Source organism: Gordonia sp. ALPHA1B1 (genome assembly GCF_005502615.1).
GTDB classification, from domain to species: domain Bacteria; phylum Actinomycetota; class Actinomycetes; order Mycobacteriales; family Mycobacteriaceae; genus Gordonia; species Gordonia hongkongensis.
Window position 1 is genome coordinate 57,672 of sequence record NZ_SCOC01000016.1, and the last position, 45,154, is coordinate 102,825.

Annotated in this window: 47 protein-coding genes (1 of these 47 running past the window's edge); 23 read left to right on the top strand and 24 right to left on the bottom strand. The window is 66.2% G+C overall.

All coding sequences use genetic code 11. The features are described 5' to 3' along the window. The 3 genes in view from FFS52_RS12820 to FFS52_RS12830 are tightly spaced (at most 39 nt apart) and all read left to right on the top strand, a layout consistent with a single transcriptional unit that may run on beyond the window. Window positions 1–119 carry the end of an MFS transporter gene (locus tag FFS52_RS12820; protein WP_055475076.1) on the top strand. 1,336 nt of this gene lie to the left of the window's left edge, so 119 of the gene's 1,455 nt are visible here — the last part of the coding sequence; its start codon lies off the left edge, out of view; its stop codon occupies window positions 117–119. 39 nt (window positions 120–158) lie between these two features. Continuing rightward, the gene (locus tag FFS52_RS12825; RefSeq protein ID WP_055475118.1) at window positions 159–1,331 is read left to right on the top strand and encodes a flavin reductase family protein; all 1,173 of its coding nucleotides are present in this window, start codon (window positions 159–161) and stop codon (window positions 1,329–1,331) included. Next, the gene (locus tag FFS52_RS12830; protein WP_055475075.1) at window positions 1,328–1,885 is read left to right on the top strand and encodes a nuclear transport factor 2 family protein; all 558 of its coding nucleotides are present in this window, start codon (window positions 1,328–1,330) and stop codon (window positions 1,883–1,885) included. Before FFS52_RS12825 ends, FFS52_RS12830 begins: the two co-directional genes overlap by 4 nt. Window positions 1,886–1,907: 22 nt before the next feature. Here FFS52_RS12830 and FFS52_RS12835 read toward each other — a convergent pair whose 3' ends face one another. After that, entirely contained in the window at window positions 1,908–2,270 is a 363-nt protein-coding gene (locus FFS52_RS12835; RefSeq protein ID WP_055475074.1) for a DoxX family protein, read from the bottom strand. Window positions 2,271–2,425: 155 nt separating this feature from the next. On the opposite strand from FFS52_RS12835, the gene FFS52_RS12840 reads away from it, so the two are divergent. Next, window positions 2,426–3,280 carry a sigma-70 family RNA polymerase sigma factor gene (locus FFS52_RS12840; RefSeq protein ID WP_055475073.1) on the top strand — a complete coding sequence of 285 codons (855 nt, stop codon included), beginning with the start codon at window positions 2,426–2,428 and terminating at the stop codon, window positions 3,278–3,280. Between the two features lie 39 nt (window positions 3,281–3,319). Here FFS52_RS12840 and FFS52_RS23895 read toward each other — a convergent pair whose 3' ends face one another. After that, window positions 3,320–3,490, bottom strand: a complete 171-nt coding sequence (locus FFS52_RS23895) for a hypothetical protein (RefSeq protein ID WP_223258865.1) — start codon at window positions 3,488–3,490, stop codon at window positions 3,320–3,322. Between the two features lie 170 nt (window positions 3,491–3,660). Here FFS52_RS23895 and FFS52_RS12850 point away from each other — a divergent pair, with 170 nt between their 5' ends. Further along, window positions 3,661–5,055, top strand: a complete 1,395-nt coding sequence (locus tag FFS52_RS12850) for a recombinase family protein (protein ID WP_055475072.1) — start codon at window positions 3,661–3,663, stop codon at window positions 5,053–5,055. A 31-nt stretch (window positions 5,056–5,086) separates the two neighbouring features. Here the strand turns inward: FFS52_RS12850 and FFS52_RS12855 are convergent, their stop codons facing one another. The 5 genes from FFS52_RS12855 to FFS52_RS12875 form a co-directional block, all read right to left on the bottom strand. After that, entirely contained in the window at window positions 5,087–5,530 is a 444-nt protein-coding gene (locus FFS52_RS12855) for a hypothetical protein (protein ID WP_137809918.1), read from the bottom strand. Window positions 5,531–5,773: 243 nt separating this feature from the next. Then, window positions 5,774–6,628, bottom strand: a complete 855-nt coding sequence (locus tag FFS52_RS12860; RefSeq protein WP_055475070.1) for a hypothetical protein — start codon at window positions 6,626–6,628, stop codon at window positions 5,774–5,776. A gap of 187 nt (window positions 6,629–6,815) precedes the next feature. Next, window positions 6,816–8,141, bottom strand: a complete 1,326-nt coding sequence (locus FFS52_RS12865; RefSeq protein WP_083229338.1) for a replication initiator — start codon at window positions 8,139–8,141, stop codon at window positions 6,816–6,818. 15 nt (window positions 8,142–8,156) lie between these two features. Then, window positions 8,157–9,557: an FtsK/SpoIIIE domain-containing protein gene (locus FFS52_RS12870; RefSeq protein ID WP_055475067.1), complete on the bottom strand. Its 1,401-nt coding sequence runs from the start codon at window positions 9,555–9,557 to the stop codon at window positions 8,157–8,159. 128 nt (window positions 9,558–9,685) lie between these two features. Continuing rightward, complete coding sequence (locus FFS52_RS12875; protein ID WP_055475117.1) at window positions 9,686–10,012, bottom strand: hypothetical protein; 327 nt, start codon at window positions 10,010–10,012, stop codon at window positions 9,686–9,688. Window positions 10,013–10,170: 158 nt separating this feature from the next. On the opposite strand from FFS52_RS12875, the gene FFS52_RS12880 reads away from it, so the two are divergent. Both FFS52_RS12880 and FFS52_RS12885 read left to right on the top strand, forming a co-directional pair. Further along, window positions 10,171–11,382 carry a helix-turn-helix transcriptional regulator gene (locus FFS52_RS12880; RefSeq protein ID WP_055475066.1) on the top strand — a complete coding sequence of 404 codons (1,212 nt, stop codon included), beginning with the start codon at window positions 10,171–10,173 and terminating at the stop codon, window positions 11,380–11,382. After that, on the top strand, window positions 11,379–12,089 hold the full coding sequence (locus FFS52_RS12885; RefSeq protein ID WP_055475065.1) for a creatininase family protein: 711 nt from the start codon (window positions 11,379–11,381) through the stop codon (window positions 12,087–12,089). The genes FFS52_RS12880 and FFS52_RS12885 overlap by 4 nt, the downstream gene beginning before the upstream one ends. A 727-nt stretch (window positions 12,090–12,816) precedes the next feature. On the opposite strand, the gene FFS52_RS12890 is transcribed toward FFS52_RS12885, so the two are convergent. After that, the gene (locus FFS52_RS12890) at window positions 12,817–13,437 is read right to left on the bottom strand and encodes a TetR/AcrR family transcriptional regulator (protein WP_055475064.1); all 621 of its coding nucleotides are present in this window, start codon (window positions 13,435–13,437) and stop codon (window positions 12,817–12,819) included. A 108-nt stretch (window positions 13,438–13,545) separates the two neighbouring features. Here FFS52_RS12890 and FFS52_RS12895 point away from each other — a divergent pair, with 108 nt between their 5' ends. From FFS52_RS12895 to FFS52_RS12925, 7 genes are all read left to right on the top strand, one after another. After that, entirely contained in the window at window positions 13,546–15,207 is a 1,662-nt protein-coding gene (locus FFS52_RS12895) for a long-chain-fatty-acid--CoA ligase (protein ID WP_223258868.1), read from the top strand. Window positions 15,208–15,327: 120 nt separating this feature from the next. After that, the gene (locus FFS52_RS12900; protein ID WP_055475062.1) at window positions 15,328–16,488 is read left to right on the top strand and encodes an acyl-CoA dehydrogenase family protein; all 1,161 of its coding nucleotides are present in this window, start codon (window positions 15,328–15,330) and stop codon (window positions 16,486–16,488) included. 116 nt (window positions 16,489–16,604) lie between these two features. After that, window positions 16,605–17,588, top strand: coding sequence for a helix-turn-helix domain-containing protein (locus tag FFS52_RS12905; protein ID WP_171011625.1), 984 nt, complete (start codon window positions 16,605–16,607; stop codon window positions 17,586–17,588). 30 nt (window positions 17,589–17,618) lie between these two features. Beyond that, on the top strand, window positions 17,619–18,656 hold the full coding sequence (locus tag FFS52_RS12910) for a porin PorA family protein (RefSeq protein ID WP_068970542.1): 1,038 nt from the start codon (window positions 17,619–17,621) through the stop codon (window positions 18,654–18,656). Window positions 18,657–18,799: 143 nt separating this feature from the next. Then, a complete protein-coding gene (locus tag FFS52_RS12915) occupies window positions 18,800–19,912 on the top strand; it encodes an NDMA-dependent alcohol dehydrogenase (RefSeq protein WP_055475060.1) in 1,113 nt (370 codons plus the stop codon). A gap of 25 nt (window positions 19,913–19,937) precedes the next feature. Beyond that, window positions 19,938–21,386, top strand: a complete 1,449-nt coding sequence (locus FFS52_RS12920; RefSeq protein ID WP_137809919.1) for an aldehyde dehydrogenase — start codon at window positions 19,938–19,940, stop codon at window positions 21,384–21,386. A 277-nt stretch (window positions 21,387–21,663) separates the two neighbouring features. Then, window positions 21,664–21,909 (top strand): hypothetical protein, encoded by a 246-nt coding sequence (locus FFS52_RS12925; RefSeq protein ID WP_137809920.1) that lies wholly within the window; start codon window positions 21,664–21,666, stop codon window positions 21,907–21,909. A 75-nt stretch (window positions 21,910–21,984) separates the two neighbouring features. Here FFS52_RS12925 and FFS52_RS12930 read toward each other — a convergent pair whose 3' ends face one another. Beyond that, window positions 21,985–23,409 (bottom strand): DUF222 domain-containing protein, encoded by a 1,425-nt coding sequence (locus FFS52_RS12930; protein WP_223258869.1) that lies wholly within the window; start codon window positions 23,407–23,409, stop codon window positions 21,985–21,987. A 144-nt stretch (window positions 23,410–23,553) separates the two neighbouring features. Continuing rightward, complete coding sequence (locus tag FFS52_RS12935; protein WP_055475058.1) at window positions 23,554–24,471, bottom strand: hypothetical protein; 918 nt, start codon at window positions 24,469–24,471, stop codon at window positions 23,554–23,556. Window positions 24,472–24,664: 193 nt separating this feature from the next. On the opposite strand from FFS52_RS12935, the gene FFS52_RS12940 reads away from it, so the two are divergent. Together FFS52_RS12940 and FFS52_RS12945 are read left to right on the top strand one after the other, a co-directional pair. Next, window positions 24,665–24,859, top strand: a complete 195-nt coding sequence (locus tag FFS52_RS12940) for a hypothetical protein (RefSeq protein WP_137809921.1) — start codon at window positions 24,665–24,667, stop codon at window positions 24,857–24,859. Continuing rightward, window positions 24,859–25,194 (top strand): hypothetical protein, encoded by a 336-nt coding sequence (locus FFS52_RS12945; protein ID WP_055475056.1) that lies wholly within the window; start codon window positions 24,859–24,861, stop codon window positions 25,192–25,194. Before FFS52_RS12940 ends, FFS52_RS12945 begins: the two co-directional genes overlap by 1 nt. A 112-nt stretch (window positions 25,195–25,306) precedes the next feature. Here the strand turns inward: FFS52_RS12945 and FFS52_RS12950 are convergent, their stop codons facing one another. The 5 genes from FFS52_RS12950 to FFS52_RS12970 form a co-directional block, all read right to left on the bottom strand. Beyond that, window positions 25,307–25,669, bottom strand: a complete 363-nt coding sequence (locus tag FFS52_RS12950; RefSeq protein ID WP_055475055.1) for a hypothetical protein — start codon at window positions 25,667–25,669, stop codon at window positions 25,307–25,309. 101 nt (window positions 25,670–25,770) lie between these two features. Beyond that, the gene (locus tag FFS52_RS12955; protein WP_055475054.1) at window positions 25,771–27,573 is read right to left on the bottom strand and encodes an acetyl/propionyl/methylcrotonyl-CoA carboxylase subunit alpha; all 1,803 of its coding nucleotides are present in this window, start codon (window positions 27,571–27,573) and stop codon (window positions 25,771–25,773) included. Between the two features lie 206 nt (window positions 27,574–27,779). After that, the gene (locus FFS52_RS12960) at window positions 27,780–29,318 is read right to left on the bottom strand and encodes a condensation domain-containing protein (RefSeq protein WP_055475053.1); all 1,539 of its coding nucleotides are present in this window, start codon (window positions 29,316–29,318) and stop codon (window positions 27,780–27,782) included. Further along, a complete protein-coding gene (locus tag FFS52_RS12965; RefSeq protein ID WP_058252692.1) occupies window positions 29,315–29,752 on the bottom strand; it encodes a SufE family protein in 438 nt (145 codons plus the stop codon). The genes FFS52_RS12960 and FFS52_RS12965 overlap by 4 nt, the downstream gene beginning before the upstream one ends. A 13-nt stretch (window positions 29,753–29,765) precedes the next feature. Beyond that, the gene (locus tag FFS52_RS12970) at window positions 29,766–30,662 is read right to left on the bottom strand and encodes a sulfurtransferase (protein ID WP_055475116.1); all 897 of its coding nucleotides are present in this window, start codon (window positions 30,660–30,662) and stop codon (window positions 29,766–29,768) included. A 152-nt stretch (window positions 30,663–30,814) separates the two neighbouring features. On the opposite strand from FFS52_RS12970, the gene FFS52_RS12980 reads away from it, so the two are divergent. Then, window positions 30,815–31,798, top strand: a complete 984-nt coding sequence (locus FFS52_RS12980) for a metalloprotease (RefSeq protein ID WP_231632652.1) — start codon at window positions 30,815–30,817, stop codon at window positions 31,796–31,798. A 25-nt stretch (window positions 31,799–31,823) separates the two neighbouring features. Here FFS52_RS12980 and FFS52_RS12985 read toward each other — a convergent pair whose 3' ends face one another. From FFS52_RS12985 to FFS52_RS12995, 3 genes are read right to left on the bottom strand one after another with little or no spacing between them, the layout of a single operon-like run. Beyond that, window positions 31,824–32,492: a Maf family nucleotide pyrophosphatase gene (locus FFS52_RS12985; protein WP_055475051.1), complete on the bottom strand. Its 669-nt coding sequence runs from the start codon at window positions 32,490–32,492 to the stop codon at window positions 31,824–31,826. Window positions 32,493–32,494: 2 nt separating this feature from the next. After that, entirely contained in the window at window positions 32,495–32,713 is a 219-nt protein-coding gene (locus tag FFS52_RS12990; protein ID WP_171011626.1) for an acyl-CoA carboxylase subunit epsilon, read from the bottom strand. Between the two features lie 32 nt (window positions 32,714–32,745). Beyond that, complete coding sequence (locus FFS52_RS12995) at window positions 32,746–34,374, bottom strand: acyl-CoA carboxylase subunit beta (protein ID WP_055475049.1); 1,629 nt, start codon at window positions 34,372–34,374, stop codon at window positions 32,746–32,748. Between the two features lie 158 nt (window positions 34,375–34,532). Between FFS52_RS12995 and FFS52_RS13000 the strand changes: the two genes are divergently transcribed. Then, entirely contained in the window at window positions 34,533–35,324 is a 792-nt protein-coding gene (locus tag FFS52_RS13000) for a biotin--[acetyl-CoA-carboxylase] ligase (protein WP_055475048.1), read from the top strand. 81 nt (window positions 35,325–35,405) lie between these two features. Here the strand turns inward: FFS52_RS13000 and FFS52_RS13005 are convergent, their stop codons facing one another. Then, window positions 35,406–36,026 (bottom strand): hypothetical protein, encoded by a 621-nt coding sequence (locus FFS52_RS13005; RefSeq protein ID WP_055475047.1) that lies wholly within the window; start codon window positions 36,024–36,026, stop codon window positions 35,406–35,408. A gap of 144 nt (window positions 36,027–36,170) precedes the next feature. Here FFS52_RS13005 and FFS52_RS13010 point away from each other — a divergent pair, with 144 nt between their 5' ends. From FFS52_RS13010 to FFS52_RS13020, 3 genes are read left to right on the top strand one after another with little or no spacing between them, the layout of a single operon-like run. Then, window positions 36,171–36,791: a PH domain-containing protein gene (locus FFS52_RS13010; RefSeq protein WP_055475046.1), complete on the top strand. Its 621-nt coding sequence runs from the start codon at window positions 36,171–36,173 to the stop codon at window positions 36,789–36,791. After that, entirely contained in the window at window positions 36,788–37,462 is a 675-nt protein-coding gene (locus tag FFS52_RS13015) for a response regulator transcription factor (RefSeq protein WP_004572230.1), read from the top strand. The genes FFS52_RS13010 and FFS52_RS13015 overlap by 4 nt, the downstream gene beginning before the upstream one ends. Window positions 37,463–37,469: 7 nt before the next feature. Further along, window positions 37,470–38,867, top strand: coding sequence for a HAMP domain-containing sensor histidine kinase (locus FFS52_RS13020; RefSeq protein ID WP_055475045.1), 1,398 nt, complete (start codon window positions 37,470–37,472; stop codon window positions 38,865–38,867). Here the strand turns inward: FFS52_RS13020 and FFS52_RS13025 are convergent. Next, entirely contained in the window at window positions 38,839–39,399 is a 561-nt protein-coding gene (locus FFS52_RS13025) for a GtrA family protein (protein WP_197282748.1), read from the bottom strand. The genes FFS52_RS13020 and FFS52_RS13025 overlap by 29 nt on opposite strands. A 77-nt stretch (window positions 39,400–39,476) precedes the next feature. Between FFS52_RS13025 and FFS52_RS13030 the strand changes: the two genes are divergently transcribed. Both FFS52_RS13030 and purE read left to right on the top strand, forming a co-directional pair. Continuing rightward, complete coding sequence (locus tag FFS52_RS13030) at window positions 39,477–40,778, top strand: 5-(carboxyamino)imidazole ribonucleotide synthase (RefSeq protein ID WP_055475044.1); 1,302 nt, start codon at window positions 39,477–39,479, stop codon at window positions 40,776–40,778. Next, window positions 40,775–41,287 carry a 5-(carboxyamino)imidazole ribonucleotide mutase gene (purE, locus tag FFS52_RS13035; protein WP_055475043.1) on the top strand — a complete coding sequence of 171 codons (513 nt, stop codon included), beginning with the start codon at window positions 40,775–40,777 and terminating at the stop codon, window positions 41,285–41,287. Before FFS52_RS13030 ends, purE begins: the two co-directional genes overlap by 4 nt. 12 nt (window positions 41,288–41,299) lie before the next feature. On the opposite strand, the gene FFS52_RS13040 is transcribed toward purE, so the two are convergent. The 4 genes from FFS52_RS13040 to FFS52_RS13055 form a co-directional block, all read right to left on the bottom strand. Beyond that, complete coding sequence (locus FFS52_RS13040; protein ID WP_055475042.1) at window positions 41,300–42,130, bottom strand: dienelactone hydrolase family protein; 831 nt, start codon at window positions 42,128–42,130, stop codon at window positions 41,300–41,302. A 4-nt stretch (window positions 42,131–42,134) separates the two neighbouring features. Continuing rightward, window positions 42,135–42,509: a nitroreductase family deazaflavin-dependent oxidoreductase gene (locus FFS52_RS13045; protein ID WP_137809922.1), complete on the bottom strand. Its 375-nt coding sequence runs from the start codon at window positions 42,507–42,509 to the stop codon at window positions 42,135–42,137. A 38-nt stretch (window positions 42,510–42,547) separates the two neighbouring features. Then, window positions 42,548–43,264: a TIGR03089 family protein gene (locus FFS52_RS13050; RefSeq protein WP_137809923.1), complete on the bottom strand. Its 717-nt coding sequence runs from the start codon at window positions 43,262–43,264 to the stop codon at window positions 42,548–42,550. Next, window positions 43,252–45,154: LCP family protein (locus tag FFS52_RS13055; RefSeq protein ID WP_249358708.1), on the bottom strand; the 1,903-nt coding region annotated here is incomplete at its 5' end. The genes FFS52_RS13050 and FFS52_RS13055, both read right to left, overlap by 13 nt.

A 45,154-nucleotide genomic window follows, 5' to 3' on the forward strand; every position in this document is an offset into this window, starting at 1 on the left:
CCGGCATCGTCCTGCTGATCGGCGGCGCACTGTGCATCGCCTTCCTCCGGCCGGAGCGACTCGGTGCCATTCTGCAGAAGCGTTACGTCAAGGAGCCGGTCGAGGCCCGGACCGCCTGAGTGCCCGACCACCGCGACGATTCGATCCCAGGAGAAGACATGTCCGACAACGTGATCAGTGCCATCGACCCAGGCATCTTCCGAAATGTGATGGGGCACTATCCCACCGGCGTGGTCGTGGTGACGGGACGAGGTGACGACGGCTCCGTGCTGGCCATGGTCGTCGGGACTTTCAGTTCGGTGTCGATGGACCCGCCGTTGGTGTCCTTCATGCCGATGAAGACCTCGCGCACCTTCGAGAAGATGCGGGCCTGCGAGTCGTTGTGCATCAACATCCTCGGCGGTGAACAGGAGGACGTCGTCCTCACCATCGCGCAGCGTTGGAAGGACAAGCTCGCGGGCATCGACTGGTTCCCTTCGCCGTCGGGCGATCCGGTTCTCGCGGATTCGGTGGCCTGGATCGACACCCGCATCAGCAACGTCGTCGAAGCGGGCGATCACTGGATAACGCTCTGTGAGGTGCGGGATCTGGCCGTGACCAACCCGGTGTCGCCGCTGATCTTCTTCCAGGGTGGCTACGGCAGCTTCGTGTCGACGTCGCTGATGGCCCGAATGGACCACGAGATCCTGCCGACGATCCACGCCGCGCACGCGGCGCGCCCGCAGGTGGAGGCATTGGCGACGTCCGTCGGCTGCGAGGTGTCGGTCCTCACCGCGGTCAGCCGCGACGAGATGGCCGTCGTGTTGTCGGCCACCGCGCCGGGCGTCGACCGTGAGGAAGGCCTCGCGTACCGCATCCCGATGGTGCCGCCCATCGGGGACACGTACGTGTTCGACCAGGACGACGAGACCCGGGAGCGGTGGCTGGCGAAGCTCCGGCATGCCGACGATGATGTGCGACAGGTACATCGCGACCGTCTCGACTTCGTGCGGCGGCACGGTTACCTGGTGTCCTTTCTGCCCGATGCCTCGTCGACTGCGTACGAGGAGATGCGAGAGGCGACGAAATCCTATGAGCGAGGGCGGTTGACGCCTTCGCAGGAACGCGAGATCTGCGAGTCCATCGGGAAGTCGGCCGTCGACTATCGCCTCCGCGAGGTGCGACCCGATCAGACCTACGACGTCGGTTCCGTCGTCCTGCCGATCCGGGACGCACGCGGCGGATACTCGATGACGCTCCGGTTGTCGCAGTTGCCGCTGGGCGTGAACGGCTCTGAGGTCGAGGCCTGGATCTCGGAGGCGCGTGCGGTGGTCGAGGTGCTTGGCCGATGAGCGACGACGATGCCAGGATCTCGGCGCTCGTCGCGCGGGTCGAGACCCTGGAGGCCGAAGCCGAGATCCGGCGAATCCAGGCTCGATACATGTTCCTCTGCGACACCCCGTGTCCCGAACCCGGTCTCGCGGATGACGCCGAGCGCATCGAGCGCATCCTTGACCTCTACACCGACGACGCGGTGTGGGAGGGCGTCGGCGAGTACTACGACGGACAGTTCGGGCGTGCCGAGGGCAAGCAGGCGATCCGCGAACACTTCCAGCGCTTCTGGAGTGAGAAGCGGGACCCGGCACTGGTGCTCAACGCGCACTACCTGACGTCGGAGCAGATCCATGTCGACGGCGATGACGCCGAGGGACAGTGGATTCACATGCAGCCGTGGCTCTTCGGCGACGGCTCGGCCCTGCTGCGGTCGAGCCGGCTGAACAACGCCTTCCGGAGGGATGAGGGCCGGTGGCGGATCACCCGCACCCGCACCGAGAACGTCTTCATCGCCCCGCTTCCCGACGGATTCGCCGAGAGCTACCCCTCGGCGTCGGTGTTGATGGGCTGAGGCGTTCGACGCCGGTGACGGGTCACGCGCCTGTGGTCAGTCGGATCATGTAGACCGTTGCCGCCACGCCGAGGAGCAGGAAGGCGCCCGGGAACGCGATGTTGTAGAAGATGCGGGCCCGCACATGGGCGATGACCGCGCCGACGAAGAACAGAGTGAGCCCGGTTCCGGCGGCGACGCCGATCCAGGGTTCGATCGTCAACCCGAGGACGAGCCCTGCTGCTCCGGCGGCCTTGAGTGTCGCGAGGTGGGGCAGGAACCGAGGTGGGACGTGGACCTCGGCCGAATTGTCCAGCACGAACTCGGCCCGGGCGAAGTCGGCGATGGCGATACCGGCATTGGCCACGATGCATATGATCGTGGCGACGAACAGGGGAATGGTCATCGCCGGGGGCCCTTCGCTGGTCGGGTTCCGCCGCGCGGTGGCCGGGTCGGTACGGTCGACATGTGTCCTCCTCTGAGGTGGGTTGTCGGATGGACGATGTGAGTGTGGTGCTCTCATCCGTACCGACGTCCTGCCCCACGAGAAGGTGACACCCGGTGGTACCGACCTCAGAGTTCGAAGATCTACGACCGCAGCTGACAACCATGGCGTTCCGGATGCTCGGCTCGATCCACGACGCCGAGGACGCCGTGCAGAGCACGTGGCTCAACTCGCTGCGTGTCGACGGCACCGAGATCCGCAACCCTGCCGCATGGTTGACGACAACACTCACCCGGGTGTGTCTCGATCAGTTGCGCGCCCGCGGCAGACGACAGGAAGATCCGCTGTTCGCCGACGCTCTCCCCGCGGAGGCTGTCGCGGCCGACGAGCTCTACCTGCAACGCGAGAACGTGTCGCGCGCGCTGATGGTGGTCCTCGATCGGTTGACGCCTTCGCAACGCGTGGCCTATGTGCTGCATGACCTCTTTGCGGTGCCGTTCGGCGAGGTCGCAACGATCCTCGACACCAGTGTGGACGGTGCGAAGAAGCATGCGAGCCGGGCACGCGGCCGGATCGCGTCTTCGCGGTTGAACTCCGAGCTGGACCCTGAACTGCCGTCGGGTGATGCGTCCCTGGTCGTCGACGCCTTTCTGGCCGCGGCGCGCGGCGGCAGTCTTGATGCGATGGTCGCGCTGTTGGCCGAGGATTGCATCCGTGTCGCCGACCGGTCACTGGTACCGCCGGACACACCGACCGTGGTCCGGGGCGCCCGGGCGGTCGCGGAGGAGACCCGATTCTTCGCCGACCGTATCCGGGCAAGCACGCCGATGTGGCTGGGAGGTCGGATGGTTCATGTGATCGCACCGGGCGGTCACCCGCTCGCCGTCATCGATGTTGTTGTGGTCGACGGCCGCGTCGCGAGAGTCGACATCCGTCGCATGACATTTGCCACCGTGTCAGAGTGGTCCTGACCGGCGATATGGGGAGCTGCTCCGTCCGGAGCGGAATCTCTAGAACGGTGGCGGGTTGGCGTCGTTCCAGCGCTTCTCGGCGCGTTGGTGGCGCCGGAAGTCGTTGTCGCGCTGCGTGTCGAGTCTGTCGCGGGCGGGATGATCGGGTGACCGTCTGGGGAAGAGCTTGTTGAACAGGTCGCGTCCGCTGAAGGCGTTGCCGACGAACATGTGCCCGGTGGGTGTGGTGAACCAGGCGGTGCGGGACTCGTCTTGGTGGTCCTGCCAGCTGGTGAAGGTCTTGATGCGGTGATGGAACCGGCACAGCGGTTTGAGGTTGCTAGCTAGTCGCTAAACTAACCTCTGTGAGGAGTTCGAAAACTCGGGTCCAGTCAGCGGCAGTGTACGCCCGAGTCTCGGCCGATCAGGAGGGGAAAGGCCTTGGCGTACAACGACAATTGGAAGACTGTCGGAAGTTGGCGGCAGGACGTGGCTGGACTATTGGTCGTGAATACGTCGACAACGACGTGTCCGCGTACTCGGGGAAAATGCGGCCGGCCTACCGGCAGATGGTTGACGATCTGGCGAATGGGTCGCGCGATGCGGTGATCGTTTACAACTTGGATCGGCTCCATCGCCGGCCGGTCGAGCTCGAAGAGTTCGTCACATTGTGTGAACAGGTCGGGGTGCGCGAGGTTGCGACGGTGACCGCCGACATCGATCTTGGCAATGACGATGGCTTGTTCATGGCGCGGATCTTCGCTGCGTTTGCGGCGAAGGAATCGGGTCGCCGGTCTGCCCGGATCAAGCGCAAGGCACTGGCGAATGCGGAGGCGGGACTACCGCACGGAACGGCGCAGCGCGCATTCGGGTACGAGCAGGGAAATCTGGTGCTGCGTGAGTCCGAAGCGGCGGTGGTACGGGATCTGGTGGCCCGGACGATCGCCGGGGAGTCGATGCGGTCGCTGGCGCAGTGGCTCAATGATCAGCAGATCCCGACCGTCAGTGGCAAGCCGTGGGTTACCTCGACACTGCGGACGTTGGTGCGTTCGGGTCGAATCGCAGGTTTGCGTGAGTTGCATGGTGAGGTGATCGCGCCGGGGGTGTGGGAGCCGATCATCACTCCTGCCGAGCGGGATCAGGTGTTGGCGGTGTTCGCGGCGAAAGCGCGGGCGAACAAGCGGGTGCCGCGCCGTTATGTGTTCTCGGGGATGCTGCGGTGCGGCCGCTGCGGGCACATGCTGTACTCGGTAGCGCGCATTGAGACGAAAGCCGAGAAGCGAGTACGCCGGTATGTGTGCAATTCCGGTCCGGATTTCGGTGGCTGCGGTCGGCTGACGGTCGTTGCGGTTCCGGTCGAGGAGTTGTTGGTGGACGCGGTGCTGACCCGGCTCGATTCGCCGGGGCTGCGGAAAGCGTTGGCCGGCAAGGCTGCCCAGAGCCCGGACACCGCACAGTTGACTGCGCAGGCCACGGCCGACACGGCCAAGCTTGATGAGTTGGCCGGGCTGTATGCGGATGGGGCGATCACCGCACGTGAGTGGATGGCAGCTCGCAACCCGATCGAGGAGCGAATTCGTCGCGTGCAGAAGGACATTGCGGCTATATCGTCCGACGGTGCGTTGTATGAGCTTGCCGGGACTGGACAGTCACTCCGGGAGGGTTGGGAGATCCTGTCGATAGACCGGCAACACGCCATCATCAAAACGGTCCTCGATCACGCGGTCATCGCGCCGGGCACCAAAGGCGCCCGAACACTGGACATCAACCGTGTCCAGCCGCAGTGGCGGGTATGACCGATCAATTGGGCCATTCGGCGGTGGCCGGTCAGATGCGCTGCGTGTCGCGGACGGCGGCGGTGATTTCCTCGCGGATCAGCAGGCGCAGCCGCTGATCATCGGCATGTTGGCGTTGTTCGTCTCCGCACGGTTTGAATCCTGCCGCATAGCTCAATGCGAGGACCATCACGGCGAGAAGCAGTGACGTGGATTCGCTGCTAGCGTCGTGGCTGGAAAAGTCGGTCGCCACCGCGGTGAACCATGCTGCTCCGGCGAGAATCCATCCGACATAGGTCGCGATCGTCGGCCGCCACCGGGGCCGCAGCCAAGTAGCGGTGCCCATCACCGCAATGAACGCGGCGACCAGGGCCAGCGCTCCACTGCGGTCGACCTGCCTGAGCGGGCCTTCGACTGACCAGATGAGCGCGTCCAACGGGATGACCGCAATGAGAGTGATGCAGAAGATCGCCATGAATCGGCCATAGACAGTCATCGGTGCTCCTCACAATTTTCCGGGGTGTCCGCTTTCTGGGGTGTCCGCCGATCGTCGCAGGTGCCACCGACAACTCTGCTCTGCGGCGACGTGCAGGCGCCGCCAGTCGCTTCCGCGTCGTCCGGGATGAATACGTTGATGCGGAGCCGCAGTCAGGTCGCACACGAACGATCGGCGTGGTCGTTGCCGTGGAGGTGATCTGCGGCCGCCTGCTCGTTGCTGGTGTCTGTCAGCGCGGCCGGTTCACGCCGTTTGTGAGTATCCGCCGAGGGTATCGGCGCAGTCCGCGCAGAGTGTTCTGATCCCTTGTCCCGTGCTGCGCTGCCGGATCCCGCCGTGCCCGCAGCGTTCGCATGTGTTGCAGCTGGCGGTTTCGGCGGCTGCGACGAGGTCGTCCATCCGCTGCTCATTCGTGGCGGGCAGGCCCGGCGAGGTGGCGAAGTAATATCGCAGTGCGCCGAACTTTTCCTTCACCTGGTGCACTTCGTAGCCGGGGTCGATGGCGGCGAGTTGGCGGTCCAGCTGGCAGATCAGCCGATACCAGCCCGCGTCGCAGGAGATCCACCGGCCCCAACCGTCGGGGATGCGGCACAGTATCGCCGTCAACGCCTCCCGGTAGGGCCCGGCATCGTCCGGAATGTGTAGCTTGTCGCCGGTGTGTTCCGGATCGATCTTTGTCAGCGACTGCCAGAGGGCGGCAGCCGCGGCCTGGCGCTCGTTCGTATCGCCGCCCGTATAGGCAGAGCGCATATCCGCGCCGGCGGCGAATGCGGCGCGGTACCGTGCGGCCTCAGTGGCCGACAGCTCTTCTGGCACATAGCCAGTGTGGCACCAGCTGCTGATCGCCGCCATCCAGTTTTCGTCGGTCAAACAGGCCGCCCGGGCGATCGCCTGATTCGGCCAGCTCGCCAGTGCGATGGAGTATCCGACAACCTGGTATACGCTGTGCAGTCCCTGCCCGATCCTCGTGCCGATCGACGAATGTTGGGTGAAATCGCCACGGACAAAACCGTTTTGGTGTTCGCGTGGCAGATATTGATGCGCGTACCGGTGATTGGTTGTCGGCGGCGCATGGTGCTGCCGCGACGCCGCGAGCATCGTCTTGCCCTCTGCGGTCGTTGGTTACCTCAGGTTTTGAGAAGTACGGCGATCTGGTTGACGATGGCGGGGTCGGTGATGGTGACAGGAACGCCTTGCTGCTTGCAAGAATCGGTCAACCATTTCCGAAACACGCTCTCGTCCAGTCGGTGTGACTGAGTGTGGACAGGTCGGTCCAGCGCTGCGATCATGGCGGACCACCCGCTGGCCATGCGTGTTCGCGCCTTGCCCAGAGTTGCTCCATGTGGCGATGGGCGGCGGCGAGGGTGAGTTGATAGTCGCCGTGGGTGAAATGTCCTGCGCCGGCGAATTCCCAAGGTTCGCAATCACTCTCACCCTGGTTGTCACCGTGACCGTCGGCGTTGTCAGCGGTGCCGTGTTGCTGGCGCCAGACGGCGCGGATCTGGCGCAGGTGCCCGAGGGTGGTCGAGTAGTGGCGGGATTTGGTGGTGACGTGTCCGCGATAGCCCAGTGTGTGGAGCCAACGGACCATCGCCGCGTACTCATCGGGTTGTTGGTCAGCGAGGTCGCGCAGGGTGTGCCATATCTGCAGGACATGACGGCTGACCTGGACAGCGATGGTCGGGTCATCGATCGCGGCGGGGCTGATCGGCCGCGGACTGATCCCGGCATCAGTGACGGATTTGGTGACGTATTTGGCGAGGTAGCCGGCGATCTTGCGTCGCTGCCGCTCCGGGATCGAGGCGTCGAGGGGGCGGGCATCGATTTGGGGCCCGAACCGTAGCTCCCGCACACCATCCGGCATCGATGTGTCAGGGACTGGGAGGACGATGCTGCGGACGGCTTCGGCGGCGAGTGCGGCGAGGTCGCTGCTGCTGACCGGAAAATCGATTGCGCCGCATTGCTTTCCGGTGGTGTCGGGGTGGTCGAGGCGAACGACCGCGTGGTAGTGCGGGATGAGCCGGGTCTGGTTTTCGTGCACTTTCAGGAATGACAGCCGCACAGCATCTTTCGCCAACCCCAACGCCTTCAGCTGGGCGGCAAGCAGTCGTCGCAGTCGCATGGTGAACCGCTGCCACAAGCTGGGCGCCCACCAGGTGAACAGCACATGCCCGCGATAGTCGTAGGTGTCGGGCCGGCGGGGCTGACCGGCATGGGTGCGGTGCGCGGTCGGATACACCGCCCCGAACGACGGCGCAGTCAAGGTCAGGAACACCTGCGGATGCTGCGTGACGGTGTCGGGGATGTTGTGGTGCCCACCGAGAATGCCGGCGTGCACCAGCTGCCAGGTATCCCCGGCATACAACCGCGAGCAGGAGATACAGACCGCGGCACGGCGATTCCCGCACCGCATGCTGAGCCTGTCGGCGGCGACGACACCGTGGCGCCGCTGCAGGTGGATCGGGTGCAGGCAGTAACCGGTCGCCCGTACCCTCGCTGCCCACCGCGGGTAGTGCTGGCCGCCGGCGCGGCGCAGCATCTCCCGGACGGTGGCGGCATCCAAGTCTGCTGCGGGTGTGGGCAGCAGCGTGGGTGGCGGGTTGGACGACACGATATCGGCCTTTCCCTACTTCTGGCCGTGGTCGGGGTGGCCGTAGCGGCGGACGAGGGCCGCGACGTCGTTGTCGGTGTAGTGGAAGGCGCGCACGAGGATGGGTGCGGCCGCGCCGTCGACGGCGAGGTACCCGACCCCGGGCAGATCATCCGGGATCTGATTGGCGGCACCCCCACGGTCGATGGCGCCGGGACCGAGGATCATGGTGGTTTGGGTGGGTTCGGCCATCCGCAACGCCAGCCGTGCCGGGAACAGCTGCCGCATCGGCACAATCTCCTTAGACGGATCTTGCACGGCGGCAACCACACTGACCCCGACCGCGCGCCCTTGTGTGAGCAGCAGCCCGAGGTGCTTGTCGATGGCGGTTTTGGTGGTGCGGTCGGTGAACGCGGTCAGCGCCGCCAACTCATCGATGATGAGGATGATCAGCGGGTCTGCCGGTGTTGGGGTGTGCAGCCGAGTGACCCCACGCAGCCGCTCCGCCCGCTCGGTCATCAGCGCGGCGGCGTCCGCGAGCATGTCGGCGATCGTGTCGGGGGTGTAGGCGAACCGCGCGAACAGCGGTGCCCCGGCACCGAATTCCATGCCGCCCTTCGGGTCGGCGACCCAGAGCTGCACGTCGCCGGTAGCGGTCAGGGGTGCGATGGCACCGATCAACGACCACAACACGGAGCCTTTGCCGGAGCCGGTGACCCCGCCGATCAGCAGATGGGTGCCCAGGATCGGCAACCGCCACGGAGACCCGTCGTCGCGCTGCCCGAGTTGCAGTGTCCACCGCCGCGACCCACCACGACTGACCGACCCCGAGCCAGTCGGGGTCGGCGTGATGGGTTCTGCGAGCGGCTGAGCGCGGCGCACGGCCAGCTCGATGACCGCGGGCCCCGGACGGGTCACTGTGACGCTGTCGGCAGCGAAGGCGTCAGCGAGTGCGTCTGCGGCTTTGTTGAAGTCGGTAACGGTTTGGCCGCGTAGCGGGTGCACTGTGAGTACATCATCGGTCGCGGCGAACTGCACCCGCAGCAGTTTCGGCACGAGAACCTGATCACTGCGGGTGCGCGATAGCCCGCAGTCGGTGCAGACCGCGGTCCACGACCGGTAGCGCCGCCACACCAGATGATGGAACCGGATGCGGTCAATGGTGTAGCGCCGCAACGATATCGGCGAGTACACCGACCACGCGATGACGGCGGCACCCGTGGCGATGGCCGCGATGATGGTCCACACGGCTCCGGTCCGCCAATAGATGACGCCGAGGCCGATCGCCGGAACGGATACGACGGGTAGCCGCCACGCCCACACCAGGATGAAGCGGGCCAGACGCCATAGCCCGGTGGCGATCGATCCGGCGATCTCGTCGGCGGTGGTATCGGGTTTGCCGCCTTTGTTCGGCGTCGGCGAGGGCGTGTCGTTCATGAGTGGAATCCTTTGGAGTGCAAGAGAGTGTCAACTTGGGGATGGCTGAGTTTGATGGCCGGTCGGTAACGACTCGGCGGGCCGGCGGGCCAGGGCGATCACTCGCGGGATCGTCCTGGCCGAGCGGGTTACTTCTGCCGCCCCGCGGTAGCGGTGTCGGCAGGGACGATCGAGTCGGCGCGGAACGCGACACCCGAGCGGTCGCCCTGACTCCATGGAATCGCTACCAGCCCGGTGACGGTCACCTGCTGCGTGACAGTCAGTTTCGGGTCACCGGCCACGGTCACGGTGATGATCTCGCCGCCGGACTCGTCCAGGGCGAGCAGCTGCACGCCGTACTGGGCCAGACCCGTGACCGGGTCGAGTTTGGCGCCGCCGGTGTCGAAATTCGTCTTCGGCTCCGGCTCTTTGGTGACGAGGTGCCGCGTGGTTGCGGTATCGATCTTCAAACGCATGATGTTCCTGCCTTCTGTGCTGGTGGCCGCGTGTTCGGCCACCTGTTCAGCACAGCCGTCGCCGGCGCCGCAGAAAATTGACAGGGGTTAGCAGGGGTCAACATTCGGACACGCGATGACACCATCGACCGCTGGTGATCGGGCACAATCGGAAAGCGATGACAGCGCCGCTTCCGAATCTGCAGCCGATGACGCCGGGTCAGGCGATTCGCGCTGCACGCGCCCGGCGTAAGTGGTCGCAGAAGACGCTGGCACGGCATATCGCCAGGGTCAGCGAAGACCGGGGACTGATCGCCGACGTCGAATCGTACAAATCGCAGATTTCGCGGTGGGAGAATGATGTTGTCAATCCGTCGCCGGCGACACGAGAGATGCTGGCGGAAGTGTTCGAAACTAGCGTCGAGGAATTGTTCGGCCTCCCCACCGATTCACAGCTGCCGCGGCCACTAATCCTGGAAGCGCGTGTCACCCCAGAAACACTGGCGTTGTTGGAGGATCGGCGGTCGGTGACGGTGCGTACCGAACACACCTTCGGCCCGTACTGGGCCATTCGCCAGCTCAGCGACGATGTGGCGATGGCGCTCGACTTCCTGAAAATCGCCCCAGAGCAGCACCGTTCAACGTTGATCCATTTGGTTGCCCGGCTGATGGAGCTGCAGGGTTGGACCCTGCAGGAATCCGGGCACACCACCGAGGCGGTCATGAGGACCGATCAGGCCAAGATGTACGCCGAAATGTCCGGCGACCCTGCGCTGCACGCGATGGTCACGATGCGTCTGTCGAACACATTGACCGTAAGCAATCCGCAGCTGGCGGGCATGTACGCACAGAAGGCCCATGACCTCGCGGCACGCGAGGCCGAATCCCGTCTACATGCCATCCTCGCCCGCCAGTCAGCGCTCGCTGCCGCACACATGGGTGATCAGCATGCCGTCGCCGACCACCAAGCCCGCGCGGATGATTATGTCGACGCGACACCACACAAGCTGGTCGGCTACGTCGACCGGTCCTATATCGACAGCGAGATGGCATACGCCCATCTGCTCCTCGGGGACGCGGCCACCGCGATGACACTGCTGGCCGACCATGTCGCGCAATGGCGCAATCCCGGTCAAGCACGCGACCACGCCGTCGCCCGGGCACGCTATCTACATGCGCTCTGCCTCGCCGGGGACTACACCGGTGCCCACACTGAATACGAGACAACGCTGGCCGCCTACAGTGGTGCGCCATCAGCACGGGCCCGCAACTCCCTGCGCGGCGTCCTCGCGACTGCGGCGATCGCCCGGCCTGGTTCATGCCAAACCTCGATCGCCACAGCCATCCGGCGACATATCACCACCGTTTTGAGCGAAGGAGCCGCCACATGACCGTTTTGCCAACCACCACCAGCACCGACGACGCTGCCCGCGCTGCGATCGCAGTGCTCCCGGTCGGCGCGCTCGAACAACACGGCCCACATCTGCCACTGGTCACCGACACTCTCATCGCCACCGCCATCGCGGAAGCGGTCTGCCTGCGCCACAACCTCTTTCAGTTACCGCCGATCACCTTCTCCTGCTCACACGAGCACATCGCGTTTCCCGGTACCGTCAGTCTTAGCGCAGCGACCCTTACAGCGGTGATCGCCGACATCACCGCATCACTTAACGCCCAGGGAATCAGCCGCCTGCTGATCGTCAATGCACACGGCGGCAACTACGTGCTGTCCAACATCGTTCAGCAAGCCACCACCAGCGCGCCCACGACCGCGCTTTACCCCAGCCGCGACGACTGGGATCAAGCACGCACAGCAGCAGAGATGATCACGAACAGCCACGACGACATGCACGCCGGCGAACTCGAAACATCCATCCTGCTCGCCACCACACCCCAGTACCTGCGCGACGGCTGGCAGAACGATGATCACGAGGTGTCCGACCGGCGCCACCTCGCAACCCTCGGCATGCACGCCTACTCCAACTCCGGCGTCATCGGGCGCCCCTCGGCAGCAACCGCGGACAAAGGAACCGCCGCGCTCGACTACCTAGCGTCCAACTCCGACCACATCATCAGCATCCTTAACCAGAGTTCCTAACAGCGGCTCCGCCTCCGCTCGTTCTGCTCCCGTCCGCTGCGCTCCCGTCCGCGCCACTCGCTCCCGCTACGCCCGCCGTGCGGCCGCCCCGACCCCTATCCACGTGGAGACCACCAAGTCAGCGGCGTGTTCAAACTTTCTCTACTGCTATCAAGGCGCGCTTCGCGCGCGGTGCCGGCGCCGGGGCTCCGACTTCGTCTCGCCCCGGGCCGACACCAGCCACATAGGTCCGGATCCATCGGCGTCGAAACCAGGTTGCCCTGCCCCGACCAAGTGATCCGTTACTCGCAGCGGAGACCGACCCGATTCGACACCATGTATTCGCCGCCAGCCAGCGTCAACGACGCTTCGCGTCCCAGCGGGATGACCACCGGCCACCATTGACCCCGGCTGCCGGCGAGTCAAGCAGCCAGATATCGGATCGACGGACATCGGTGATCGAGGAGCCAAAATGGGAGCCAACCGAGTCGGACTGCATTTAGACATTTTCGGAACAAGGCGGACGAAACTACCGCAAGCGATTCGGCACAAATGTGGACCGGATGGGGCCTGCGGACGAGTACGGATCAGAAGGTTAGGAGTTCGAATCCTCTCGGGCGCACCACGTTGACAATGCCCCGTGAACAGCGGAAATGTAGTTCAAGGGCGTCGTTCCATTTCCAGCGAGAGTCGTGCGAGGTTCGCGGTCGACCGAGGAGCCGGGGAATGTGGCCAGATCGTCCGGCTACTAGGAAGCGTCCGTGCTGAGCGCGCGGGATTCCCTGTCATCTGCGTATGCGTGCACGACCAGCTGCGGCTTGCGCATTTCTGCCGTATCAAGCTGAGCCCACATGGCGTCGATCATTGGTTGCAGGAATAGGTGCCCCAGTTGCCTGACCATCATGCGGACGACCTGGTCGGGGATCGTTCGGTTAGTCGAGGCGCTGCCAGATGCTCGCATTTGGACGACCTGCTCGCGCGCAAGCTCGGTGAGACGCTCGAGAAGATGATTGTCATCGCCGGGATCGAGGAGCGCGCGACGCATATAGTCGACCAGCGCTGGGTGCTCGTCGTACATCTGGCGTACTGCGTTGTTTCGGCCGGTTGCCACTTGCTCGGGATTGCCGTCGCCGCGTATGGAGTCGATGGCGGCGGCATGACGGTCGACGATGTACTGCTCGACGGCTGATCGCAGCCCGTCTTTGGTTTTGAAATGGTGTTGAACCAGCCCGACGGCAACGCCCGCGTGCGCAGCAACGGCCCGCATTGATATGGCGGTAACCCCCTCGGCAGCAAAGAGTTCCAGCGCGGCGTTGCGGATCCGCGCCTTTGTGGTCAGGTCACGTTCGAGTGGTTCACCACTGCCCATGTCGTCTCCCCATATCAACCACTACACAAGTGAACTCATTTTCGAGTTCTTGCAGACTATACAGTACGAATGTATAGTTCGATCATCACATTCATAGTAGGAGGCGCGGTGCACGACATCGTTCATGGCCTGCCGTCCACGCATGGCGACCACTACCAGCTCAACACCGACACACTGATCCGGCATGCCGCACGCACCTACCCGGAGCAGGAGATCGTCTACCGCACCACCGATGGCGGCTGGGGCCGCTACACCTACGCGGACTGCTATCGGCGGGTGCGCCGGCTGGGCAACGCCTTGCGTGGCCTCGGCGTCGGCCCGGCGGACGTCGTCGGGGTGATCGACTGGAACAGTAAACGGCATTTCGAACTGTATTGGGCGATACCAGCATTGGGATCGGTGATGCTGCAGATGAATCTACGGCTGGCAACCGACGATCTCGCGTTCGTCACCGACCACAGTCACGCCAAGGTGATCTTCGTGGACGAGACACTGCTCCCGGTCGCCGAAGCGCTCGCCGCGGCCGGCGTCGGCGTGCAGACCTGGGTCGTGATGACCGACAAGCCGCTGTCGGAGGTGGCCACCACGCTGCCGAATGCGGTGTCGTTCGAGGAGCTGATGGACGATGCGTCCGAGGACATCGACTTCCCGATGATCGACGAAACCTCCGCCTACAGCGCCTGTTACACGACCGGCACCACCGGCAAGCCCAAGGGTATCTACTACTCTCACCGCGGGATCTACCTGCATTCGGTCTCGGAGGCGCAGGGATTGTCTCTGACGGTCGACGACACGATCATGCTGATCACCCCGATGTTCCATGGCAACTGCTGGGGTCTGCCGCAGGCCGGCGTGTTCGCGGCCACGCGGTTCGTGCTCCCCGGTCGCTACGCCGCGGAGGAGACATCCACCTTGGTGGACGCGATGATCGCCGAGGACGTCACCGTTGCCAACGGTGCGCCCGCCATCTTCGAGCCGATGCTCCGATATATCGAAACCCTGACCACGAAACCCGATTTCGGCAGGACCCGGCTGTTGTCTGGCGCCACTGAGCCGCCACTGACGATGATGCGCGGATTCCACGACCTGACCGGGGCGGACATCGTCCAGGGATACGGTGCCACTGAGACGACACCATTGGTCACCACCAATCGGGGTATCAAGCCATCGCTGAGGGGGCTATCTGACGAGCAACAGTGGAATCACAAGCGTTACCAGGGACTTCCGATGACCGGTGTTGATATCCGGATCGTCGACGCTGGCGGTGTCGACCTGCCGCACGACGGGGCATCCGCCGGCGAGATCCTGGTGCGCGGGCCGTGGATCGTCGAGAGCTATTACGACCTCGACGACAACGACTCGCGGTTCTTCGAAGGCTATTGGCGTAGCGGCGATGTCGGCACCATCGACGAGTACGGCTATCTCAAGGTTACTGACCGCATCAAGGATGTCATTAAGAGCGGCGGCGAATGGATCAGCTCGATCGACATGGAGAACGCGATCGTCGCACACCCGAATGTCGTTGAGGCGGCAGTGATCGGCGTGCCACATCCCAAATGGCAGGAACGGCCCGTGGTGTTGGTCGCCACCAAGGACGGCGCCGACCTGCCGCTGGCCGAGATCCACGCGCTACTCGACAGCCAGTTCGCCAAATGGCAGCTGCCCGACGTCATTATCCGTCTGGAATCGTTGCCACGCACCAGCGTCGGCAAGCTCGACAAGAAGGTTATGCGCGTGAATCATGCGGACGTCTACGCTGCGCGGTCGTGATGGCGCTGTGACAGCATCCGTCGACTGCCCGGTCCTGGCTGTCACTATCGGACACACCACTGTCCGCAACGCACACGTGGAGCCGGGAGCGTACTTGCATCTCACTGAAAGTAGAACGCAATGAGCACACTCTTTCCCGACTACCGCTCCCCGTGGGAGACCGACGAGCACGCCGCGCTGCGCAATCTGGCGCGTGACTTCTTCGCCAAAGAGCTGACGCCGCACGAGGAACGGTTCGCGCAGCAGCATCAGGTCGATCGAGACGTGTGGACCAAGGCCGGCGCCACCGGCCTGCTGCTGACCGATGTGCCCGAGGAATACGGTGGCGGCGGAGGCGATTTCGGCCACGAGGCGGTGGTGCTGCAGGAGCTGGCCTTCGCCCACGACAGCGCGCTGGCGATCGCTGTGCACTCCACGATCGTCGCGCATTATCTGCTCTCCTACGCGACCGAGGAGCAGAAGCAGCGGTGGCTGCCGACCTGCGCCACGGGCGAGAGCGTGCTGGCGATCGCGATGACCGAACCCGGCACCGGATCGGACCTGCAGTCGGTGCGCACCACCGCACGCCTCGACGGCGACCACTACGTCGTCAACGGCTCGAAGACGTTCATCTCCAACGGAACCCACTGCGATCTGCTCGTCATCGTCTGCAAGACCGATCCGTCCCAGGGCGCCAAGGGCATCTCGCTGCTGGTGGCCGAGGTCGACGGGCTCGAAGGATTCGAGCGGGGCCGGGTGCTGCAGAAGATGGGCCAGCACGGTCAGGACACCCGGGAGCTGTCGTTCACCGACATGCGGGTGCCGGCCGCGAACCTGCTGGGCGGCGTCGAGGGGCAGGGCTTCATCCAGCTGATGAGCCAGCTGCACCGGGAGCGTCTGGCCATCGGGCTGGGCGCGGTGGCCGCCGCCGAGGCCGCGGTGATCGAGGCGGTCGCCTACGCGAAGCAGCGCGAGGCGTTCGGTAAACCGCTGCTGTCCTTTCAGAACACGAAATACGTTCTGGCCGAATGCAAGGCGGAGGTGCTGGCCGGCAAGACGCTGATCGATCACTGCATCGGGCGGGCGATCGACGGGACGCTCGACCCGGCGACCGCGTCGATCGCGAAGCTGTGGGGCACCGAGAAGCAGATCGAGGTCACCGATCGCTGCCTGCAGATCTTCGGCGGCTACGGCTACATCATGGAATACCCGATCGCCCGGATGTACGCCGATGCGCGGGTCCAGAAGATCTACGGCGGCACCAGCGAGATCATGAAGGAACTCATCAGTAGATCCCTCTAAGGCAGGAGAATCCGATGCAATCGAGTGCCACTAGGCCCGTCCACGGAGTACCGGCAGCGGGCCAGGTATCGGACCGTGTCTCGGTTCTGGACCGTGCATCACAGCTCGAGCAGGCGATGGCCGGCATCAATGTTGCCCTCGCGGTACGCGTCCCACCGGCCGACCCAACTCGCGGTATCGACCTTGGCATGCAAAAGCGGACTTATCGCGAGCTGGCGGTGGTCAATATGCAGTGTGGCCCTCTGTCGGCTGCACGCACAAGCCGGCAGGCCGCCGAGTCGGATGGTGCTCTCATGACTGCACTCCTGGTCCGTTCTGGCACCGAATTGATCGGACAGGACGATTCGACGACTCTGCTGCGGAAAGGTGACCTGCTCTTGTGGAACTGCGAGCGACCCGCCCGATTTACGGTGGGCAATCTCGTCGAAAAGCGATTAATGGTGGTCCCTACTGGCTTACTGACCGCAGTGGGCTCCAGCCGATTGGTCGAGTCTGGTCTGATCGTTAGGCGACGATCACCGGCGACCGAGTTGCTGGACCATTTCCTGGAATCGCTGCTCGTAGCCGGCGAGGATCTGGGTTCTACGGCGGTATGCACCGTCCGCAATGCCGCGCTAGAGCTTCTCGTCGGTTCGCTGCACCCGAGCGACGGCGGGGGAGGTCCGGCACCGTCGATGGCTTTGCGACCAGCGATTGAAGACTGGATCGACCATCATCTTCCGGACACAGTGATCACTCCTGCGTCAGTGGCAGCGGCACACGCGGTCTCAGTCCGCACCGTCCATCGGATGTTTGCCGAAACCGGGGATACTCTCGGCTCAGTTGTGCGATTGCGGCGATTGATGCGTGCCCGGCGCGAGCTTGAGTGCACTCACCATTCGATCACGGCGATCGCGTCGCGCTGGGGGTACTCGGACTCGAGCCACTTCACCCGAACTTTCAAGCACCAGTTCGGCATGTCGCCAACTGATCACCGCGCACTATGTCGACAAGACGACGAGGGCCGCGAAGGCGAGGTTGTGGGCAACGGCGTTGCAGTCCAATCGCATGGCACTAGGGTTCACGCACCTACGACTGTGAGGCAGATCACTCTGACTTGATTGGGGAAGGCCCCCGATCGAGGAGGAATCATGAAACTCTCTTCGAAGGTCTGGTCGGCAGTCGGCGTCTTGCTCATTGCCCTGGCCCTGGCCATCTGGTTTGTCGTCGTGCCGAGTGCTACCAAATTTCCGTCGAAAACTAATACAACTCAACACTATTCGGGTGTCGCAAACTTGCTCGATGCGCAAGCGCTCGGCCGCGGCGATGTCGCGCACGCGTTCATCAGCAACGCTCCGGTGACAATGGATCGAACAGTCAAGGCGGTAAAGACCTCTGGAAACACCGTTGTGGTCACCGACAATTCGACGGTCCAGGTCGCGACGCAGACGTTGACTGACGACCATACGTATTCGATCAACCGGACCAACATGCTGCCGACGGATCCGCCGAACGGACAGCAGGTCGAGCACACGGACGGTTACACCGTCACGCTGCCGATCGGCCCTAAAGGATCTGGCAGCTCGTATCGCTTGAATGACAACGCGACGCAGCAGGCATTCCCATTGAACTACCGAGCCGCGGCAAAAGTACATGGCCGCAACGTGTATGAGTACAACTCGACCGGGACAGGTGCAGTGAAGAGCCCGTCGCTGCTGAAGACGCTCCCGCCTGCGCTACCCAGTGCTATTGCCGCACAGTTGATGCCAAGCCTCCCTACCGCCAGCCAGGAAGCGATAAAGCAGGCAGGTCCGATCCCTCCTGCGATACCGCTGTCCTACATGGCGACCACGAACTATGACCTGCAGGTCGACAAGCAACTCGGGGCACCGCTATCGGTCGCGATCGACCGCACGGTAACCGCGTATGCCGATCTCGGCGGGAAACAGATCGAACTATTGCCCGTGTTGCAACTGAACGTGAAGACGACTGACCAGTCGGTGGCGAGCGCGGCCAAGACCGCACACAAGAGCGGACTCATGCTCACGATCATGAGCACCTGGTTGCCCACCATTCTGACGATCCTTGGAGTCTTCCTGCTCCTTTGGACAGTGTGGCGGGAACTACGGCGGCGGCGATCTGCGCCCGACGCGCCGGTCGATGACAAGCAACCGGTGAACAGCCACTAGCCGAACGCGACGAATTGGTCCGCCCGCAAATGGCGCTCCTGTTCAAGCACGTGGCGTTGCGATCCACGCTTCGCGCGTGTGTGACGCAGCACACTATCCACGATGGGCGATCGCCCGAATTCTTTCATTGATTGGAGCAAGTAATGAAAATGCAAGCCGCAGTTCTCTGGGGTCCCGGCCAGGATTGGAGTGTCGAAGAAGTCGAGCTCGACGGGCCCCAGGAAGGCGAAGTGCTCATCCGCTACGAAGCGAGCGGGCTGTGCCACTCCGACGATCACGCTCGCACCGGCGACATGCCGATCGCCGTCCCCACCGTCGGCGGCCACGAGGGGGCAGGTGTCATTGAAGAAGTCGGTCCAGGAGTCAAGAACCTACGGCCCGGTGACAAGGTTGTGTGTTCGTTTCTTCCCGCATGCGGACAGTGCCGGTGGTGCTCGACTGGACAGCAGAATCTTTGCGACATGGGCGCATTCATCCTTGCCGGCACCATGCTCGACGGCAGCTACCGTCGCCGCGCCCGCGGAAAGGATCTCGGCGCCCTATCGCTGCTGGGAACTTTCGCTGAGTACGGCACGGTGCACCAAGAGTCCGTGGTGAAGGTAGACGACGACGTACCACTTGAGCGAGCGTGTCTACTTGGTTGCGGAGTAACCACGGGGTGGGGCTCGGCGGTGAACACCGCAAAGGTCCAACCGGGCGATACCGTCGTCGTCATCGGCTGCGGCGGCATTGGCGGCAGCGCGATCCAGGGCGCCCGGATAGCGGGCGCCGAGAATATCGTCGCGGTGGACATTGTCGAATCAAAGAGGCAGCAGGTAATGCCACTCGGGGCAACGCATTTCTGCACAAGCTTCGAGGAGGCCACCGCGCTTGTGGCCGACCTCACCCGCGGTGTAATGGCGGACTCGGCGATTCTCACAGTCGGAGTCGTCGCCGGCGAAATGATCGGGCAGACGCTGGAGTTGGTGCGAAAAGGCGGTGTGGGTGTTGTCACCGGTATTGCCCCGGCAACTGAGAACACTGCAACTATCCCGTTGATGATGTTCACACTCTTCCAAAAGCGTTTGGCTGGAAGTCTTTTCGGCGAAGCTAACCCGAGAGCCGACATTCACCGGCTGCTCCGACTGTACCGAGACGGCCAACTCAAGCTCGACGAGACCGTCACCGCCGAGTACCAACTCGGCGATATCAATCAGGGATATCAAGACATGTTCGATGGCAAGAACATTCGCGGGATCATCACGCACAGCCACTGAGATGCAAGCACTCACGGAGGAACACATGATCGACCAGAACGCACTGTTCATCGATGGCGCATTGTCACCAGCCCACGCGCCCGAACGCATCGAGATATTGTCCGCGGCCACCGAAGAAGTCATCGGACGCGCACCAGCAGCAGATGAGGACGACGTCGACGCCGCGGTTGCCGCGGCACGACGTGCATTCGACGATCCGCGTGGTTGGTCGGCGTGGAGCCCCGACGACCGCGCAGCGGCGATCGAGCGGCTTGCCGACGAGTTGGAGGCGCGCGCGCCGCAACTCACCGAATTGGTCTCGTCGCAAAACGGGATGCCGATTGCCATCGCCGGAACGCTCGAATCCGGGCTTCCCGCGACCGTGTACCGGTATTACGCCAACCTCATTCGGACCACAGAACTGGAGCAGACACGTCCAGGCGTACTCGGTGGCCGCGCCATTGTTCGGCAGTCCCCCGTCGGTGTGGTCGCCGCGATCGTGCCATGGAACTATCCAAACCTGGTCACTGCCTTGAAGGTGGCGCCTGCGTTGGCCGCTGGCTGCACCGTGGTGGTGAAGCCCAGCCCGGAAACAGTCTTGGACTCTTATGTTTTCGCAGAAGCGGTCGCCGCCGCGAACATACCCGCGGGAGTCGTCAACATCGTTCCCGGGCGGGCGAGCACTGGCTCCTACCTCGTGTCACACCGAGACGTCGACAAGGTCACGTTCACCGGATCGACCACCGTCGGCCGCCAAATCGCAAAGACCTGTGGTGAGTTACTCCGCCCAGTGACCCTCGAGCTCGGGGGAAAGTCGGCAGCGATCATCCTCGACGATGCTGACCTCACTGCGAACATCGAAGGACTGTTTCAGGCGACGTTACTGAATAACGGTCAGACCTGTGTGCTGAATGGCCGAATTCTTGTCCCTCGCAACAGGTTCGACGAGTCGCTTGAGGTCTTCGCCGGACTCGTGAATGGTGCTGTCATCGGCGATCCACTTGATCCGAGTACACAGGTCGGGCCACTGGTCACTGATGCGCACCGCAACCGGGTGGAGGCACACATCGCAAGAGCCAAGGACGACGGCGCTCGCGTTGTTGCCGGCGGCGGTCGGCCGGCCCACCTCGATCGTGGTTGGTATGTACAACCCACCCTCTTCTCGGATGTTGATCCGTCGAGTCCCCTTGCGCAAGAAGAAGTGTTCGGACCGGTACTCGCTCTGATGCCATACGACGACGTCGGTCAGGCGGTTCAGATCGCTAACGATTCGGCATACGGGTTGGCCGGCACCGTGTGGACCGCAGATGAGGCTCACGGTATCCAGATCGCCGAGCAGATCGAATCTGGCACGGTAGGTGTCAACTACTACATGCTCGACCCGGTTGCGCCATTCGGCGGTATCAAAGCGAGCGGTTTGGGGCGCGAACTCGGCCCCGAAGGCCTCGCGGCATGCATGCGAACCCACACGACATATCTGTCGACCAGCGCGTAGCCACCCCGTGTGTCGTTCCTGCCGCAGTGCCCACCGGGCAGGAACGACACACGGACTGAGGGGAGGTTCCTGACATCACGGAGAGACATGACGGCTGGCGCTACGGGGACAAAGTCATCGTGCGCGCACGGCACGCAGCGGCGGTGCCAGCGTTTGGCTATGTGATCGGCAAACCCGACCGTTTGGGATCTATCCCTGTTCGCCTGGATGACGGATCCGCATGCTGGTATCACGCGGATGCACTCGTCCGGCTAGCAAGATGGTGAACCGTATTAGGATGCCTGACGATATTTTTGAGGACATTCTCTACTTTATTTTCAAGGCGCACTCGCGCGCGGTGCCGGCGCCGGGCTCCGACTTCGTCTCGCCCCGGACCTACACCAGCCATATAGGTGCGCCCGGAACCATCGGCGTCGAAATAGGTTGCCCTGCCCTGACCAAACGATCCGTCATTCACGGCGGAGACAGACCCGTTTCGATACGCCCATGGCCGGTGGCCGTTTCTCCGGCGCAGTTCCAGTGAAGCCCGTCGATGACGACGAAGACACTGCGAGCAGAGGCACGAAGCAGCCTGATCCGGCCACCGGAAGGGGTGTTGTTAGCGACTAGCGAGGTTGCGTGCATCGGTCGGGCCGCCGCGCCGCGGGTCGGTGTGGTCGAACGGTTCGGTGTGGTCGAGGTCGATCTGCCAGACCGGGGCGTTGCAGCCGGGGAAGGTGCAGCACAGTTCGCCGGCACGCACCAGGGCCTGGAGCTTCTTCGACGGGGTGTACCGCGTTGTCGAACTGTCCGCCTCGGGAGGCGATACCGGTGGCGCGTCGGGCGCGGCGGGGTTCGGTGCGGGATGGATGTAGGTGCGTCGGGCTTCGGCGAGCAGCTGCCGGGCGGTGTCGGCGTCGAGGATGCCGTGGCGGTCGAGGAATGCGGGGTCGTTGTCTAGACCGATCAGGGTCGACAGGTTGACCACGATGTGAAAGGTCGCGCGCGGCGCCGGCGATGACGACGGCGACGCGTCCGGACCCGGAGGGTCGGCGACAACCGTGTCGCTGTCCGGGGTGTCGGTGTCATCGTTCCCGGAGTGGCGCGCGGGTGCCTCAGTCGTGTGGTCGGCGGTGTCCACTGTCGCTGCGTCGACGTCGCCGGTGGTGTTGGCTTCAATGTCCATTGCGGCAGGTCGGCAGTCGTCGCATTCGCACGCGATAGAAGCTTCGCCCCGCGCGAGCGCTTTCAGAGCATCGACTCGGCGGTTGGCCAACTTTCGAGGGTCACCGGCGTGGACCGCGGTGGCCATCGCCGTCAGGCGGGCGTCGAACTCGGCGGAATCAGCAGTGGGCAGCGTGCCGGAGATCCGGGACTGCCCGGGTGTGAACCGGTCGGGGGTGACGGTCACCTTGCGGTCGGATTTCACTCGCTCCTTGCGTCGGCGGATCGCGTCGGGTGCCCACTTGGCGACGATGGAATCGACCATGGCGGTGAACCGGGCCGTGGACATCGGTGCGCGGGCGAAGATCGCCTCGGCGAGATGGGCGTCGACGGTCTGCATCTCTTCGTCGTCGGTGATGAGGTCGGTGCGTTTGAGGGCGATGAGGAAGCGGCGCTTGTCGATTCGACCGCACGCGAGTGCGTGTCCGGTGAAGGAGAGTCGGTAGCGCAGTGCGTCGCCGGCTTCGATGAGATCTTTCGCCTCGGCCGGCGTCACGGTGAGGGTGGCACCGACTTCGGCGATGGCCTGTTCGAGACCGTTGGGCCCGAACTGCTCGTAGGGATTCTCACCAGCGGCCACCCGCGCGGACAGGTGCTCGAAGGCTTCGATGGAGTCGAGTTCGCCGCTGTGCGTCTCGGCGCGCCGCTGCGCGTAGTCCATCTCGCGTTCGTCGTGAATGAGGCTGGCAACGACCATCATTCGATGCGCCGACGCTGCCGCCAAACCCGCGCAGTGGTTGAGGACCTCGACGAGTTCGGCAGCGGAGAGTTCATGGTCGGGACGAAAGCGCGGCTCGACCGACTCCTGTGATGGGTCCACAGATGTAGTGGACCCGGCCCCCGCCCCCGATGACATACCTCCACGATACTCGAATATATGTTCGAGTCAAGGGTGTATTTGTTTCTCCTTCGAATATCCGATGATGCAACCACGACGCACCGACAGGTCATCCTCAGATCGAGGTCAGCGATGTCCGCGTGGCAGGCCGATGCGGATCAGGCGTGGGTCCTGCGTGATCTCGCGTACCTCGAATGTCGGGTCGATCTCCTCCGCCACCCGATCGACGATCAGAGAACCGTTGCTGTCGAACCCGATTCGGTGGTGAGTCAACCTGGTCGTGAACTTCCAGACGGCCATCGCTTCGACCTCAGTGGTGACCGAGTCTTCGCATCGGACACAGTCGAGTGCTGCGTCACTGTCCGGATCGTCGGCGTGTTCGTCGCATGGCTCCCAGTCCGAGGTGACGAGGTATCCGGGGTCCCACAGGGAGCCCTCCGTCGGCGGCCATTCCACCGAGTACCACTCGCCGGCAGCGATTCCGTACGTTCCGATGGCCTCGTCGAGCACGGCCTTGCGGTCGGCTTCGGTCCATTCGATCCGGGGTGGAATCGCCACGTCCTCGATGGGGTCGATTCCGGCGTAGTCGGCGGGATCGCCGAGCAGTTCGGTATCGGTGGCCTCGTGCTGCGTTGCCCGACCGACGGATTCATGTGTGTCGAGCACTGCGGCCTCGGCTGTCGCAGCGTCGATATCCGCTGCCAGGTAGGCGGCGGAGTTCATCCGCTCATGAACCGCTCTCGCCGGGATCCGCGAGACGAGTTCGTCGACCACCGCTTGCTCGGCGTCGTAGAGCGCTCCGGATGCCAAGCGGAGTGCCGTCTTCCCAACCGGCACAGAGATTCCCGATGTCCGGCAGTCCCACAACTCGGCGGCGATCCGATCGCGCCGGTCGACCAACTCCCACGCGAGAGCTCTGGCTGATTCGCCGGATGTCGAGTGTGGGATCAGCGACTGCTCCTGCAACTCGGCGATGATCCGAGTGAACCGATCGGAGCCTTCGCCGGACGAGTCGATCCAGTGATCGTTCGTGAACGTGCCCAACGCGGCACCTCCTCCCTGACGTTCTGTCTCGGTCGTCCATTCCTACGCCGAGAACCTACTCGGGGCCAGTGACATCAATCGTGGGGTGACTCGTCGCAATCGGACGGCGATCGTTGTGGTGGATGTCGGTGCCGCGTCGCATTCTGGTGACGGAAGCCGACAGGTCAACTCGGCCGAACCGAGAGGAGGCGACATGGTGAACTCGAAAGCCCTCGCAGAATTCATTGATTCGGCCGAGGCCGGCGCTCGCGCGGGCATCGTGCGCGAGACCGGAGAGATGTGCCGTTCCCATCGACACCGCCATTCATCGTCTGCGATCGACTCGATGAGCCCACTGACGGGCGTGGATTTCGAGGGGCCCGCGGAGGCCGAGCGAGGCGTCGCCTGATGGCGCCCGAACCCGTCCGACTCCCCGCCGCGATGGCGTCCCCGGCAGTCGGCTGCACTGTGAACGCCGGCTGGTATCCGCTCTTGGTTCGCCTCCATCGCCGGCTCTCAGCCGTCACCGACGACTTCACCTACGCGCAGATCAAAGAGAAGTTCGGGGTTTTGCGCTGCTACCTCAATTACGGAAACTCGGTCGACGATTTCACGTGGAGCCTTTGCGAGCTCCTGGTCGACGCGACAACCGACGAGTCGAGCACCGTATGCGAATTCTGCGGCGACCGAGGAGAAACCCGGTACGACCTTTCCTGGATCAAGACGACCTGCGGAGATTGCTGACCGTAACGTTCGGCGGTGAGCAAGACCTGGGTCATCTGAAGCGGCGCGCAGATCGCCGAATGGACGAAGATCGCCCCGGGTACGACGAATGGTCGTGTGCTGACTCCGCGTCTCAGCCGATCCCGCGCGACAGCATTTGCCCGACAACCAGACCGAGTGCACCCTCGGCAAACCTCGAGACCGGCCCGACGGCGGTGTCCAGCGCCTCGTCGTAGCCGTCGCGTGCCTCGCCCCACAGGCGGCCCGACGAGCCGTTCGGCGTGACCCCGATCAGGGCGATGAGCTCACCGGTGGTGGGGATGCAGATCGCCCAGACGAATCGTGTCTCCGACTCCCAGTCACGCTGCGCCGCAGCGACGTACGCGGCGGGGTCGTCGACCTCGAGATGAGACAACGCCGGGACGTCGGTGATCCGCTCGTCCGCACGAAGCGCACGCAGATACCACGTCCCGGCGTTGATCTCGACTGGTTGCATTGCCTTGTTGTACGCCCGCCCTTCGAGGCTCGTCGCTTGCGCTCCTCGCACCTCAGGGAGCAGGGGCGCTCGCACCTCAGGCAGCGAGGGAGCGGTGTGTCTTACTTCAGCTCGAGCAGCACCGTGCCCTGGGTGACGGCAGCACCGGCCTCGATGGTGAGGCCGGTGACGACGCCGTCCTTGTGGGCGGTGACCGGGTTCTCCATCTTCATGGCCTCGAGGACGACGACCAGATCGCCGGCGGCGACCTCCTGGCCCTCCTCCACGGCGACCTTGACGACGGTGCCCTGCATCGGAGCTGCCACGGCGTCGCCGGAAACGGCTGCGCCGCCACCCTTCTTGCGCGAACGTGCCTTCGGCTTCTTGCGGACGACGCCGTTGGCCGAGCCGCCACCGCCACCGAGGGCGAGATCGCCGGGCAGCGACACCTCGACGCGACGGCCGCCGACCTCGACGACGACGTTCTGCCGCGGGGCGGCCTCGTCGTCTTCGATGGGCTCGCCGCCGGTGTACGGCTCGATCGGGTTCTCCCAATCGGTCTCGATCCACTTGGTGTAGACGTCGAACTTCTCGCCGTCGCCGATGAAGGCGGGGTTGGAGACGATGTGCCGGTGGAACGGGATGACCGTCGCCAGGCCCTCGACCTCGAACTCGGCGAGTGCGCGACGCGAACGCTCCAGCGCCTGCTCGCGGGTCTCGCCGGTGACGATCAGCTTGGCCAGCATCGAGTCGAACTGGCCGCCGATGACGTCACCCTCGACGACGCCGGAGTCGACGCGGACGCCGGGGCCGGTCGGCTCCTTGTAGACCGAGATCGGTCCCGGGGCGGGCAGGAAGTTGCGGCCGGCGTCCTCACCGTTGATGCGGAACTCGAAGGCGTGACCGCGCGGGGTCGGGTCCTCGGTGATCTCCAGCTTCTCGCCGTTGGCGATGCGGAACTGCTGACGCACCAGGTCGATGCCCGCGGTCTCCTCGGTGACCGGGTGCTCCACCTGCAGGCGGGTGTTGACCTCGAGGAACGAGACCAGCCCGTCGCTGCCGACCAGGAACTCGACCGTGCCGGCGCCGTAGTAGCCGGCCTCGCGGCAGATGGCCTTGGCGGACTCGTGGATCTTGGTGCGCTGCTCGTCGGTCAGGAACGGGGCCGGGGCCTCCTCGACCAGCTTCTGGAATCGACGCTGCAGCGAGCAGTCGCGGGTGCCGGCGACGATGACGTTGCCGTGCTGGTCGGCGATGACCTGGGCCTCGACGTGGCGGGCCTTGTCGAGGTAGCGCTCGACGAAGCACTCGCCGCGACCGAACGCCGCGACGGCCTCACGCGTGGCCGACTCGAACAGATGCGGGATCTCCTCGATCGTGTACGCGACCTTCATGCCACGTCCACCGCCGCCGAATGCCGCCTTGATGGCGACCGGCACGCCGTGCTCCTGGGCGAAGGCGACGACCTCGTCGGCGTCCTTCACCGGATCCTTGGTGCCGGGGGCCATCGGTGCGTCGGCCTTGAGCGCGATGTGGCGCGCGGTCACCTTGTCGCCGAGGTCGCGGATCGACTGCGGGGACGGACCGATCCAGATCAGCCCGGCGTCGATGACGGCCTGCGCGAAGTCGCCGTTCTCCGACAGGAAGCCGTAACCCGGGTGGATCGCGTCGGCGCCGGACTTCTTGGCCGCGTCGAGGATCTTGTCGAAGACCAGGTACGACTCCGCCGATGTCTGCCCGCCCAGTGCGAAAGCCTCGTCCGCGAGTTTGACGAACAGTGCGTTCGCGTCGGGCTCGGCGTACACCGCGACGCTCGCGATGCCTGCATCCCGGGCGGCGCGGATCACGCGGACAGCGATTTCGCCACGGTTGGCGATGAGGACCTTGCTGATTGCGGACGGAGTGTTCGCAGAGGTACTGGGCACTTGTTCTCCTGGGCCTTACTCGTACTCAGGTGCACGACGCGGTAGCGCACGCGACACGTTGGGCGGACGTCGGTCAAGTCTGGCGGCCCGCCGTCACCGGCCGGGATGCGGACGGCGAGGGCGATGCGACACCTTCGCGGTGCAGGTGTCGCGACCTTCCGGGCAATACCCTAGCCCACCGAGCAATCGTTCGGTGGAGCCCTGGGTCACAACGCCGGAGAGAATGTGCTCGCATCACCGAGGCGTCGGACCAGTTCGGCGAAAGCACGCAGGTAGGCGTGGACGGGACCACCTGTCGGGTCGATCGCCCAACCGTCTTCGGAACGGGCCTCGGCGGCGGGAAATGTGACGTTTCCCTCATGTTGTGCACCCGGAGTGTTCGCCGAGGCGGTGACGCCGAGCTCACGCAGCGGCGACTCGCGCGGGAACCGGGCGGAGTACCGCAGTCCCGACGGGGTGCGGTTGATCCAGATGTACACCTCGTCGGGCGAATAGCTGTGACTGCGGAGGACCTTCGCACGCCCCGCGTCGGCGGCCCCGGCGCCCGGTGCATAGCGCGTGTCGATGAACGAGATGACGAACCGCGGGCCACCCTCGTGCCCGATCAGGTCGGCCACCCGCAGGAACGGCAGCGAAGCGCCCTGACGCCCGTGCTTGAGCGCGGCGGTGGATCGGACGACGGCCTGGTCGAACGTCGGGGAGTCGGACATGTCGAGACAGAAGGGAGCGACCCCGACGAACCAGCCGAGGGAGGTCAGCCAGCGGGCGTCGTCGCGCGTGTGCCGCGGCAGCACACAACGGAACTGCCGATCGCCGGTCAGTTCGTGGTGCACCACGGCGAAGGCCGCCAGCACTCCGGCGGTCAGCGTGCCGCCGGCCTCCGAGCAGATCGCGGTGAACCGGTTGGCCGTCGCGTCGTCGGCGACCACACCCCACAGCGACTCCTGGGGGAGTGCCGCGTCCGTGTCGACATCGTCGGGGGTGCGGTGATCGTTGGCCGGGTCAGCCGTGTGCAGGCCGGGCATGTCACCGTTGCCGGCGGCCAGGAACTCCGACCACAGGCCGACGGCCGGATGATCGCGCCCGGTCTGGTCGGCGAGCCGGCGTTCCGCGGCGCTGAAGTCGACATAACTGCCGACCTCGGGCAGATTCGCGCCGCGATGCTCCCGCGCCGCCCGGTACATCGACACCAGCTCCTGCTGGGCCATGATCAGCGAGTACCCGTCGACCAGCGAGTGATCGGCGGCGAAGAGGAGCGTGAACGAGCGTTCGCGTCCGACCGTCGCGAACCGGTAGGCCGGCCAGTGCAGCGGCGCGGTGGCGCGATCGAACGAGCCCGCCAGTTGCTCCACGAGCGGACCCGACTCGGCGTACCAGCCGACCCGGCCCATCTTGAGTTTCACGGTCCCCGGCGCGGTGGTCAGCCGCTGCAGGCCGGAGCCCTTGATCACGACGTGACTACGCAGCACCTCGTGCCGGTCGATCCACTGGGTCAGCACCGACCGGATGGCCGGGATCGACAGCGGCTCGTCGAACTCGATGCTCAACCCGAGCCAGGCCTCACGTCCGCCCTCGCGACGCGTGCGGACCCGGTACTCGAACGCCGCCCGCAGATGCTGCTCGTGATTGTGCGAGGTCAGGCGCGAGTCGTAGTCCCAATTACCCAGTCCGCCCGGCACATACGGCGTCCACTCGACGAGACCGCCGGGCGCGATGGGTTCGTCGCGGATCTGGATGAACTTCATGCCCCGGGCGTGTCGGGCACCTGGGCGCGAACCTGCGCCTTGATGCGGCCCAGCATGCCCGCCATACCCCGCAGGCGCAGCGGACTCACGGCGCTGCCGAGTCCCAGGTCGTAATAGAAATCCGATGGCACGTCGAGGATTTCGCGCGCCGACGCGGTGTCGAGTCCCTGATGAAGGATGGCGGCGAAACCGCGGGTCGTCGGCGCCTCGCGCGGAGCGCTGAAATACAGCCGCACCGACGACGGGTCGGCGGCGTCGACGGACAGGAAGACCGGCGACTGGCACTCGGGTACCGGTTCCATCGCATCCTGCTCGAGATGCGCCGGTATGTCCGGCAATTCGCCGGCGAACTCGAGCAGGAGGGTGACCTTGTCGGAGTCGCCGAGTGCGCCGAAGTCGTCGACGATCTCGGCCAGGGCTGGAGGCAGACTCATCGTGCGGTCGGGTTCACTCGGTGCCGGGAACGGCGCCCGGCTCCTCGCCGACGGCGATCGGCACGCGCACCGCGTTGCCCCACTCGGTCCACGATCCGTCGTAGTTGCGGACCGCGGTGTGCCCCAGCAGATGTGTCAGCACGAACCAGGTGTGGCTCGACCGCTCACCGATGCGGCAGTAGGCGATCGTGGGCGTCTTCGGGTCGAGCCCGGCGTAGATCTCGTCGAGTTCGGCGCGGCTGCGGAAACGGCCGTCGGGGGCAGCGGACTTCGCCCACGGGATCGAGATGGCGGTCGGGATGTGCCCGCCGCGCAGCGCGCCCTCCTCCGGGTAGTCCGGCATGTGCGTGCGCTCGCCGGTGTACTCCTGCGGGGAACGGACGTCGACGAGGGGCTCGGTGCCCAGGGCCTCCAGGACCTGCGGCGCGAACGCGCGGATCTTGGCGTCGTCGCGCTCGACCACCGGGTAGTCCGACCGCGGGTAATCGGGGACGTCGAAGGAGGTGTCACGGTCCTCGGCCATCCAGGCGTCGCGGCCACCGTCGAGCAGGCGGACGTCCTCGTGGCCGAACAAGGTGAAGACCCACAGCGCGTAGGCGGCCCACCAGTTGCTCTTGTCGCCGTAGATCACGACAGTGTCGTCGCGTTCGATTCCCTTGCTGCGCATCAGTTCCGCGAACTGCTCGCCGTTGATGTAGTCGCGCGTGACCGGGTCGTTGAGATGAAGGTGCCAGTCGATCTTCTGAGCGGTCGGGATGTGGCCGATGTCGTAGAGCAGCACATCCTCGTCGGACTCGATGATCTTGAGTCCTTTGGCGCCGAGATGCGCCGACAGCCACTGGGTCGTCACCAGCCGCTCGGGGTGGGCGTAGTCGGCGAAGGCCGGATTCGGGTCGGTGTCAACGCTCACGGTGCTCTCCAGCTCGCTGTTCGGACGTTCCGCGTGGATCACGCGCGGACCATCTGCGGTCCCGCTGATAAAGCGTAGGGCATCGGCCGGAGCGTGCTTCGATCAGACGACAAACCCCAGGTGAAGCGGGTCCCGCCTGCTACGTTCGCCGAATGATCGATCGACGCGGGCCCCTCGCGATGCGGTGGGCGGTCGCTCTGGCCGCCGTGGTGACACTGACCGTCGGAAGCGGATGCGCACTCATCCCGTCCGAGAATTCCGGGGAGTCCCGTCCGTCGTCCGCGTCGACAAGCAGCGCACCGAGTCCGACGCCGTCGCGCTCAACGGACCCGACCGGCGACGCCGACGCGGCGCAGTGCCGGCCCGACGACTGCCCGAAGTTGCCGACGCCGACCGCGGAACTCATGACCAGCGGGGTCACCCCGGCCAACGTGGACACCGCGGTGCCCGACTACCTGACCACGCTCCTCGACGACCTCGACCAGACATGGGGTGGGTGGTTCGACGAACTGGGCTGGGGCGACCCGGCACCGGGACGGGTGCTGATCGAGTCCGGCACCTCCTTCGCCACGGAGTGCATTGCCGGCGACGAGGATTCGAACCCCGTACCGATCCCGTCCGACGAGGCCAACGCGTTCTTCTGTGGAGTGGACACCGAACCGAACGGAGAGGGCACCCCGACCGAGGGCAGCATCGTGCTCCCGGTCGACACCTTCGCGGCCATCTGGGACGGCAACGTCTTCGGGGTGCCATCGCCGATCGTCGGCGACTTCACCGCGGCGATCGTGGTCGCTCACGAATACGGCCACAACGTCGTGTTCCGGATGGCCGAGGCGTTCGACATCCCCGACAGCCGTCTCCCGGCCGGCAAGAACAGCGAGCTCATCGCCGACTGCCTGGCCGCGAACTGGGGTGCAACCGCCTACCAGCGTGATGCGCTCGGCGCGCGGGAGATCCTGCAGGTCGCGACGCTGCTGCCGATCATCGGCGACACCGGCGGCGCGTCCGGACACGGCTCGGCGCGCGAACGTGCGGTGGCGTTGACGGTCGGACTGACCGGCCCGCAGTTCAACCGCCAGGGTCAGCCGGTCGACTGCATCGAGCGGTACTGGCCGGAATTCTTCGAGGTGGAGTAGGGCCACCTCAGGGAGCGGGTCGTCGTCAGTGGCGCCAGAAGTCGGTGACCGAGAGCCCGACGTCGGCCAGGAGGGTGCGGACCAGCGGCAGGCCGATACCGATGACCGACGACGGGTCGCCCTCGATGCGCTCGACCAGCCAGCCACCCAGACCGTCGAGGGTGAATGCGCCGGCCACCTGTAGAGGTTCACCGCTGGCGACATACCGCTCGATGACGTGGTCGTCGGCGGCGGCGAAATGGATCGTGGTGGAGCTCGTCCCGCCGGCGGTCGCGGGCCGGTCGAGGCGGATCAGGTGATGGCCGGTCAGCAGGTCCGCGCTACGACCGCGCATCTCCGACCACTGCGCGACGGCGCGTTCGGGGGTGTGCGGTTTGCCGAGCAGCCGGCCGCCTAGATGGAGCATCGAGTCGCAGCCGATGACGGCCACGGCGCTGCCGGACCCGGCGAGTTCGGCGATCTCCGGAAGTGCCGCAACGGCTTCCGCCTTCGCGCGGGCGAGTTCGGCGACCACCACACCGGCCGGTGTGGAATCGGGGAGCGCGGCGAGGAGCGCATCCTCGTCGACATCCGACACCCGCACGACCGGCTCGACGCCTGCCGCCCGAAGGATGCGGAGCCGGGCAGGGGAGGCCGAACCGAGTACGAAGATCGGGCCGGGAGTACCCGGCCCGATCTCGGATTCGGATGTCATCGTCAGTAACGCAGGTTGGTGAAGCTTCCCGGGCCGCCCCACTGCGGACGCAGCCGGTCGATCGGGTGGCCCCAGTCGTTCCGGGTCTCGGGCTCGGCCGAACCGCCGCCCGAACCGGCACCGGCGAGGACGGTCACCAGCACGGCGAGGTCCTCGTCGGTCGGATTGCCGCCGACGACCGTCAGGAACGGACGCTCGGACTTCGTGGAGTCTTCGCTCACGGAATTCTCGCTCTCGGAACTGACCGCTGGTGTCACAGGGGGATGTTGCCGTGCTTCTTGGGCGGCAGGTTGACCATCTTGCGCTCGAGCAGCTTGAGCGCAGTGGCGATCTGACCGCGGGTGTGGCTCGGCGGGATCACCGCGTCCACGTATCCGCGGGCGGCCGCGACATACGGGTTGACGAGGGTGTCCTCGTACTCCTCCTGCAGCTGCAGACGCAGTGCGTCGACGTCCTCACCCTTGGCGGCCGCGTCCTTGAGCTGGCTGCGGTACACGAACCCGACCGCACCCGAGGCGCCCATGACGGCGATCTGGGCGGTGGGCCACGCCAGGTTCACGTCGGCACCCATGTGCTTGGAGCCCATGACGTCGTACGCGCCGCCGTAGGCCTTCCGGGTGATGACGGTGATCTTGCCGACCGTCGCCTCGCCGTAGGCGTAGAGCAGCTTCGCACCGCGACGGATGATGCCGCGGTACTCCTGATCGGTGCCGGGAAGGAAGCCCGGGACGTCGACCAGGGTGACGATGGGGATGTTGAAGGCGTCGCAGGTGCGCACGAACCGGGCGGCCTTCTCCGAGGCGTCGATGTCGAGGCAGCCGGCGAACTGCGTCGGCTGGTTGGCGACGATGCCGACGCTGCGGCCGTCCACCCGGCCGTAGCCGATGATGATGTTCGTCGCGTACTCGGCCTGCACCTCGAGGAACTCGTCGTCGTCGAGTATGCGACGGATGACCTCGTGCATGTCATAGGGTTGGTTCGGCGAATCCGGGATCAGGGTGTCGAGCTCGAGGTCTTCTTCGGTGAGGGTGTCCTCGATGGAACCGGCGGCCGGCTGCGCGACGGGCAGACGCGGGGCATCGGCGCGGTTGTTGCTCGGCAGGTAGCTCAGGAGTTCCTTGACGTACTCCAGGGCGTCCTCTTCGTCGGAGGCGACGTAGTGCGCGGTGCCCGACTTCGACATGTGCGTGTGGGCGCCGCCGAGCTCCTCCATCGTCACCTCTTCACCGGTGACCGTCTTGATGACGTCCGGACCGGTGATGAACATCTGGCTGGTCTGGTCGACCATGACCACGAAGTCGGTGAGCGCGGGGGAGTACACGTGACCGCCGGCCGCGGCGCCCATGATCAGCGAGATCTGCGGGATGACACCGGAAGCACGCACGTTGCGGTGGAAGATCTCGCCGTAGAGGCCGAGCGAGACCACGCCCTCCTGGATGCGGGCGCCGGCGCCGTCGTTGATGCCGATCAGGGGGCGACCGGTCTTGATCGCGAGGTCCATGACCTTGACGATCTTCTCGCCGTAGACCTCGCCGAGGCTGCCGCCGAAGACCGTCGAATCCTGCGAGAAGACGCAGACCTCGCGACCGTCGATGGTGCCGTAACCCGAGACGACGCCGTCACCGAGCGGGCGGCGCTCGGCGAGTCCGAAGTTGGTGCTGCGGTGCCGGGCGAGGGCGTCGAGTTCGACGAAGGACCCCTCGTCGAGCAGGTGGGTGATCCGTTCCCGCGCGGTGAGCTTGCCCTTGGCGTGGGTCTTCTCGACGGCGGCCTCACCCACCGGATGCTTGGTCTCCTCGAGACGATTGCGCAGATCGGCGAGCTTTCCCGCCGTCGTGTGGATGTCGGGAGCGGCGGCGTCGTCGCGCGAAGCAGTGGTCATGACTGACGATGCTAACTACCCGAGTGTGAGCCACGTCAACCGGATCAACGTGAGATATCCCTCAGGTTTACGAGCGATCGGTCGGTGGGCCGGCGGGTCGACCGTGAAACCGGTGGTATCCGTTCGTGCGGAGGCGGCGGCCAGTAGTTTCGTCAGGTATGAGTCTCGACGCCGATCTGCTCCGCACCCGTCTCACCGGCACCCGCTGGCACCGCATCGAGGTGGTCGAGGCGACCGGTTCGACCAATGCCGACCTCGTCTCGCGCGCCGCCGGCGAATCCGTCGGGGGCGCCGTGCGGATCACCACCGACCAGACCGCCGGACGTGGCCGCCACGCCCGCACCTGGACCGCGCCGGCCGGCACGCAGCTGGCCATGTCGGCCGCGCTCGACGTCGCCGACCACACCGAGGACCTGGGCTGGCTGTCGCTGCTGGCCGGACTCGCCGCCGTGCAGGGTGTCGACGACGCGATGGGGATCCGTCCGACGCTCAAATGGCCGAACGACGTGCTGATCGACGGCAAGAAGGTCGCGGGCATCCTCTCGGAATACACCCGCAGCGAGCATGCCGCAGGTGGCCCGGGAGGCGTGGCGGTGATCGGCACCGGGCTCAACACCACGATGGCGGAGGAGCAGCTGCCGGTCCCGACCGCCACCTCGCTCCGGCTCGCCACCGGCCGCGACGTCCCCCTGACCGAGCTCGCCGCGTCGTACCTGCGGGCGCTCTCCGAGCTGCTCGACCTGTGGCCGCACGACCTGGACGGGCTCGCGGCGCGGTACCGCGACGACAGCGACACCATCGGCCGCCGCGTACGGCTGGTCCTGCCCGGCAATCGTGAGGTCGTCGGCACCGCGACCGGTGTCGACCCCTCCGGCCGGATCGTCGTCGACGCCGACGGTGAGCAGGTGGTGGCCGCCGCGGGCGATGTCACCCACCTGCGGCCGGAGTGACTTCGACTCGGCTCGTCGCTCCGCTCCTCGCCGGCTCAGCCGGCGGGGAACACTCGGCTCGTCGCTCCGCTCCTCGCCGGCTCAGCCGGCGGGGCGCTGGACGCTCTTGCCGGCCATCGCCGGGATGATCGTCAGCGAAGGCAGACCGATCACCAGATGCACGATCGCGGTCTCGATGCCCACCGAGATCTGGTTGTAGGTCAGGATCGGGATCAGCACGGCCGCCACCAGCAGCAGGCCGACGATCCACCGGTAGAACTGATCGGGTGACGGCGTGACCAGGTGCAGCACGTACCAGAGCGCACCCGCGGCAAGCGCGCACAGGAAGCCGACGACGCCGAACCAGAGCTCGCTGGCGGCGACCGGGTTCCACACGCCGAACTTGCCCGACTCGTTCACCTTCTCCACGAATGCGGAGATGATCCAGGCGACGAGCCATGCCGCGAGACCGGTCACCACGCCGGTCATGACCACACCGCCGGCGAACGTGACGGGATTGATGTCCGGGCCACGACGGGGCTTGGCGGGCTGGCCCGGCCGGCCGTAGGCGCCCTGGCCCCCGTACGGATCTCCCGCATAGGGATCGGCGGCGTACGGATCGCGCGCATAGGGGTCGTTCTGGCTGCTGTAGGCACGCGACTCGGGTGTGTAACCGGACTCGTAGCGCGCGGTCCGCGGGTCGCGGGGATCCTGGTAGCTCATGGCGTTCTCCTCCCCGACCGGTCGTGAAAGCCGATGGTCGGATCTGGTGTCGGTCGGATCTGGTGTCAGGGCCCTGGCATGCTCACGGCACGAGGACGGCGGCGGTCGGCGTGATTGGCAGTCTACTGCGGCACCCGGCCGTTTATGCTGAGCCGCATGGCCTATCCGCGGGAGAACCTGGCGTCGGGGGAACGCGTCGTACTCCATCGGCACCCGCACTGGAAATGCCTGCTCGGGCCGTTCCTGTTGTTCGGGCTCCTCACCGCCGCCGCCGGCGTACTCCTCGGCGTCATCACGTCGTCGGGGTTGCGGTCGACACCGCAGACCGTGCTGCTCATCGCGGTCGCGGCGGTCTGGGCCATCGGCTTCTGCTGGTACTTCGTCCGCCCGCTGATGTCCTGGAAGACAACGCATTTCGTGCTCACCGACCGGCGGGTGATGTTCCGCAACGGAATCATCACCCGGTCGGGCATCGACATCCCGATCCGCCGGATCAACACCGTCGAGTTCCGGCACGGCCTCGTCGACCGGATGCTGCGCACCGGCACGCTGGTCATCGAGTCGGCCTCCGACGAACCGCTGTCCTTCGACGACATCCCGCAGGTGGAGAGGGTGCACGCGCTGCTGTACCACGAGGTGCTCGACGTCCACGACGACGAAGATCATCCGTGGGACGGACACCGGCGCGATTCCCACGACCAGCCCGCCGACGGTCCCGTGCACCCCGGTGACCGGGCGGAGAACCGGGGGGTCCGCGACCGATGACGACCGTGCTGCTCGCCGAGGACGACGCCGCGATCGCCGAACCGCTCGCGCGGGCGCTGTCGCGTGAGGGTTACGGCTGCGAGGTGGTCTCGACCGGGGCGGATGCCCTGGAGAAAGCCCTCGACACCCGCTATGAACTGCTCATCCTCGACCTCGGGCTACCGGTGCTCGACGGTCTGGAGGTGTGCCGGCGGGTACGGGCCCAGCGACCCGCGCTCGCGGTGCTGATGCTGACCGCACGCACCGACGAGGTGGATTTCGTGGTCGGCCTCGACGCCGGCGCCGACGACTACGTCGGCAAGCCGTTCCGCCTGGCCGAGCTGCTGGCGCGGGTGCGTGCCCTCCTGCGGCGTCGCCAGCCCGGCGACGTCGTCCTCGAGGGCGGTGCCCTACGCCTGGACGCGCGGGCACGCCGCGTCCTGGTGAACGGACACGACCTCACCCTGGCCAACCGCGAGTTCGACCTGCTGCGCTTCCTCATGGAACGCGCGGGCGAGGTGGTGACGCGCGAGGAGATCCTCACCGAGGTGTGGGGTTCGGCCGACCTGCGGTCGTCGAAGACCCTGGACATGCACATCTCGTGGCTGCGCCGGAAGATCGGCGACGACCGCCACGACCGTCCCCGCCACATCGTGACCGTGCGCGGCGTCGGATTCCGGTTCGACCCCTAGTCGTCTCATGCGCCGTCGCCTGCTCACGACCATGATCGCCGTCCTGCTGGCGGTCGGTGGGCTGCTGGGCATCCCGCTGAGTGTCGTCGCGTGGTGGTGGGTCGCCGACAACGCGCATCAGGACCTCGACAATCGGCTGAAGGTCATCGCAGACCAGCTGATCCGGCAGGAGGGGGCCGACGGCCGGATCCCGCCGGAGTCCCTCGACCGTGAGGCGTTCCAGCTGCTGCTGCCGCCGAACGGCAGCCTGATCGTCACCTTCCCCGACCTCACCGGCACCCTGCAGCGCACGGTGGTCGGGGCGGACATCAGCGAGCCCCGGCTCTCGGAGTCCATCGCGCTCGGCGCAGCCGGGACGCTGACCCTGTCCATCCCGCGCGACGAGGTGCGCAACGACCAGTTCACCGCCGCCTCGATCGTGGCCGTCATCGTCGTCGCGTCCGTCATCGGCGGCACGCTCGTCGCCGCGGTCACCGCGGGTCGGATCGTCGATCCGCTGACCGATCTCGCCGATCGGGCCGCGACCATGGGCCGGGGCGACTTCCGGACCCAGTGGAAGATGTACGGCATCGCCGAACTCGATCGGGTGTCGCGTGCACTGGCCGACGCGAACGCCGAACTCGCCCTACGCCTCGAGCGCGAGCGAGAGGTCGCCGGTGACGCCTCCCACCAGTTGCGCAGCCGCCTCACCGCGATCCAGCTGCGCCTGGAGGAACTCTCCCTGCACGATGACCCCGCGGTCGTCACCGAGGCCGAGGCCGCCCTCGATCAGATCGAGCGGCTCTCCGCCGAACTCGACGAGCTGGTCGAGGCGTCCCGGGCCGACGAACCCGCGCCCGAGTTCGTCGACGTGTCGGACATGCTGACGACGCTGGTCGGGGATTTCCGGCACGCCTTCGAGGCGAGGGGCCGCGAACTGCTGGCGACCTTCGACGGCGTCCCGCACGCGCTGACCGCGAACCCGGGTCGTCTCCGGGAGGCGGTCAGTGTGCTGGTCGACAACGCCCTGCAGCACGGCCGCGGGACCTGCCGGATCCACGTCGGCACCCTGCCCGCGGGCGATCTGGTGCGCATCACCGTCGCCGACGAGGGTGACGGGGTCGCCGACGAGATCGCCGCACACATCTTCCGTCGGGGTTTCTCGGCCGGGCGACGGCCCGGCGCGGGCCGGAGCGGGGTCGGCCTGTCACTCGCGCGGGCATTGATCGAATCCGACGGTGGCCGACTCGAACTGACCGTCCGGCGACCGCCGGTGTTCGCGATCGTCGTGCCCGCGCGGCTGGTCACCGGACGCGATCAGCTCGGCACCGACCGGGGCGACTCCGAACTCGCCGACGAGATCGACGAGAACTCCGGCCGGTCCCCGCGATCGGGCGTCAGGCGTGACCGAGTTCCTCATCGTTGAGCTCGGCGAGCGAGGGGTGCAGGTCGGTCGATCCGGCGTCCCCGCCGCGCAACTGTTCTTCGGGGAAGGCGAACTTGCGCAGTGCCCAGAACCGGAACGCCATCTGCATGAGGTTGCCGATGATGTAGCCGAGCACGAAGTCGATGACCACGATCTCGGACACGCTCAGGTTGGAGCGCATGTCGAAGATGTTGTTGGCGACGAACAGTGGAGCGGCCTGGAGGATGACGCCGATACCGCTGATGGCGAAGAACAGCATCGCCTCGTGGTGACGTTCGCGGCCGCCGCGGTTCTTGAACGCCCACTCGCGATTGAGGATGTAGCTCAGGATGGTGGCCAGGACGCCGGCAATGACCTTGGCGATGACCGGCTTGGTCTCCAGGACCGTGAGGCTCAGGCTGTAGAAGATGGCGAGGTCGAAGACGAAGGTGGTCCCGCCGACCATCGCGAACTTGATCAGTTCGTGGTGCCGCATCACGAGCCGACGGACCGGCGCTGGGAGGCGGGCGATCATCTCGTCGATCAATGGCACAAGATCCGAGTGTACGAAACGAAACCGCCGGGACACGTGCCGGGCGGTTGTGCGAATGATGCCGCATACATGCCACGATGGTGCGCGTGAATTCACGCGAGCAGGTCGGCGGGGCCGTGTCCCCGTCGTCGCAGGTGCCGCCGGTCCCTGAATCGGGGCGCCCGGGCGGCCGGGCGTCGGGGATGCCGACCGTGACGATGATCGGCGGCGGCCAACTCGCTCGGATGACCCACCAGGCCGCCATCGCCCTGGGCCAGTGCCTGCGGGTACTGGCGGCCTCGGAATCCGATCCGGCCGCCCAGGTGAGCGCCGACATCGTCCTGGGGTCGCACGACGACCTCGACGATCTGCGGCGCGCCGCGTCCGGGTCGGTCGCGGTGACCTTCGACCACGAGGGCGTCCCGCTGGCGCACCTGCAGGCACTCGAAGCCGACGGCGTCGCGGTGCTGCCGCCGTCGAAGGCGCTGCATTTCGCGCAGGACAAGCTCGCCATGCGGGTCCGGCTGGCCGAGCTCGGACTGCCCGTGCCCGACTTCGCCGACCTGTCCGGGGACCGGGCCGCGGCCCGGTCTCGTCTGATCGAGTTCGGCGAGGCCAACGACTGGGCCATCGTCGTCAAGGCGGTCCGCGGCGGTTACGACGGCCGCGGGGTGTGGCTCGTCGACGGCGCGGACGACGCTCTCGCGGTCTTCGACGAGTACCCCGACGACGCACCGGCGCTGCTCGCCGAACAGAAGGTGCCGATGCGACGAGAGTTGTCGGCGATGATCGCGCGGTCGCCGTTCGGTCAGGGTGGGGCGTGGCCGGTGGTCGAGACCATCCAGCGCCACGGGCAGTGCGCGGTCGTCCTGGCACCGGCTCCCGGGCTCGACGACGAGGTCGCCGCGCAGGCACAGCAGATGGCGTTGCGGCTGGCCGACGAGCTCGGTGTGGTCGGTGTGATGGCGATGGAACTCTTCGAGACCGTCGACGGCGAGCTGGTCGTCAACGAGCTGGCGATGCGTCCGCACAACAGCGGGCACTGGACGATGGACGGCGCGGTGACCTCGCAGTTCGAGCAGCACCTGCGCGCCGTCCTCGACTATCCGTTGGGCAGCACGGCACCGAGTGCGCCGGTGACGGTGATGGCCAACATCCTCGGCGCGGCGGACGCACCGGCGATGTCGATGGACGAGCGGCTGCACCACCTCATGGCCCGGATGCCCGAGGCCAAGGTGCATCTCTACGGCAAGGGCGAGCGGCCCGATCGCAAGATCGGGCATGTGAACATCGTCGGGCGCGAAGGGGATTCGCCGGAGTCGGTACGGGAGCGTGCCGAACGCGCGGCCCAGTGGATGTCGCGGGCGACGTGGACCGACGGATGGGATGAACATTCATGAGTGAGACGCACGGCCCGCGGGTGGGCCTGATCATGGGCAGTGATTCGGACTGGCCGACGATGAAGGCGGCCGCCGAGGCCCTCGCCGAGTTCGACGTGCCGTTCCAGGTGGGCGTCGTCTCGGCTCACCGCACACCGCAGCGCATGCTCGACTACGCGGCAGGGGCGGCGGGCCACGGCATCGAGGTGATCATCGCGGGAGCCGGTGGCGCCGCGCATCTTCCGGGCATGGTCGCGTCGGCGACCCCGCTGCCGGTGATCGGGGTACCGGTCCCGTTGCGGCATCTCGACGGACTGGATTCGCTGCTGTCGATCGTGCAGATGCCCGCCGGGGTCCCGGTGGCCACGGTGTCGGTCGGCGGCGCCCGCAACGCCGGGCTGCTCGCGGTCCGCATCCTCGCCGCCGCCGACGCCGACCTGCGCGCCCGGATGGTCGAATTCCAGCAGGGGCTCGAACAGATGGTTCTCGACAAGGACGCGGCACTCCAGCAGGAACTGCTGGGGGAGTAGCACTTCCGCCGATCAGATCGTCGGCTGCAGGCCGAGCTTCGCGGTGAAGAAGTCGATGACCCGATCGTAGGCCTCGCGGGTCGGTTGCCCTGGCTCGTCGCGGAGGTCCTCGGTGAGCACCGAATGTGGCCGCGGCAGCATCGAATCCGGGTTCGCGGACTCGTCGGGTAGCTCGATGCCGATGAAGGCGTCGCCGAGGATCTCCCGGAGATACGCGAATCGGGCTCCCGGCACCAGACGGTCGCCCTGGAAACGCAGACCCATCACCTCGAGGCCGCGTGCGCACCGCGCCTGCACCAGAGCGAGATCCGACTCGCTCACGTCGATGGCCCGCGCGCGTCCCGGCAACACCGCGAACGGCAGTGAGGGCTGGGACAGCACCGGGGCGAGCATCCGCTCGTCGGTGGCCATCGCGAGTGCGAACCCGCCGGTGAAACACATCCCGACGGCACCGACCCCGGGGCCGCCGCACCGGTCGTGTTCGCGGGCGGCCAACGCCCGCAGCCACGACGCGACCGGTGACGTCTTGCCGGTGGCCAGGATCGTGAACTCGCGGGTGATGCAGGCCCGGGCGATGGTGCCGAGCATGTTCGTCGCCGAGCCGACCGCGCCGAGGTTGTCCGGGCGAGGATCACGGCCGTCGACGCCGAACAGCGACGGCAGCACCGCGGTGGCGCCCGCCCCGGCCACCCGGCGCGCGACGTCGGCGACCTTGGGGCTGATCCCCGGCATCTCGGCGATGACGATGACGGCGGGACCACTGCCGAGGCGATGCACCCGGCGGGTGGTCCCGTACAGGGTCACGTCCTCGGCGACGAAGTCGTCGAGCGGGTCGTCGGCCATCAGATCACGCCGCGTGCAGTGTGCCGAGGAGCGCGGAGTCGAAGAGTCGCGCCGGGATGCGGGCACCCTGGGCGATGTCCGGCGAGTCCGACGGCACCACCCGCGGACCGGTCACCCGGTAGTGCCGGTTCTTGCGGATCAGGCCGAAGGTCCCGGCGGCCTGCACGTTTCGGACCCAATCGGTGTGCCGCCCGTACGTGAGGATGATGGTGAGACGATCGCCGTCGACCCACGCCATCACCGGGATGGAGTAGTGCCTGCCGGACTTGCGTCCGACGTGCTCGACCATCGCGTACGGAGCCAGTCTGGGCGCCCATTGTCGCTGGATGGGGTTGGTCACTCGCTTGTTCAGCCGGGCCACCGCGCGGGGGATTCGCATGTCCCCACTGTGCCCGATCGGCGGCGTGCCCGCGGGGTTCACGACAGGATCAGGGTGGCCTTTTCCATCTCGGCGATCGCCGCGAGCCGTTCCGGTGAGGCCGCGGAGACGTGGACGAGGCTGCCGCCCGCCAGCAGAGGTGCCAGGAGGTGAGCGATCACCCGGTCGCCGGAGTACCACGGCCGGGTGGACACCACGCGGGCGCCCGGTCCGATTCCCTCGCGCTCAGCCGTCGCCCGGGCGTCGTCGAGCACCTCGCCGATGGGGGCGCCCTCCAGGGTGGCCGATGCAGGGTACCGAGACGAGAACTGATCGCCGTGGACGCGGACGACGCTGCCGTAGTCGCCGACGCCGGGCGGCAGATCGCGCAGCGGCAACGCGAACGGATCGAGCGAGGCGACCACGACCTCGTCGACGTCGGGATAACTGTCGAGGCGGTCGCGGCTGGTGAACACGACCATCGGGTCTTCGGTGGAGTCGAAGTGCACCTCGGCGCCCGCCCAGAGCGCGCCCAGCAGGATGCCGGCCGTCTGCCAGTGCTCCGGGAGATCGACCGCGACGACATCGCCCTCGGCGACCCCGATCTCGTCGCGTAGGTAGTTCGCGGTCTTGGCCGCCCAGTTGCCGAGGGTCGCCGCCGAGAGCTCGGTGCGCTCGCCGGTCGCGTCGTCGTAGTAGGTCAGCAGCGGACGCGAATGATCGGCGACCGCGGCGAAGGTCGCGTCGGTGAGAGTGTTCGGAGTCAGTTCACGCACATGGGCCCCTCGTTGCCCGCGGTGATCGGCGGGCGCTTGTTGCCGACGCGCTCGCTCGCCGGGGTGTTGTCGGTCTGGTCGCCGGTGTCGCTGATCGAGCCCGGACCGGCGTAGGTGTTGGTGAGCACCACCTTCAACTGATCGTCGCCGAGGGCGGGATCGTCGACGACCTGGGCGCCGCCGAGATCCTTGGCGAGGAGCCGAGCGGCGTCGCTCTCCTCCTTGGCGTACACGATCGAGTCCTTCGTGTCGGCCTTGCCGCTGGAGGTGGCTCCGACCCGGAAACCCTTGTTGGTCAGGATGTTCGCGACGTTCGAGGCGAGCCCGTCGATGGTGCCGGCGTTGACCACGTCGACCGTGTAGTCGCCGCGCTGGATGCCCTGCGTCTGCTTCGGTGCCAGCAGGTCACCGGTGAAGGCCTGGACCTCGCGCGGGTCCACCTGGACGACGCTCTGCTGACCGTCCTCGCTCCAGCCCTGCTCGGTCACGATCGGGATGGTCGCGAACTTCACCCGGCCGCCGCTGAGGTCCTTCAACTGTTCGGCGAACCGGATGATGTCCCAGTCGTCGTCGATGACCACCGACCGCGACACCGCGTCCTGCAGCTCCGACAGCTTGCCCGGATCTGTCAGGGTGTTCGCCGAGATGATCTTCTGCGTCAGCGACGCCATGAACGCCTGCTGACGGGTGATGCGGTCGAGATCGCCGCGGGGGAGGCCGTGGCGCTGGCGCACGAAGCTGAGCGCCTTGGGCCCGTCGAGAGTCTGACGGCCGGCGCGGAACCGCGCGCCCGTGAAGGGATCCCGGACCGCGTTGTTCAAGCAGACGTCGATGCCGCCGGCCGCGTTCGTCAGCAGCACGAACCCCAGCAGGCCCACCTCCGCGTAGTGGTCGACCTGCACGCCGGTCAGGTTGGCGACGGTGTCCACCAACGCCTTCCGGCCCGCCAGGGTGCCCTCGGACTCGGCCTCGCCCTCCGACTTGCCGTCGGTGACCGCTTGCGCGCGAACGGTTTCGCGCGTCGTGCCGTAGGCGGCGTTGATCTTGCTCATCCCGACACCGGGTACGTCGACATACGAGTCGCGGGGGATCGAGATCGCGGTCGCCGACGAGCCGTCGTCGGGGATGCGGATCAGCAGGATGGTGTCGGTGTTGGTCGCGACCTCGTCGCCCGACCGCAGGAGTCGGAGTTCCTCCGGCGACAGCGGATTGCCCTTGGCGTCGGTCCGCGAATCGGTGCCCACGAGGAGGATGTCGACGGCCCCGTCTTCGACGCCACCGCCGAGATCGAGTCCGCCGAGCTGGGTGATGCGGGTCTGCAGGTCCGACATCGTGTTCCAGGCGTATCCGGTGCACAACAGCACCGCCACCGAGGCGACCGCGATGAGCGCACGACCCCAGCCGGCCCCCGGGGTCCGGGCACCTTTGCGTCGGCTGTCCGCCGGCGGCTTCGACGGTGGTTCCGGTGTCGACGACGTCGCCGCCGTGCGTCGGTCGCCGGACTTCGGTCCGGTCTGCTTCGGTCCGGCCGATTTCGGTCCAATCTGCTTGGGTCCGGTCTGCTTGGGTCCGGTCGGCTTCGGGTCGGTGGACTGACGTGCGGTCGGCTTCCGCGGGCTCGTCTTGGGGTCGCCCGGCTTCTGCTCGGACGTCCGCTTAGCGGCCGGGGCCGGGCGGGTGTGGATCTCGCCGGAGGTGCGTCGGACGGGCCGCGGCTCGCCGGGGCGGCGCTGCCGGGTAGGGGTGGGTTCCACGGCTTCTGGCGTGGCTCGTCGACCGCCGGGGGCGCGACGTTCGGAGTTGCGGGTGTCGGCGGCCGGCCGACGCCGGGGGTCGCGGGGGTCGCGTGGATCGGCAGCTCGACGTCGCGGGTCCGGCGGGGGCTGGCGT

Coding starts and splice junctions, on each gene's coding strand:
- FFS52_RS12825 (WP_055475118.1), top strand. CDS start 159: ATGTCCGACAACGTGATCAGTGCCATCGACCCAGGCATCTTCCGAAAT.
- FFS52_RS12830 (WP_055475075.1), top strand. CDS start 1,328: ATGAGCGACGACGATGCCAGGATCTCGGCGCTCGTCGCGCGGGTCGAG.
- FFS52_RS12835 (WP_055475074.1), bottom strand. CDS start 2,270: ATGACCATTCCCCTGTTCGTCGCCACGATCATATGCATCGTGGCCAAT.
- FFS52_RS23895 (WP_223258865.1), bottom strand. CDS start 3,490: ATGTTCGTCGGCAACGCCTTCAGCGGACGCGACCTGTTCAACAAGCTC.
- FFS52_RS12855 (WP_137809918.1), bottom strand. CDS start 5,530: ATGACTGTCTATGGCCGATTCATGGCGATCTTCTGCATCACTCTCATT.
- FFS52_RS12860 (WP_055475070.1), bottom strand. CDS start 6,628: ATGCTCGCGGCGTCGCGGCAGCACCATGCGCCGCCGACAACCAATCAC.
- FFS52_RS12870 (WP_055475067.1), bottom strand. CDS start 9,557: ATGAACGACACGCCCTCGCCGACGCCGAACAAAGGCGGCAAACCCGAT.
- FFS52_RS12875 (WP_055475117.1), bottom strand. CDS start 10,012: ATGCGTTTGAAGATCGATACCGCAACCACGCGGCACCTCGTCACCAAA.
- FFS52_RS12880 (WP_055475066.1), top strand. CDS start 10,171: ATGACAGCGCCGCTTCCGAATCTGCAGCCGATGACGCCGGGTCAGGCG.
- FFS52_RS12885 (WP_055475065.1), top strand. CDS start 11,379: ATGACCGTTTTGCCAACCACCACCAGCACCGACGACGCTGCCCGCGCT.
- FFS52_RS12890 (WP_055475064.1), bottom strand. CDS start 13,437: ATGGGCAGTGGTGAACCACTCGAACGTGACCTGACCACAAAGGCGCGG.
- FFS52_RS12900 (WP_055475062.1), top strand. CDS start 15,328: ATGAGCACACTCTTTCCCGACTACCGCTCCCCGTGGGAGACCGACGAG.
- FFS52_RS12905 (WP_171011625.1), top strand. CDS start 16,605: ATGGCCGGCATCAATGTTGCCCTCGCGGTACGCGTCCCACCGGCCGAC.
- FFS52_RS12910 (WP_068970542.1), top strand. CDS start 17,619: ATGAAACTCTCTTCGAAGGTCTGGTCGGCAGTCGGCGTCTTGCTCATT.
- FFS52_RS12915 (WP_055475060.1), top strand. CDS start 18,800: ATGAAAATGCAAGCCGCAGTTCTCTGGGGTCCCGGCCAGGATTGGAGT.
- FFS52_RS12920 (WP_137809919.1), top strand. CDS start 19,938: ATGATCGACCAGAACGCACTGTTCATCGATGGCGCATTGTCACCAGCC.
- FFS52_RS12925 (WP_137809920.1), top strand. CDS start 21,664: ATGCCTGACGATATTTTTGAGGACATTCTCTACTTTATTTTCAAGGCG.
- FFS52_RS12940 (WP_137809921.1), top strand. CDS start 24,665: ATGGTGAACTCGAAAGCCCTCGCAGAATTCATTGATTCGGCCGAGGCC.
- FFS52_RS12945 (WP_055475056.1), top strand. CDS start 24,859: ATGGCGCCCGAACCCGTCCGACTCCCCGCCGCGATGGCGTCCCCGGCA.
- FFS52_RS12950 (WP_055475055.1), bottom strand. CDS start 25,669: ATGCAACCAGTCGAGATCAACGCCGGGACGTGGTATCTGCGTGCGCTT.
- FFS52_RS12960 (WP_055475053.1), bottom strand. CDS start 29,318: ATGAAGTTCATCCAGATCCGCGACGAACCCATCGCGCCCGGCGGTCTC.
- FFS52_RS12965 (WP_058252692.1), bottom strand. CDS start 29,752: ATGAGTCTGCCTCCAGCCCTGGCCGAGATCGTCGACGACTTCGGCGCA.
- FFS52_RS12980 (WP_231632652.1), top strand. CDS start 30,815: ATGATCGATCGACGCGGGCCCCTCGCGATGCGGTGGGCGGTCGCTCTG.
- FFS52_RS12985 (WP_055475051.1), bottom strand. CDS start 32,492: ATGACATCCGAATCCGAGATCGGGCCGGGTACTCCCGGCCCGATCTTC.
- FFS52_RS12995 (WP_055475049.1), bottom strand. CDS start 34,374: ATGACCACTGCTTCGCGCGACGACGCCGCCGCTCCCGACATCCACACG.
- FFS52_RS13000 (WP_055475048.1), top strand. CDS start 34,533: ATGAGTCTCGACGCCGATCTGCTCCGCACCCGTCTCACCGGCACCCGC.
- FFS52_RS13005 (WP_055475047.1), bottom strand. CDS start 36,026: ATGAGCTACCAGGATCCCCGCGACCCGCGGACCGCGCGCTACGAGTCC.
- FFS52_RS13010 (WP_055475046.1), top strand. CDS start 36,171: ATGCTGAGCCGCATGGCCTATCCGCGGGAGAACCTGGCGTCGGGGGAA.
- FFS52_RS13015 (WP_004572230.1), top strand. CDS start 36,788: ATGACGACCGTGCTGCTCGCCGAGGACGACGCCGCGATCGCCGAACCG.
- FFS52_RS13020 (WP_055475045.1), top strand. CDS start 37,470: ATGCGCCGTCGCCTGCTCACGACCATGATCGCCGTCCTGCTGGCGGTC.
- FFS52_RS13030 (WP_055475044.1), top strand. CDS start 39,477: ATGGTGCGCGTGAATTCACGCGAGCAGGTCGGCGGGGCCGTGTCCCCG.
- purE (WP_055475043.1), top strand. CDS start 40,775: ATGAGTGAGACGCACGGCCCGCGGGTGGGCCTGATCATGGGCAGTGAT.
- FFS52_RS13040 (WP_055475042.1), bottom strand. CDS start 42,130: ATGGCCGACGACCCGCTCGACGACTTCGTCGCCGAGGACGTGACCCTG.
- FFS52_RS13045 (WP_137809922.1), bottom strand. CDS start 42,509: ATGCGAATCCCCCGCGCGGTGGCCCGGCTGAACAAGCGAGTGACCAAC.